Source organism: Flavobacterium psychroterrae (assembly GCF_018380615.1).
Taxonomy (GTDB): Bacteria; Bacteroidota; Bacteroidia; order Flavobacteriales; family Flavobacteriaceae; genus Flavobacterium; species Flavobacterium psychroterrae.
Map to the genome: position 1 here is coordinate 115,344 of NZ_JAGYVZ010000014.1, position 44,959 is coordinate 160,302.

36 protein-coding genes and 1 tRNA gene (1 of these 37 running past the window's edge) are annotated in these 44,959 nt (G+C 33.3%); 24 read left to right on the top strand and 13 right to left on the bottom strand.

Annotated features, from left to right (window positions below; genetic code table 11):
* The 3 genes from KHA90_RS15605 to KHA90_RS15615 all read left to right on the top strand — a co-directional run.
* A protein-coding gene (locus KHA90_RS15605; RefSeq protein WP_213302344.1) for a DoxX family protein crosses the window boundary here: on the top strand, positions 1-269 show its 3' portion. Its footprint begins 169 nt before the window's first position; the window shows 269 of its 438 coding nt (coding positions 170-438); its start codon lies beyond the left edge, outside the window; its stop codon occupies positions 267-269.
* Positions 253-1,383 carry a chromate efflux transporter gene (chrA, locus tag KHA90_RS15610; RefSeq protein WP_213302347.1) on the top strand — a complete coding sequence of 377 codons (1,131 nt, stop codon included), beginning with the start codon at positions 253-255 and terminating at the stop codon, positions 1,381-1,383. Before KHA90_RS15605 ends, chrA begins: the two co-directional genes overlap by 17 nt.
* Positions 1,384-2,396: 1,013 nt before the next feature.
* Positions 2,397-4,154 (top strand): aromatic amino acid hydroxylase, encoded by a 1,758-nt coding sequence (locus tag KHA90_RS15615; protein WP_213302350.1) that lies wholly within the window; start codon positions 2,397-2,399, stop codon positions 4,152-4,154.
* A 231-nt stretch (positions 4,155-4,385) separates the two neighbouring features.
* Here KHA90_RS15615 and KHA90_RS15620 read toward each other — a convergent pair whose 3' ends face one another.
* From KHA90_RS15620 to KHA90_RS15640, 5 genes are all read right to left on the bottom strand, one after another.
* Positions 4,386-5,015 (bottom strand): DUF4230 domain-containing protein, encoded by a 630-nt coding sequence (locus tag KHA90_RS15620; protein WP_213302353.1) that lies wholly within the window; start codon positions 5,013-5,015, stop codon positions 4,386-4,388.
* Between the two features lie 238 nt (positions 5,016-5,253).
* A complete protein-coding gene (gene tamL / locus KHA90_RS15625) occupies positions 5,254-7,572 on the bottom strand; it encodes a translocation and assembly module lipoprotein TamL (RefSeq protein WP_213302363.1) in 2,319 nt (772 codons plus the stop codon).
* On the bottom strand, positions 7,556-12,646 hold the full coding sequence (locus KHA90_RS15630; protein WP_213302377.1) for a translocation/assembly module TamB domain-containing protein: 5,091 nt from the start codon (positions 12,644-12,646) through the stop codon (positions 7,556-7,558). The genes tamL and KHA90_RS15630 overlap by 17 nt, the downstream gene beginning before the upstream one ends.
* Positions 12,647-12,894: 248 nt before the next feature.
* On the bottom strand, positions 12,895-13,851 hold the full coding sequence (locus KHA90_RS15635; protein WP_213302380.1) for a GSCFA domain-containing protein: 957 nt from the start codon (positions 13,849-13,851) through the stop codon (positions 12,895-12,897).
* A gap of 96 nt (positions 13,852-13,947) precedes the next feature.
* Entirely contained in the window at positions 13,948-14,739 is a 792-nt protein-coding gene (locus KHA90_RS15640; protein ID WP_213302383.1) for a hypothetical protein, read from the bottom strand.
* A 120-nt stretch (positions 14,740-14,859) separates the two neighbouring features.
* Between KHA90_RS15640 and KHA90_RS15645 the strand changes: the two genes are divergently transcribed.
* Positions 14,860-16,605, top strand: a complete 1,746-nt coding sequence (locus KHA90_RS15645) for an ABC transporter ATP-binding protein (RefSeq protein WP_213302386.1) — start codon at positions 14,860-14,862, stop codon at positions 16,603-16,605.
* 151 nt (positions 16,606-16,756) lie between these two features.
* On the opposite strand, the gene KHA90_RS15650 is transcribed toward KHA90_RS15645, so the two are convergent.
* Both KHA90_RS15650 and alaS read right to left on the bottom strand, forming a co-directional pair.
* Positions 16,757-17,134, bottom strand: a complete 378-nt coding sequence (locus KHA90_RS15650) for a GxxExxY protein (RefSeq protein ID WP_213302389.1) — start codon at positions 17,132-17,134, stop codon at positions 16,757-16,759.
* Positions 17,135-17,243: 109 nt separating this feature from the next.
* Positions 17,244-19,880 carry an alanine--tRNA ligase gene (gene alaS / locus KHA90_RS15655; protein WP_213302392.1) on the bottom strand — a complete coding sequence of 879 codons (2,637 nt, stop codon included), beginning with the start codon at positions 19,878-19,880 and terminating at the stop codon, positions 17,244-17,246.
* Positions 19,881-20,135: 255 nt separating this feature from the next.
* On the opposite strand from alaS, the gene KHA90_RS15660 reads away from it, so the two are divergent.
* The 7 genes from KHA90_RS15660 to KHA90_RS15690 all read left to right on the top strand — a co-directional run bounded on the left by KHA90_RS15660 (position 20,136) and on the right by KHA90_RS15690 (position 26,744).
* Positions 20,136-21,113: a peptidoglycan DD-metalloendopeptidase family protein gene (locus KHA90_RS15660; protein WP_213302395.1), complete on the top strand. Its 978-nt coding sequence runs from the start codon at positions 20,136-20,138 to the stop codon at positions 21,111-21,113.
* 48 nt (positions 21,114-21,161) lie between these two features.
* Positions 21,162-21,494: a MerR family transcriptional regulator gene (locus KHA90_RS15665; RefSeq protein WP_213302398.1), complete on the top strand. Its 333-nt coding sequence runs from the start codon at positions 21,162-21,164 to the stop codon at positions 21,492-21,494.
* Positions 21,495-21,538: 44 nt separating this feature from the next.
* The gene (locus tag KHA90_RS15670; protein WP_213302401.1) at positions 21,539-22,120 is read left to right on the top strand and encodes a LemA family protein; all 582 of its coding nucleotides are present in this window, start codon (positions 21,539-21,541) and stop codon (positions 22,118-22,120) included.
* Positions 22,121-22,190: 70 nt separating this feature from the next.
* Positions 22,191-22,628, top strand: a complete 438-nt coding sequence (locus tag KHA90_RS15675) for a TPM domain-containing protein (RefSeq protein WP_213302416.1) — start codon at positions 22,191-22,193, stop codon at positions 22,626-22,628.
* Positions 22,629-22,631: 3 nt separating this feature from the next.
* Complete coding sequence (locus tag KHA90_RS15680) at positions 22,632-23,459, top strand: TPM domain-containing protein (protein WP_213302516.1); 828 nt, start codon at positions 22,632-22,634, stop codon at positions 23,457-23,459.
* Between the two features lie 77 nt (positions 23,460-23,536).
* A complete protein-coding gene (locus tag KHA90_RS15685; RefSeq protein WP_213302419.1) occupies positions 23,537-23,950 on the top strand; it encodes an RrF2 family transcriptional regulator in 414 nt (137 codons plus the stop codon).
* A gap of 247 nt (positions 23,951-24,197) precedes the next feature.
* A complete protein-coding gene (locus KHA90_RS15690) occupies positions 24,198-26,744 on the top strand; it encodes a TonB-dependent receptor (RefSeq protein WP_213302422.1) in 2,547 nt (848 codons plus the stop codon).
* Between the two features lie 634 nt (positions 26,745-27,378).
* On the opposite strand, the gene KHA90_RS15695 is transcribed toward KHA90_RS15690, so the two are convergent.
* The 3 genes from KHA90_RS15695 to era form a co-directional block, all read right to left on the bottom strand.
* Positions 27,379-30,129, bottom strand: coding sequence for an outer membrane beta-barrel protein (locus tag KHA90_RS15695; RefSeq protein ID WP_213302424.1), 2,751 nt, complete (start codon positions 30,127-30,129; stop codon positions 27,379-27,381).
* Between the two features lie 156 nt (positions 30,130-30,285).
* Complete coding sequence (gene der, locus KHA90_RS15700) at positions 30,286-31,596, bottom strand: ribosome biogenesis GTPase Der (protein WP_213302441.1); 1,311 nt, start codon at positions 31,594-31,596, stop codon at positions 30,286-30,288.
* Positions 31,597-32,055: 459 nt separating this feature from the next.
* Positions 32,056-32,937: a GTPase Era gene (era, locus tag KHA90_RS15705; protein ID WP_213302444.1), complete on the bottom strand. Its 882-nt coding sequence runs from the start codon at positions 32,935-32,937 to the stop codon at positions 32,056-32,058.
* Between the two features lie 116 nt (positions 32,938-33,053).
* On the opposite strand from era, the gene KHA90_RS15710 reads away from it, so the two are divergent.
* Positions 33,054-33,126, top strand: a tRNA-Met gene (locus KHA90_RS15710).
* Here KHA90_RS15710 and KHA90_RS15715 read toward each other — a convergent pair.
* Together KHA90_RS15715 and KHA90_RS15720 are read right to left on the bottom strand one after the other, a co-directional pair.
* Complete coding sequence (locus KHA90_RS15715) at positions 33,086-34,642, bottom strand: recombinase family protein (RefSeq protein ID WP_213302519.1); 1,557 nt, start codon at positions 34,640-34,642, stop codon at positions 33,086-33,088. The genes KHA90_RS15710 and KHA90_RS15715 overlap by 41 nt on opposite strands.
* A complete protein-coding gene (locus KHA90_RS15720) occupies positions 34,639-34,821 on the bottom strand; it encodes a hypothetical protein (RefSeq protein WP_213302447.1) in 183 nt (60 codons plus the stop codon). Before KHA90_RS15720 ends, KHA90_RS15715 begins: the two co-directional genes overlap by 4 nt.
* 169 nt (positions 34,822-34,990) lie before the next feature.
* Between KHA90_RS15720 and KHA90_RS15725 the strand changes: the two genes are divergently transcribed.
* Complete coding sequence (locus KHA90_RS15725; RefSeq protein ID WP_213302450.1) at positions 34,991-35,707, top strand: hypothetical protein; 717 nt, start codon at positions 34,991-34,993, stop codon at positions 35,705-35,707.
* A 502-nt stretch (positions 35,708-36,209) separates the two neighbouring features.
* Here KHA90_RS15725 and KHA90_RS15730 read toward each other — a convergent pair.
* Entirely contained in the window at positions 36,210-36,926 is a 717-nt protein-coding gene (locus KHA90_RS15730; RefSeq protein ID WP_262899368.1) for a LexA family transcriptional regulator, read from the bottom strand.
* A gap of 279 nt (positions 36,927-37,205) precedes the next feature.
* Here KHA90_RS15730 and KHA90_RS15735 point away from each other — a divergent pair, with 279 nt between their 5' ends.
* The 11 genes from KHA90_RS15735 (at position 37,206) to KHA90_RS15785 (ending at position 44,747) form a co-directional block, all read left to right on the top strand.
* Complete coding sequence (locus KHA90_RS15735; RefSeq protein ID WP_213302456.1) at positions 37,206-39,290, top strand: hypothetical protein; 2,085 nt, start codon at positions 37,206-37,208, stop codon at positions 39,288-39,290.
* A complete protein-coding gene (locus KHA90_RS15740; RefSeq protein ID WP_213302459.1) occupies positions 39,287-40,222 on the top strand; it encodes an AAA family ATPase in 936 nt (311 codons plus the stop codon). The genes KHA90_RS15735 and KHA90_RS15740 overlap by 4 nt, the downstream gene beginning before the upstream one ends.
* Entirely contained in the window at positions 40,219-40,857 is a 639-nt protein-coding gene (locus tag KHA90_RS15745; protein ID WP_213302462.1) for a hypothetical protein, read from the top strand. The genes KHA90_RS15740 and KHA90_RS15745 overlap by 4 nt, the downstream gene beginning before the upstream one ends.
* 374 nt (positions 40,858-41,231) lie before the next feature.
* The gene (locus KHA90_RS15750) at positions 41,232-41,543 is read left to right on the top strand and encodes a hypothetical protein (protein ID WP_213302465.1); all 312 of its coding nucleotides are present in this window, start codon (positions 41,232-41,234) and stop codon (positions 41,541-41,543) included.
* An 18-nt stretch (positions 41,544-41,561) separates the two neighbouring features.
* On the top strand, positions 41,562-41,822 hold the full coding sequence (locus KHA90_RS15755; protein ID WP_213302468.1) for a hypothetical protein: 261 nt from the start codon (positions 41,562-41,564) through the stop codon (positions 41,820-41,822).
* A 5-nt stretch (positions 41,823-41,827) separates the two neighbouring features.
* Positions 41,828-42,532: a DUF3164 family protein gene (locus KHA90_RS15760; RefSeq protein WP_213302471.1), complete on the top strand. Its 705-nt coding sequence runs from the start codon at positions 41,828-41,830 to the stop codon at positions 42,530-42,532.
* A gap of 338 nt (positions 42,533-42,870) precedes the next feature.
* Positions 42,871-43,065: a hypothetical protein gene (locus KHA90_RS15765; protein WP_213302474.1), complete on the top strand. Its 195-nt coding sequence runs from the start codon at positions 42,871-42,873 to the stop codon at positions 43,063-43,065.
* On the top strand, positions 43,062-43,379 hold the full coding sequence (locus tag KHA90_RS15770; RefSeq protein ID WP_213302479.1) for a hypothetical protein: 318 nt from the start codon (positions 43,062-43,064) through the stop codon (positions 43,377-43,379). Before KHA90_RS15765 ends, KHA90_RS15770 begins: the two co-directional genes overlap by 4 nt.
* Before the next feature lie 413 nt (positions 43,380-43,792).
* The gene (locus KHA90_RS15775) at positions 43,793-44,062 is read left to right on the top strand and encodes a hypothetical protein (RefSeq protein WP_213302482.1); all 270 of its coding nucleotides are present in this window, start codon (positions 43,793-43,795) and stop codon (positions 44,060-44,062) included.
* Positions 44,059-44,418: a hypothetical protein gene (locus tag KHA90_RS15780; RefSeq protein ID WP_213302485.1), complete on the top strand. Its 360-nt coding sequence runs from the start codon at positions 44,059-44,061 to the stop codon at positions 44,416-44,418. The genes KHA90_RS15775 and KHA90_RS15780 overlap by 4 nt, the downstream gene beginning before the upstream one ends.
* A complete protein-coding gene (locus KHA90_RS15785; protein WP_213302488.1) occupies positions 44,415-44,747 on the top strand; it encodes a hypothetical protein in 333 nt (110 codons plus the stop codon). Before KHA90_RS15780 ends, KHA90_RS15785 begins: the two co-directional genes overlap by 4 nt.
* The last annotated feature ends 212 nt before the right edge of the window (positions 44,748-44,959 follow it).

A 44,959-nucleotide genomic window follows, 5' to 3' on the forward strand; every position in this document is an offset into this window, starting at 1 on the left:
ATTTTGTTGGTTTTTTTGAAATACTTTGTGGTGCATTAATCTTAATTGGACTTTTTACACGTTTAGCAAGTATTCCAATTATAATAATTATGCTTGTTGCAATTGCAACAACAAAAGCAGAAGTTTTAAAAAACGATGGATTTTGGGAAATGCTTCACGGCAGTAGAACAGATTGGGCAATGTTACTTGGAGGAATTTTTATTCTAATAGAAGGTGCAGGTAAATGGTCGCTTGATAAGGAATTAAATCAAAATGGAAGAGAAAAATAATTTAAAAGAAATAGCAAAATTATTTTTGAAAATTGGTATTATTGGTTTTGGTGGTCCTGCAGTACACATTGCAATGATGCAAGATGAAGTAGTAGTCAAAAAAAAGTGGCTTACTGAGCAACATTTTCTTGACTTAATTGGGGCTACAAACTTAATACCTGGTCCCAATAGTACCGAAATGGCTATTCACATTGGACACGAAAAAGCAGGTTGGAAAGGATTGATTGTTGCAGGATTTTGTTTTATTTTCCCTGCTGTAATCATTACATTGTTTTTTGCTTGGCTGTATAAAGAATATGGTGAAATTCCAGAAATAAAACCTTTTTTATACGGTATAAAACCTGCTATTATTGCCATTGTACTTTCAGCAATTTTTCCTTTGGCAAAAAAATCCTTAAAAACAATTCAACTAGGAATTATTGGAGCTATTGTTTTGCTGCTTTCACTAATAAATTACAATGAAATAATTTTAATGTTTGGTGCAGGAATAATTGCAGTATTCCTATATTATTTAAAACAAAATACGAATAAAAACATAAATGCTTTTATTCCGCTAACACTTTTTCAAGTTTCAAATAATAATTTAATTTCAGCAACAAACTTAAATTTATTCTTGATTTTCTTAAAAATTGGCGCAATTTTATATGGAAGTGGATATGTGCTTTTCGCTTTTCTTGATGCAGAATTAGTTTCAACAGGACTTTTAACGAGAACACAATTAATAGATGCAATTGCAGTCGGACAATTTACACCCGGACCCGTTTTTTCATCTGTAACTTTTATCGGTTATCAAATTAATGGATTTTCAGGAGCAATAATTTCAACTATTGCCATTTTTCTACCCTCTTTTGTTTTTGTTGCACTTTTAAATCCGTTAGTAAAAAAAATGCGGAGTTCGACATTATTTTCCATCTTTTTAGACGCTGTAAATGTTGCGTCAATAGCAATTATATTTTCTATTTGTTTAGAAATGGGAAAGGAAACTATTATAGATTGGCGAACTATTATAATTGCTTTATTAAGTATTATTATAACTTTTAATTACAAGAAAATCAATAGTGCGTTTATAGTTCTAGGCGGTTCATTAACAGGGTATCTTTTGACTTTAATTTAGATTTAAAAAGTTCAAAATTGATTGAAATAGTAAATTAAAATTCATCAATAACAATAAAAAAAATTCTAAACGCTAATTAGCCTTGCAAAATAAAAATTCTCCTTTTTGTTTTAAGTATATCCCATAAGTATGCTCATCTTTTGGAATATTGAAGATCAAGCTCCATTTGATCTTTTTTGCATAGATTCTGCAACCCAAAGCTAAATATCCAAAGTTATTTTTAAATCTTCTTGGTGCTCTAAATATCCTTTCAAAATGTGAACAGCAAAACTAAATTTATTATGGTGCGTTTGATGTAAGACAATCGTTGCAGTTTCTATTTAAAAAAAAGAGCCCATTTGAAAATATGCTAGTTGACATCGCAATGATAATTATGATCATATTCATAATCACATACATTTTAGTTGTAAAAATACCTTTCGGTAACTTGCTTGGATTCTGTACAAACCTGTTATAAAATCCCAGATAATTATCTGGTTAAGTAGTTGAATTTTAATCTATCAAGCCTGTGTCCGAATTGTAGTTGAAATAATTAATAAAGCACTAAAGAGTAACTATTTTTAATATTGATTAAAAAATAGTTACTCTAATTTTTCGACTTATTTACATCACTACAAATCCAAAATATGTGACAAATGTAATTCAATGATTAACAAAAACAGGATAGAAGATAAAACCTTTCGCCTATTTATTGTATTTTTGTGTTTTAGTTACAAGAAATAGTGGAGTAAAATGATGCAAAGAGAATCATTACTAAATCGTTACCTTCTAAGATAGACTAACTCGTAAACTACTATTTATAAACTACTTTAGTCATAATTTATTTTTTTTCTTTAAAAACAAAAAGATATAGCGAACAGCAGGAAATAGCTCCTAAAAACCCGCATCAGCTGTCAAATGAACTTCATGAAAAACGCAATAAAAGTGGCTTTTGAAGAAAAAAAATGCAGTAAACAGCAATAAATAGTGGTGTAAATTCGTAATTTTACATTCTAATCTACAACGTTTTCGAAATGAATGCAAGTATTGAAACAAACCCGTTATTAGAGCGATTGCCTAAACATTTAAAGCAATTTATTAAACCTCAGGATTATAGCGATTACACACCTATAAACCAAGCGGTTTGGCGTTATGTAATGCGTAAAAATGTAGATTATTTATCAAAAGTCGCTCATAGTTCGTATTTAGACGGTTTGCGCAAAACAGGAATCGAAATTGATTCTATCCCAAGTATGTACGGCATGAATAGAATCCTGACCGAAATTGGCTGGGCTGCGGTTGCAGTTGACGGATTTATTCCGCCAAATGCTTTTATGGAATTTCAGGCGTACAATGTATTGGTTATTGCGTCAGATATTCGTCAGTTAGAACATATTGAATATACGCCTGCGCCGGATATTATTCACGAAGGCGCCGGACACGCTCCTATTATTGCGAATCCTGAATATGCTGAATATTTACGCCGATTTGGTGAAATAGGATGCAAAGCGATTTCATCACACAAAGATTATCAAATGTATGAAGCGATTCGGTTGCTTTCGATCTTGAAAGAAGCAGAAGATACGCCACAGGAAAAAATTGACGAAGCTGAAAAAGCTGTTGCCGATTTACAAAACAATATGGGCGAATTGTCTGAAATGGCTCAAATTCGAAACCTGCATTGGTGGACGGTTGAATATGGCTTGATTGGAACTGTTGAAAACCCTAAAATATATGGCGCAGGATTACTTTCTTCTATTGGTGAAAGTGCCTGGTGCATGACGGATAACGTAAAGAAAATTCCTTATGATATCTCGGCTGCGAATCAAAATTTTGATATTACGCAATTGCAACCTCAACTTTATGTGACACCAAATTTCTCTTTTTTGAGTTTGATCTTAGAAGAATTTGCTAATAAAATGGCTTTAAGAACTGGAGGACTTTCGGGGATTCAAAAGCTGATTCATTCGAATGCTTTAGGAACAATTGAATTGAGTACTGGTTTACAAATTTCGGGCGTTTTCACGAATGTAATTCAAGATGAAGGAAAACCGGTTTACATTCAGACGACAGGAAAAACGGCTTTATCCTACCGCGAAAAAGAGTTAGTTGGACACGGAACTTTAACGCATCCGGAAGGATTTGGAAGTCCGATTGGGAAACTGAAAGGATTTAATTTAGCGATCGAAGATATGAGTCCAAAGGATTTACAGGCTTATAGCATTGTTGAAAATGAAACTGTAAAACTGGAATTTGAAGGCAATATTATTGTTGAAGGCGAAATCATTACGGGTTCCAGAAACTTACATGGAGAAATTATCCTGATTAGTTTTAAAAATTGTACTGTAACTCATGGCGAAACGATTTTGTTTCAGCCTGAATGGGGAAATTACGATATGGCAATTGGTAAAAAAGTAGTTTCGGCTTTTTCCGGTCCAGCCGATGTGAATAGTTTTGACTTGATTAATTCTGTTCCTACAACTACTACAATAAAAGCAAAACATACAGATGAACGTGATGATTTAGAAGTGCTATATCAAACGGTTCGATTGATTCGAGAGAATAAAGATTCTAAATCTGAGTTGAAGTCTGTGTTTGAAAAACTAAAAGAAAATCATGGCAATGATTGGTTACTTTCGGTTGAAATTGCAGAACTTTTGAAGGATTCAAATGAAGAACAGCTTTTACAGGAAGTGTTGATTTATCTTGAACAATTGAAAATTAAACGTGCTGAGGTGGCGCATTTGATTGCTGGTGGTTTGGATTTGATATTTAATAAGGAAACTGTTTAATTTATTGCCCACGGGTTTTACTGGTTTAAACTGATTTCCACAGGTTTAATTTCTCGCAAAGGCGCGAAGCTACAAAGTTTTTCTACAATCTTGTCATTTCGACGAAAGAGAAATCACATACAGTATTCGCCAAAGATTGTCGACATTCTTTGTGAAGTTTCATGTGTGATTTCTCCTGCGTCGAAATGACAAGATTACGGCAAAACCTCTGAACCTTTGAACCTTCCTCCTCTACAACTTCAAATCCTCATTAAAATCCTTATCAGATTCTATTGTTTTTCCTTCGTATTGTAACTTCCAGCCCATTGAATTTGTCAAAATAAGGATTTTAGATAATTCACTTATTAATCTGTTTTGGGCGTTTGTTTTTAGGGTAGATTTTTCAATTTTCTTGGCAAGATTAGCTTTTACCGATTTGTTGATTTTATTGTAATCATCTCCCGTAAACGGATTCAGTTTGCTTTGTTCTACATCATAAAACTGAATATCCGGATTGATTGTAATTTCTTCTTTTGGGATATTTAAAATGGTGATGGTTTTGTTTTTTTCGTCGATATCGTATTTCATTTTATGCAAATCGTAGGCTACGGTAACATTTGCATTGACAACAACAAGTGCTTTCTTTTCGAAAGAAACCATGTCCATTAAATATTTCTGCTGATTTTTATAGGTAATGACTTCTGAAAAATGTCCTTCGGTGACAACCAATTTTCCAACGTTTAGAATTTGCTGCTGAATTAAATTGGTGTTATAATCAATTGTAGAATCGTCTTCTTTTTTGAACTCGCAATATTTGAAAGCCAAAACGATCACAAGTACAATTGCGGCTAAAACTATTATTCTCTTTACTAAATTTTGCATTCTATTATTTTATTAGACCAATTTACAAAATGAGAATTAAAGTCTGACACGAATTGCACTAATTTTCACTAATTCATAGTTTGTCTATATTAATCAATTCAAAAAATAAATTTTTCAAGTTTGCCACGAATTGCACAAATTTCACTAATTATTATGTGCGTATATTAATTAAAATTAGTATAATTGAATAGCTAATATTACTTCGTGCTAATTCGTGAAATTCGTGGCAAAAAAACAACTAGAATGGATAGCCAATCGCAATATTTAGAATCAGGTTATCTTTTCGCCAAGGTCCGCTTCCGAAATCAATATCTTTAAGTACCCATCTTTCTCCTTGTGGTAAATATGGTTTTCTTAAAGGGAACGCTAAATCTGTTCTTAGAATCAGGAATGATAAATCAAAACGTAATCCGGCTCCGGCTCCTACTGCGATATCTTTCATGAAATCTTTAGTAATTTGTCCGCCTGGTTTATTGGGATCGGCGTTTAAAAGCCAAACATTTCCTGCATCAACAAATAATGCTCCGCGAACAATACTAAAAAGTTTTGCCCTGTATTCTGTACTAAATTCTAATTTTAAATCTCCTGATTGATCCGGTAAATAATTGTTTGTTGTTTCTGTATTTAAATAACTTCCGGGTCCAAGTGATCTCGCTCTAAAAGCACGAATACTATTGGTTCCTCCCACAACAAATTGTTTTGATGTTGGCAACGCACCTGAGTTTCCGTACGGAAGTCCGGCACCAACAATAATTCTGCTTGCCCATTCACTTTCTTTGCTCAATTTTAAATAATGCCTAAAATCTGCTTTTAACTTTACAAATTGACTAAACGGAACATCAAATATTTTTATCGTGTCGTTCTTTTTGACATTTGCGCCTGTAACCAAACCTGTTACGTTTCCGGCTAAATCTAATTCTCCATTAAAATAGAAGGTATTTTTTTTACGCTTTTGCATTGTATTGGTGTACGTAAACGAATATGTTGGACCAAAAATCAATTGCTTTTCTATCACTTTTTTTAATGATTCATCCGCTTCTGCATCTGCCAGATATTCTGGTGTAACGTGATTAGGGCTCACATAAGTAACGTCAAATACATTTAATTGATGCTCTTTACGAATGTTTTCTTTCCACAAGTATCCAAAAGATCCCTTAAAAGAATTCAATGCATATAATTGTGTTCTGTTTTGATATTCGTATCGCAATGTTGCTTTAGTTCTCGGAATAAATTCACTGGAACCAGCAACTTTAAAAAATGGTATAATAAATCTTGGCCACGTCAAACTGGTTTCTGTTCCCAGTTTATAAATGTTCTTACCATTATTGGTTCCCGAAAGCTGGAAATCGGCACCGCCAAAAACAGAAACGGTAAGCAATTCTGCACCGCGAAATAAGTTCCTGTTGTTCCAGTTTACATTTACTTCTGTACCGGTATAACTCGCCGAATTTGTTTTCCCTAAAACCTCAACTCTGATAAATTTCTTCGGCAAAAGCGTTAAATAATAATAGGAATCTAAACTGTTTGGAATACTGTCTGAAGGTTTAAATTCATTTTTTACAAAGCTAAAAGTTCCCAGATTTACGAAACGGTTTAATGTCAGATTATGATCTTTACGGCTGTATAAATCGCCTTTTTTGAAATATATTGTTCTGTCAAAAACTCTTGGTTTAAACGTATTTGCAGTATCTATAATCGTGAAATCATTGTATTGTACAATATCTTTCCTGGTATATTTAACGCTGTCTTTTGAAACTGTAAAATTTGGATAAACAATAATTTTATTGATTTTGTATGATGTAAGTGCTTTTGGCGGCGTATCTGGTTTTATTACCAGTCTTATTTTTACTTCATGATCGCCTTTACTGCTATCAACCTGCGCTAAAATATTATCCGGATTAAAGTAAAAATAACCACGTTCTTTAAGTCTGGCATCTATTCTTTCTCTTTCTGCTTTTATAATATCTAAGTCATACGGTTTGCCTACTTTCAATAAACTTCTTCGGCTTGAGCGTGCAATTATTTTTGACATTTTTAAGGAATCATCCGGAAAAGTGACACTTGTAATAATATATTGCTTTTTAGGAATCAGCGTATATTCTGCGGTAACTCTTTTATTTCTAACGGTTGAATCTGCACTTACACGGGTTTTAAAATAACCGCGGTTTTCTGTGAAATTTCTTAAAACCGAAGCGTTATAATCTAAATCGACTTTGCTGAAAAGTACTGGTTCTTCACCAACTTTAGTGCGGAGCCAATATCGAATCCCTTTTTGCTTTTTAGGTTCTCCTGCAAGATTATAAATCCACAATTTAGGACGTAATCCTAATATTTGTTTGTTGGGTTTAGGACGCAATAAACCTTCCAGTTCCTTCTCCAGTTCTTTTCTGTCTTTCTTTTTAATAATAGAATCTTTTACTGTCACAGAACCGCCTGTGTACAATAAATCTCCTTCTGGTAAATATTTTGTATTGCTGCATCCAAAAACAAAAAATAAGGACAGCATCACAAAATATCTGACATATATGGTTTTGATATTGCTATGTTTTTTGCTCATTTCCTTCAATTTGATTTTCTTCTTTTTCTTTGTCTTCTTTCTCTTTCTGTTTTCTTTTTTCCTTGCGTAGTTTTTCTTCTTTAATCATTTCCTTTTCTGCTGCACTACGATGAAAAAGCTCTCTGAATTTATTGTAACTCATTGTGATAATAAAGGCAACTCCTGTTTCAACAACCTGACCTTCGACCGCAACCTGATATTCATTTTTTCGATACGCACGAACCATATAACGTCCGTCTTTTGTCAATTGATAATCCAGTGCAACGTCTCCGGCAATATTGGTGCTTTCTTCATTGGCGCGTTCCTGACCTTCGACAGCAAAACTGCTTCCCACGGTTACTTTTAATCTGTCGTCTAAAAGTTTTTTAGAAACTCCTACATTCAAATCGGTTCTGTTTTCTCTGGTTCCCGTTGTATAATCATCTGTAGATTCAAGGTCAAATTCTAACTGAACTCCGGTAATTAATTCTCCTGCAAGATCATTTAATTGTTGCGAAAGTATTTTACTCACACTTTGTCTTGCTAATGATTCTGCACTTGTTCCGCCGCTTTCACTCGCAAAAGGATTTTCGCCAATAAATCTATTCAATAATAAAAGCGCAAAAACCTGTTTGTTTAATTCTGCCGGTTCTTGTCGTAACTGTTGCAGTTTTGTTTGCGTAAGCGAAACTACATCTGTCGAGACATCATAATTTCCGTCAGGAAGTACAATGTCAAACGTGATTTCCGGTTTCAATAATTCACCGTTCATTTTTAATAATGTCTGGAACGGAATTTTCTGTTTATACGTATTTCTAATCGTTGGATTATCAGTTGGCAATTGGTTTCCTAATAAATCAATTGGCGCAGTTTCTACTTTATAAATCGCCGTAATGTTTAAATTTGCCATTGTAGGCTCGCCATTCCAAATGATAGAACTTCCTTTTTGAATATCAAATTTACGTCGGATCATGTTGAAATTCATTTCATATGCTCCATCAGTAAACTCATATTTACCCGTTAAAGTTGTTTTTCCGGATGGATCAATTCCTCCTGTAAGCTGTGCTTCACCTTTTAGATTTAAATAATCTCCATTTCCTTTGTCGATTACCAGCGTTAATTCTGCTTCTTTATCAATAGAAATTTCAACGCTTACATCCATTCCAACAAGTTGCGACTGATTCAGTTTGTTTTCCATTGCAATGGTTTGTTTCAGATACACATTATCTTCGTCAACAAACTCTACAATACCTTCACGATCAGCAATTGAAGGATCTGATTGCGGCAAAACAACGGAGAATTTAGTGTCTTTATTTATTTTGATATTTCCGCCAATAACAGGATTTTCAAGTGTTCCCTTTATGTTTAATTTAGTGTCTAAAATCAAATCGCCATAAAACAAATCGTTATCTGCTTCTTTAGAATGTATGGCTCTAAAATCATCTGCAACAACAGTTAGACCAAAATCAAACTTGGTATAATCTGCTGATTTAATTGTTCCGTCGATTGTTAACTCGTTATCATTTTCATCATGAAAAGTAAATTTATTAAAAGTAATCAGATCATTTTGAAGCGTGATTTTTTCATTCTGAGTTTTAAAGAATGAGTTTAATTTCGCTACTCTGAAACCTGTATCCTTAAAATTTAATTCCCCATTTACTTTTGGCGCACTTGCATTTCCTGTAATTTTAAAATTTCCGTCTAAAGCTCCGGTTCCATCAGTAATATTTCCCATGGTAAAACCCTGAATACTTTTAATATTCAGATTGTTTAAATCTAAATTAAAATCAAGATTACCATCGTCCATTCTATAATTACCGGTCAGGTTCATATCATTTCCTTCTCCGGTAAGCGTGACATTTGCAGCTAATAAATTATTGGTTTTATTATCGACTTTTATGGCGATATCACCAACAGGTTCACCTCTAAAAGCAAACTGATCTATTTTTAAATCAGATGTAAAAGTGGGTTTCGTCATTACATTTTCAACAACCGCATTTCCGTTAATTAAACCCTGCATCAAAAGTTTATCTTTCTTGACAATGTTCATAATGGTTTCGATTTTGAAGTTTACAAAATCTACTTGCAACGGCGCATTATCCTGCTCGCCTTGTGACTGAATTTTTAATTCGTTACCGGAATTCGCTAAATAAAATTTATTGATATAAAGTCTTTTTCCTCCAAATTCAATTGTATTTTCAGGATCAATTGTCCATTTATCATAATTCAGAATAAAGTTTTCTGCATCAATTTTAAAAATGTTTTTTGAATCTTCTGATTTAAATTCTCCGGCAATAAAATACTGTTGTTTGTCTTTGGTATCTTTTACTTCAAGGGCATAAGTCAAATTATTATTTTCGACTTTTCCTGACAAACTTGTAAACGGAATTTTTAAGGAACCGCTTTCAATTGTAGCCACAGAAATCATGTATTCTAATGCATTTTCTTTGGCTTCGATATTTATTTTCCCGTCGGCAATTGTGTTTTCAGCATAAACAATTCTTGGGATTGTACCTTTTATTTCTAATGAATCTGTTACGTTATTGTATTTTCCGGTAATATTTATAGGTTCTAAACCTGTCAATTTCGGAACCAGTTTAAAAAGTATCGGGTCATTGTCAATTTTTACCGTAAATGCTAATCTTTGTTCGTCTGCTTCTCCATTTACTTTCGGATTTTTTAAATCAATATATTTCGATAATGATTTTTCTATTGCCGATGTTAAGGTTGTTAGTTTGTATTTTCCGTCTATTTCTGCTTTTAAAAACTGAGAAGATATTTTGATATTATTTCGGGTATTATCAGCAAAAGCAATTACACGAACCGAATCTAAAACAATTGGTTCTGCTTCTTGTAAAACCTGAACGTTCGACAGGAAAACTTTTCCATTTAAAAAATCAGGATTACTATTGGCAATATCTGCATCGACATTTCCGCGCAGTTTCATTGGTCCGGCGTGAAGATTCAGTTTTTCTAAATCGGCAATATCAAGATTTAATTTTAATTTTATCGATGGATATTTGTCTTTTGTATCCCCGCTTGCCACAAGATCAAAATGCAAATTAGGATCTTTCATTCCTGATTTTACAGCAAATGATCCGTTTGCGATATTTCCTTTTAAAGCTAAATCTCTATAGGTATATTTATTAAAAACTGCTTTCTGAACTAATCCATCAACTTGTGCCTGAGCCGTTTTTGGGTCTAAACCATTTCCTTTTACTTTCGCTTTAAGCGTAATTTTTCCAATGGAATCGTTTTTTATTAATTTTCCTAAATCAAAATCCAGCAAATAAACCGTTGCATCGTATTTCTCTTTTTTCTTAACGCGCTGATCAAATAAACCATCAACTTTTGCATTTCCGAAACTACTGTTTAGAGCCAGATTGGTTTTGAAATTCTGAACTGAACCTTTGAATTTTCCCTGTAGATTTAATTGCGAAGGAAGTTGAATGTTCTTGGGAATTGTTCCTGCTGGAATAAACGAATATATATCTTTTGAAGTACTTGAAAGTTTCTTGATATTTACGTCATAATAGGCTTTTTTGGCATCCGGCAAACCTTTGATTTTTCCCGAAAGAGAAACTTTAGTCGTTCCTATTCCGCTCATTTCGAATTGCGGAATATCAAGATCTTTTATTTTTCCGCTTAAGCGTGTATTCAGATATAAAATTGCATTTGGATTGCTTTTAAACGGATTTGTCTTTTGTAAATCAGGCGCAAATAATAAGATGTCTTTAAAACCAATTTTTGACTGATTTAGATTCGCATCTACCGAAAGATTTCCTAAATCTTTAGAAATTGTCGCAATCGAAGCATAAGCAACCTTGACTTTATTTTGAAGTAAAGTCTGTGGCGTTTTTAAATACAAATCGTTTAAATAAGCATTTTTAGGTCCGTAAAAAAAGTTAGTTTTTAAGGACTGAATTTGTAATCCGCTTTTATCGTTTGCCGTTAATGCTTTTATATTTCCTGAAATTGTATCATTTCCATAATATAATTTCTCCGCTTGTAATTTAAAATTATTTAAATCAAGATGACTGTAATCAATTCCTTTTACGACAGGTTTTGAATCCATATTATCAAATTTGAAAGCGATATCCTGAATATCAACATCGTTCAGTTTTACTTTCCAGCCTGCTTGTTTGATTGCCGTTGAATCTAAATCCGGAGTTTTTATTTGTTTGTCTTTTGATCCTAATCTTAGATTCCCTTTTAGATTTTTTAATTCGAAAGTATCGAAATCTAAAAGCTGATTGTTTAAGTCGATTTTGTTAACCGATAAATCAAGATTCCCCAATTTTATTCCCGAATCTAATTTGGAATCTTTATTATCATAAGCAATATCAATTTTAGACAAACTGATTTTGCCTAATTTTAAATTGAAGTCTTTTCTTTTGGAAATAGTGTCGACAGTTTCTACTGAAACTTCGGCGATTTTTTGAACAACATCCTGATCTAAAACTAATTTTAATCCGTCTAACTTAATATTCGGAATATCAAATTTCATTTTATCGAGATCGAATTCCTTAAATTTTGTATCAAAATGTGTCAGGTTTACTTTGATATCATTTTTAGCAAAATCATCTTTAAAATTGAATTTAACATTATCAAGATTCACATCTACCACTGATATTTTGAAGGGTTTGCTATCAGGATCTTCAACTTTTTGTTCTTTTGATTCGAAAGCTTTTATGATATAATCGAAATTGAAAACGCCGTCTTTATTTCTGGAAATATTTGCCGTTACATTTTCAAGTGAAACCGAATTAATTTCTAATTCGCTGCTTATCAATTTAAAAAGATCTACATCAACCTCTAAACGTTTTCCTGCTAATAAAGTATCTTTTTTTTGATCTTCAAAATAGAAACCTTCAAGAACTACATCTTTAGGGAATTTAATAGAAATATGATCTAAGGAAACTTTGGTTTTTATCTTGTTATGAAGATAGGTTATCGCCTTATCCTTTGCGTAATTTTGAATCGATGGAACCTGAATTAAAACTATTATAAGCAATAAAAGTGCAATAATAGAACCCACGCACCAAAGCAGTATACGTAGTGTTTTTTTAAGAAAATGAATTCGTTTTTTATTCATACGTTCAATAAAACACGTTTAAATTAAAATTGGGTTATTATAAAGCTGTACTTATACAGCCTACAAAATTGAGAATTTTAAACCTCAACAATTTACATAATTACGTGCAATTATTCTAAAATTTTATGGACAAATAATTATTTTCTTACTTTTATTTTGCCACCAAGGCACGAAGACACTAAGTTTTTTTGACTACAATAAGTGATAATCTTTATTATAAGAAATGAAATCGAAATGCTTTTATTAAATCAAAATTTAATGTGATTCCATTTTTCCTGAATCGCATTTATCTTCTGCTGAAGTTTAGAAAGGAATTTTTTATGCTGCTCAGATTCGGGATTGAAGCTTCGATGACGCAGACTTTTTTGAATATCTGAGATTTCCTCCATAGTTTTAATACTATTTTCTGAGATATAGTTCTCGCTGAATTTATGCCAGATATAATCTATCGCAACCTGATTGGGATGTAACATATCCTCGGTATAAAAACGATAATCACGAAGTTCATCCATCATGATTTCATAGGAAGGAAAATATTCTAATTTTAGATTGTTGATTTTAGATTTTAGATTGCTGTGGAGCGAAGCAAATAAATGTGATTTGCTGAGTTGATTTTCCGCAAAACCATCTTTGACATGTCGAACTGGTGAAACGGTGAATATGAAGTTGATATGAGGATTTAAAATCCCGATTAAATCAATTTTATTATGAATACTTTGCTCAATTTCATTTACTGATAATAATTGCTTTATGAATTGCTTTTGAGGTACTTTATGGCAATTGGCAACAATTTCATCGCTTTCGATATTCCTGTAAATCCAAGAAGTTCCGTAGGTAATAATAATGTGCGTGGCTTCTTTTAATTGTTTGCCGGTTTCTAGAATTGCTTTGTTTAGCGTTTCCAGTAATTCTTGTCGGTCTGAATTACTTAAATCGGAATGTACTTCGTAACTGTGCCAACGTTCGTTATAAAAAAAAACATCTTTCTCTGTATAGAATTCCTGTTTAATTACCCGGCTAATAATTTTCTCGATCGAAACGGGATTAAAAATTATCCCAAACGGATTTGTTTGATTTTGAAATTTAAAATAATCAAATTTATCCGCCATATTTTCGGCAAAACAAGAACCAATAGAAATTATCTTTGAATTATAATCAATTTGATTATTGGTTTTAGAAATTGGGATTTGGGTTCTGAATTGCATGGTTTTGATTTAAACACGAATTTCACGAATTTTCACCAATAAAAAAACCAAATAAAGAAGTATTTGGTTTTTTATTAATTTCAAATTTTTAATAACTTAATATGTGTATCCAATTTCATACTCTATCGATTTACCGTCACTTGTAAATGATGTGCGTTTTGTTGGATAATCTTTATCATTGTAAATGTAATTGACTAAATAGACTGCAGGATTAGGGAATTCGCTATCTGTTCTATTAATTTTCAATATATTATTAGCCGAAAATTCTACCTCAGTTAATAATAAATCAAAACCCAAAATATTTTTTAAAGGGTTATTTTTAGTATCATATTCCTGAACTATCGTCGAGACAGAACTGCCTCTAATTGACTTAAATTGAACTAAATTACCATTTTTATAAGTTAAACTGCCTTCACTAACTTTTGTCTCCATTTTAGTGTCAGGGTTAACTGAGTATTCTACATATGAAATCAAATTATCAGAAGTATGTGTGTATACTGTTTTTCCAATATATTCTCCTTCAGGATATTTAACAGTAAAAGATCTTCTTGTTACTCTCGTTTTTAATTTTCCGTTTTCATACGTATAGTTAACTTCAATATTTTTAGTTTCCAAACCTTTCGAATCTACAGCAAATTTCTCTTGTTTTGTAATAACTTTTCCTGTATAAGTAAAGACAGTTTTTGAACTTTCATCTATGCTGGTTAGTAATTTATTTCCATCATAACTTAAAGTACTTTTACTATTTGTTCCTAAATAAACAGAAGGATAAGTATAAGAAATAGTTCCAGGTAAGATAGATTTGTCTTCAGAAGATGATTTTTCATCACTGGAACACGATATTAGTAATAAAGTTAAAGCACTAAAAAGCAATAAAAGTTTTTTCATTTTTATAAATTTATTTTTGGTTGAGCAAATCTAATTAAAAATTACAGTTTTAATAACAAAAAGCAACTTTAGAAAGCCAAACTATTCACTACTTTTGCATCTCTAAATTCAAACTCACATATGAAATTATTATATTCTTATATAATCAAACACAAAATGCTCTTGCTTTTTGCGTTGATTATGGCCTCTATAAACATTTGTTTCAGCTTATCAGACTCTATTATTACCGGTAAATTAATGCAGGATTGTGGTGTTGGTTTGCATAAATATGAAGGAAATGAAATAGGATTCATCAAATCTTTATCTTTCTGGCTTGGACTTTCGCTTGGTGCCGCGATGATTTCAAGAATTACCAAAAACTTTCAGGATTATTTTACTAATGTCGTGATTCAGCGTACAGGAGCACAAATGTATACTGACGGAATCAAAAAATCACTTGATTTACCTTACGCAGAATTCGAAGACCAACGAAGCGGTGAAACTTTAAGTAAATTGACGAAAGTCCGTTCTGATTCTGAAAAATTAATAACGCTTTCTATCTCTTTAATTTTTCAAACCATTATCGGTTTTATATTCGTAATTGTTTACGTTGCCAGAATCGATTATCGTATTTCGCTTATCTTTTTAGTAACTGCTCCTATTATCGCTTTAATCAGTTCGTATTTAGGTAAAAAGATTAAAGTCGTTTCTCGAAAAATCGTAAATCAAACAAATGCACTGGCTGGTTCTACAACCGAAAGTTTAAGAAACATTGAATTGGTGAAAAGTCTTGGATTAACGTATCAGGAAGAAAAACGTCTAAACTTAAACACCTTTAAAATTCTACAACTCGAATTGGAGAAAATCCGTTTTATCAGAAGTTTGAGTTTTATTCAGGGAACAACTGTTCACTTTTTAAGAACTTGTGTCGTTTTTACTTTATACTATTTCTTGTTTGGACAAAAAATAATCGTGGGTGATTTATTGACGATGGTATTTTTTACTTTCTTTATTTTTGGACCTTTACAGGAATTAGGAAATTTCATTATTGCTTTGAATGAAACCAAAGTGTCAATGGAAAACTTCAAAACTTTATTGAGCGCTCCAAAAGAATTTCGTCCAAAAACACCTAAACATGTTGGAGCAATTCGATCTTTACTTTTTTCGGATGTAAGTTTCAAGCACAAAACTGCCAAATTTAAAGCAGTAGAAAATATCAATTTTGAAATTAAACAAGGTGAAACAGTAGCATTTGTTGGTCCATCCGGTTCGGGGAAAACAACATTGGTGAAACTATTAGTTGGATTGTACACGCCGGCAGAAGGTCAGGTTCTTTATAATGACATAGATTCTACCGAAATTGATTTGCTGGATTTAAGAAAACAATTGGGATTTGTTACTCAGGACGCACAATTATTCTCGGGAACAATTCGCGAGAATTTATTGTTTGTGAGACCAAATGCAACTGATGAAGATTTATATGATGCCCTTAAAAAAGCGAGTTGTGAAAAATTATTACAACGTGCTGAAGATGGTCTAAACACGACAATTGGCGAAGGCGGAATTAAAGTTTCCGGCGGTGAAAAACAACGTTTGTCAATCGCCAGAGCCATTTTAAGAAATCCGAATTTATTGATTTTTGATGAAGCAACTTCTGCTTTAGATTCTATTACCGAAGAGGAAATTAATGCTACTATTAGAAATATATCTGATCAAAACAGGATTACGGTTTTAATCGCCCATAGATTATCAACCGTTTTACACGCCGATAAAATCTTTGTTCTTGAACAAGGTAAAATTATTGAATCCGGTAAACATGAGGATTTGATTGTTGAAAAAGGTTTGTATTACGCTATGTGGCGTCAGCAAATTGGTGAGCGTAAGTAAGTTTTTTTTAATCTCGCAAAGTCGCGAAGTCGCAAAGTTTTTTTATATGCTTTGCGACTTTTCTTTTTTATAAGTCTTTTGAAATTGAACATTATAAATAAAAAATCGCGCAAAGACGCAGAGGCGCAAAGTTTTTACTCTTTAAATTTCTTTAAAGATTATTGACAATTCTTGTAATACCAAATTTAATCAAAGGAACATTAAAATTTATCAGCAATCCTAATTTGATTTTTGTAATTTTTAAGTATGTCATAATTTGTTTAGCATGAACTTCTGTTATTTTTTCAATTGATTTTATTTCTAGGATTAATTTATTTTCAATAATTAGATCCGTTCGAAAACCAATATCAAGTTTTAATTCATCCCAAATAACCGGAAGTGGTTTTTGCCTTTCGACAAATAGCCCTTTTTTAGTTAATTCGTAATATAGAATTGCTTCATAAACTGATTCTAACAAACCGGGACCAAGTTTTACATGCATTTTGTAGCAGATATCAACTACAATAGCTGAAAGTTCATTTTCGTTCATACTTAAAAATTAAAGTATAAACTTACAAAAATTAAATTACTTAAATAAAAAAGTCGCAAAGCATATAAAAACTTTGCGACTCTGCGTCTTTGCGCGAAATATAAAAAACTTACTTCACAAAATCAACTGCGTGAACCAAAGCCTCAGCAATTCCAACAGCATTTTTTCCTTTTCCGGATGCGAAGAAAGGCTGTCCTCCTCCATTTCCTTCAATATATTTACCTAATTCCTTGATAACAGCATTTGCATTTAAGCTTTTGCTTGCTACCAATTCTTTAGAGATGTAACAGTGAATGTTTGGCAAACCATCTTCTATTGAAGCTAAAAACACAAACGAATCTGGTTTTGAACTTCCTAAAGCGGAAGCCAAATCTTTTGTCGAAGCCATGCTTAAATCTACTTGTTTTGCAAGGAAATTAATTCCGTTAACTTCTTGGAAATCTTTCTCTAATTCTATTTTTAAAGCATTTACTTTTTCTTTAAGTAATTGCTCGATTTGCTTTTTTAATTTTGCATTATCATCTTGTAAAGAAGCTACAGATTTTAAAATATCCTGTGGATTTTTTAATGTCTCTTTTATTTCAGATAAAGTATTCTCCTGATTTTTATAGAAATCTTTTACTGCATCACCTGTAATTGCCTCAATACGACGAATTCCGGCCGCTACTGCTCCTTCAGAAATGATTTTGAAATGCCAGATTTCTGCTGTGTTTTTCACGTGAATTCCACCGCAAAGTTCTTTACTGTCACCAAATTCAATCATACGAACATTATCTCCGTATTTCTCTCCAAATAAAGCCATTGCACCTTTATCTAATGCTTCTTTAATCGGAATATTTCTGTGTTCTACCAAATTTAATTGTGCTTCAATTTGCGCATTTACACTTGCTTCAACCTGACGTAATTCATCCTCTGAAACTTTAGAAAAATGCGAAAAGTCAAAACGCAAATAGTTCGGATTTACCAATGAACCTTTTTGCTCTACGTGAGTTCCAAGAAGGTTTCTCAAAGCCAAATGCATTAAGTGCGTAGCAGAGTGATTTTTAGAAGTTGATGTTCTTAAATCGGTATTTACTTTTGCTGTAAAACCAACTTCAATATTTTCAGGTAATTGTTTTGCGAAATGCAAAATCAAATTATTCTCCTTTTTAGTATCGATGATTTCAATCGTTTCGTTTGCAGAAACTAATGTTCCTTTATCACCCACTTGTCCTCCACCTTCCGGATAGAATGGTGTGTTGTCTAAAACGATTTGGTATAGAATTCCGTCTTTCTTAGAATCTACTTTACGAATTCTGGTAATTTTTACGTCATTTTCTACTTTGTCATAACCTACAAATGTTTCAACATTTCCTGGAATCAAAACTGTCCAGTCTTCTGTTGAAACTTCTGATGCTGCACGTGAACGATTTTTTTGTTCCTGCATTGATGCATCAAATTCCGGCTCATTAAGGGACATTCCTTTTTCTTTCAGGATCAAAGCTGTTAAATCTTTCGGGAAACCGAAAGTATCGTACAATTCAAATGCTTTTGCTCCGGAAACTTCTGAACCTTTAGTTTGTGCAATTACATTATCTAACAATTGTAATCCCTGATCAAGAGTTCTTAAGAATGAGGCTTCTTCTTCACGAATAACATTGGTAACAAATTGTTGCTGTAATTTGATTTCAGGGAAAAATTCTCCCATTTGGTTTGCTAAAACTTCTACCAATTTATTGATAAAAGGCTCTTTTGTATTAAGGAAGGTAAATCCGTAACGAATTGCACGACGCAAAATTCTACGTATTACATAACCAGCTCCGGTGTTTGATGGCAATTGCCCATCTGCAATTGCAAAAGCAACGGCACGAACGTGATCTACAATTACACGAATTGCAATATTGGTTTTATTTTGTTCTTCACTAATGTTTTTAATTTCATTAGATGTATATGTAAATCCTGTAATTTGTTCTATTTTCTCAATAAGCGGTGTAAAAACATCGGTATCATAATTAGATGTTTTTCCTTGTAAAGCCATACACAAACGCTCAAATCCCATTCCGGTATCAACGTGTTGTGCAGGAAGTTTCTCTAAAGATCCATCCGCTTTACGGTTGAATTCCATGAATACATTATTCCAGATTTCAACTACTTGTGCGTGATCGTTATTTACTAAACTTTTACCTGAAACTTGTGCTTTTTCTTCTTCTGAACGTAAATCAACGTGAATTTCAGAACAAGGTCCGCATGGTCCCTGATCTCCCATTTCCCAAAAATTATCTTTTTTATTTCCAAGAATAATTCGGTCTTCATCGATTAATGTTTTCCAGATATCCCAAGCTTCCTGATCAAACGGAACATTATCTTCTTTGCTTCCTTCAAAAACAGAAACATAAAGGTTTTCCTTTGGAATTTTATAAACTTCTGTCAATAAAGTCCAAGCCCAATTGATTGCTTCTTTTTTGAAATAATCGCCAAAAGACCAGTTTCCTAACATTTCAAACATGGTATGGTGATAAGTATCAAACCCAACATCTTCAAGATCATTATGTTTTCCTGAAACACGAAGACATTTTTGCGTATCGGCTATTCTTTTACTTTTTGGAGTTCCGTTTCCTAAAAAATATTCTTTAAACTGGGCCATTCCCGAGTTATTGAACATAAGAGTTGGATCGTCCTTAAGAACGATAGGTGCAGATGGAACAATTAAATGTCCGTTGCTTTTAAAAAAGTCTAAAAATTGTTTACGTACGTCTTGTGATTTCATATTTATTAATGTGACAATTTGATAATGTGTCAATTAGAAAATTACTTAATATTTCAATTTGATAATCTGATAATTTAAAATAAAAAACTTACGGCTTTAAACAATAAATCTCCTACTTAATACATTATCTAATTATCTAATTGACACATTATCTAATTGATTTATTCTTGAAAAAAGCTTCGAACAACTGAAACATTTATTAAATTTGTTCGACTAACTTATTTTACAAGCTGCAAAAATAGGGTATTTTAAAATATGGCGAAAGTAAAATATTATTACGACTCAGAAAATCTGGCTTATACAAAAATAAAAACCAGAAAAAGAATCAAAATCGGTTACGCATTACTGTTTTTGCTGGCTTCGGCGTTATTTGGTTTTTTAGTTTTTGTGCTTTTAATCAATACTCCTTATTTCGAAACTCTAAAAGATCGTTTACAAGCGCGCGAAATTGAGAATTTGAAATTGCAATATTCGATTTTGAACAAAAAAATGGATGAAATTGATGATGTAACAGACGCTTTAGAAAACCGGGACAACAATATTTACAGGGTTTATTTTAATAAAACTGAAATTCCGGATTCTATCAGAAAAGCCGGTTTTAGAGATCCTAAACGATATAAGGATTTAGAAGGTTATAATAACTCAAAATTGGTTTTAAATACCACAAAACGAATTGACCGATTATCAAAAGAATTAGCGATTCAATCTCAATCATTAGATGAAATTTTGAAATTAGCGAGCGTAAAAGGCAACTTATTATTAGCGATTCCGGCAATTCAGCCTGTTAGAAATGAAAATTTAAAACGAATGGCTTCTGGTTTTGGATATCGAACTGATCCTTTCACGAAAGTGCGAAAAATGCATAACGGAATGGATTTTACTGCCAATACAGGTTCACCGGTTTATGCCACAGGTGATGGCGTTGTAGAAAGAGCAGATGCGGCGGCTTCTGGATTTGGAAATCATGTCGTGATCAGGCACGGTTTTGGATACGAAAGTTTGTACGCGCATTTAAGCAAATACAATTGCAGAGCGGGTCAGCATGTAAAACGAGGCGATGTAATTGGCTATGTGGGAAGTACCGGAAGATCCGAAGGTCCGCATTGTCATTACGAAGTTCATAAAGACGGAAAAGTCGTAAACCCGTTGAATTTTTATTATGGAAATATCTCGGCGGAAGAATATGTCGCAATTTCACAAATGGCGAACCAGGAAAACCAGTCATTAGATTAATCCTCCAAAAAGTTGTATTTTTGGAATAAAAACAGAAAATTACAAATCATGCATATTGAGCTTTCAAAAGATAAAAGGTATTATAGCATTGGCGAAGTTGCCAAAGCTTTTAATGTCAATGCATCGTTGATTCGGTTTTGGGATAGTGAATTTGATATCCTAAAACCAAAAAAGAATGCCAAAGGCAACAGAATGTTTACGCCGGAAGATATTACCAACCTGCAATTGATTTATCATTTAGTTAAAGAAAGAGGTTTTACACTTGATGGCGCCAGAACACATTTGAAAGAAGGACAAAAGAAAACATTAGATAAATTCGAAATAATACGTAAATTAGAGACGATAAAATCACAATTAAACGAAATTAAAAACGAATTATAATATATTTATTACATAATTTAGAACAAACTTAAATCAAAACAGATATGAAAAAATGGTTAATCCCCGTAGGAATTATTATAGCACTTATTGCTATTATTGCTTTTTGGTCAATTGGAATTAAAAATACTGGTTTGCAAAAAAATCAAGCAGTTAATAAAGAATGGGGAAATGTACAAACAGCATACCAAAGACGTAATGATCTAATTCCAAACTTAGTTAATACGGTTAAAGGAACTGCTGATTTTGAAAAATCAACTTTAACAGCAGTTATTGAAGCTCGTGCAAAAGCTACATCTATAACTATTGACCCAAGCAATGTAACTCCTGAGCAATTAGCGCAATTTAATCAGGCTCAAAGCGGAGTATCATCTTCTTTATCAAGATTATTAGTTTCTGTAGAACAATATCCAACGTTAAAAGCAAATGAAAGTTTCCTGAAATTACAAGATGAATTGGCTAGTACAGAAAATCAAATTTTAACAGGCAGAACTCGTTTTAATGAAGCTGTTCAGGATTATAATGGTTATATCCTTGCTATTCCAAACAATTGGTTCTTAAGTTATAAAGAAAAACCATACTTTGAAGCTGTTGCAGGTGCTGATAAACCAGTAGAAGTAAAATTCTAAAAATAAAATTTTTGATTGACGATTTCTGATTTAATCTGAAGTCTGAAATCTGAACTCTAAAATAATTTCAATGTCAAAAGTAGAAGATTTTTTGTCCAAAGAAGAAGAACAAGATATTGTTGAAGCTATTCGCGTAGCCGAAAAAAATACTTCTGGCGAAATTAGAGTACATATAGAACAAACAACTTCTAAAGTTCCTTTTGACAGGGCTTTAGAAGTTTTTTATGAATTAAATATGAATGAAACCCAACTTCAGAATGGGGTTTTGTTTTACTTTGCTGTAGCCGATAAAACATTTGCTATTTGTGGAGACAAAGGCATAAATGATGTCGTGGCATCAGATTTTTGGGATTGCACGAAAGACATTATGGTAAATCACTTTAAATCAGGAAATTTTAAACAAGGCATTGTTGATGGTATTCTAAATGCCGGCGAACAATTAAAAAAATATTTTCCGGGATTTGAAGGCGATACCAACGAATTATCAAACGAAATATCAAAAGGTTAAATGATGAAAGATTCCAAAAATAAGATCACAAATTCCTCAAGAATTTTTCAGTTTACTTTTTTGCTATTATTGTTTTTTACTTGTAATTCTATTTTTGCACAGTTTACAATTCCTGAAAAACCGAGTTTTCAAACTTCTGTTTATGATTATGCGAATGTTTTAAGCGCATCTGAAAAAGCACAGCTTGAAGAAAAACTAATTCGGTATTCTGATTCTACTACAACTCAAATTGTAGTGATTACAATAGAAAGTTTAAAAGGTGAAGATGTTTCTCAATTGGCAACTAAATGGGGACAAACCTGGGGAATTGGCGGAACAAAACAAGATGATAATGGTGTAATTATTTTATTGGCCAAAGCCGAAAAGAAAATTGCCATTAATCCCGGATACGGAGTTGAAGATCGTTTGACTGCCGGAATTGGCGGAACAATAATCAGAAATATTATTATTCCGGAATTTAAAACAGGAAGTTTTTATAACGGACTTGACAAAGGAACAGATGCCATAATTGATGTTTTTAAAGGAAAGTTCAAAGGAGAGCGTAAGCAAGCCAAAGGAAATAGCTTTCCTATAATTCCGTTAATTGTTATTGTTGTAATTGTATTAATTTTGCTGTCCAGAAATAAAGGCGGCGGAGGAAATTCAGGTAATAATAGCGGCGGAGGTCCAAGCCTGCTCGATGTGATTCTTTTAAGTAGTCTTGGAAGAAGCGGCGGAAGTGGATTTGGCGGCGGAGGTTTTGGTGGCGGATCATCCGGTGGTGGCGGTGGCTTTGGAGGAGGTTTTGGCGGAGGCGGATTCTCTGGAGGAGGTTCAAGCGGGGGCTGGTAAAAAACAGTATTCAGTTTTCAATCTCAGTCTCAGTTAAAATTCATAATTAATAATTTACAATTCATAATTAAATATAGATGTTATCACATAAAGCAAAATACGCCCTTAAGGCCTTACTTTATTTAGCACAACAAGACGAAAATCACATTTCTAGAACTATAGAAATTGCTGAGGGAGCTAATATTCCTAAAAAGTTTTTAGAGCAAATTTTATTAGATCTAAAACGCGGACGTTTTGTAAGCAGTAAGCAGGGAAAATTTGGCGGATATTATTTGATACGCTCAAAAAACGATATTACCCTGGCAGAAATTCACCGTTTATTTGATGGTGCAATTGCGCTTTTACCATGTGCTTCGTTAAACTTTTACGAACCATGTTCAGATTGTAAAACTGAGGAAGAATGCAGCTTAAGACACGGTTTAATGATCATTCGTGATGAAACTCTTAAAGCGATGCAAGGTATTACAATCGCCTCACTTGTAAAGAAATAAAAAAATATTTCCTAATTCCTAGTAAATCTATAGAATTTACATATATTTGCAAAAAAACCGACAACCATTTACAAAATTTCAACTCTATGAAAGTAAATTACAATCGATCAGATGTATCGAAAAATCTTTTGCAAAAAAACCAAAATAGTCAATTCTCTACTTTAAAAAACAATTCTTCTATGATGTGTATGTGCTGGTAAAAAAAATTTAATTTAAATTCTACTAATCACATATACTTACTATAAAAATGAAAAATTCTATAAAAAATATATTTACAATATTATCCTTTTTAACTTTCTCAATATCATTTGCACAAAACATCGAAGGTGTAGTTAAAACAAGTGAAAATACTCCGCTGGAAGCCGTAAACGTTGTTATAAAAGGAACAACAAATAATACCACAACAGATTCTGAAGGAAGGTTCATCATCGATACAAAAGGAAAACTTCCTTTAACTCTAATAATTCAATACGTAGGATACAAAACTACCGAAATCGAACTTACAGATCTACCAACGGCTTCGATACCTGTTACGCTTAAAGAAGAAAACGAACTTATAGAAGTTGTCGTTTCTTCAAGACGAAGAATAGAAAAAGTTCAGGATGTACCAATTGCAATTTCTGTAATTACAGGAAAACAAGCGGAGCAAACCGGAGCTTTTAACGTAAACAGAATCAAAGAACTTGTTCCATCTGTTCAATTGTATTCATCAAACCCAAGAAATACAGGAATCAACATTCGTAGTCTGGGTTCTCCTTTTGGTTTAACAAATGACGGGATTGATCCTGGAGTTGGTTTTTATGTTGATGGTGTTTATTACGCTCGTCCTGCCGCCACTACTTTAGATTTTATCGATATAGAGCAAATAGAGGTGTTACGTGGACCACAAGGATCATTATTTGGTAAAAACACAACTTCCGGTGCATTTAACATAACAACCCGTAAACCAAGTTTTACTTCAGGAGCTGATTTTGAAGTGAGCTACGGAAACTATAATTTTCTACAAGCTAAAGCTTCGGTTACAGGTGCTTTAGGTAAAAAAGTAGCAGGTCGTTTGTCTTTTTCAGGTACACAACGCGATGGTTTAATTGATAATGTCGCAACAGGAAGACCAACAAACACATTAAACAATCAAGGGATCAGAGGTCAGTTGCTTTGGACTCCTACAACAAATACAAATATTATTTTAGCAGGAGATATCACAACACAACGTCCCGACGGATATGCTCAGGTTGTTGCAGGTGTTGCTCCTACTCAAAGAGCTGCTTATCGCCAGTTTGATGCTATAATCAAAGATTTTAATTATCAACTGCCAAGTCAAAACGCTTTTGACCGTAAAATTGATCATGATACTCCTTGGCGTTCAGGACAAGATATGGGTGGTCTATCTCTTAACATTGATACAAAAATTGGATCAGGAACTCTTACTTCAACTACAGCTTGGCGTTTTTGGAACTGGGATCCGTCAAATGACAGAGATTTTACAGGATTGCAAGTTTTAGCATTATCTCAAAATCCAACAAGACAAACTCAATTTACTCAAGAAGTTCGTTACGCAGGTCAACTTACAGAAAAAATTAGTGGTGTGGTAGGTGTATTTTTTATAGATCAAACATCACAAACAGACGGAACAGAGGAATCTGGTAATGCACAATGGAGATTTGCACAAAGTACAACAAGCGCATTATGGAAAACTCCGGGACTTTTTGAAGGATACGGAATCAAAACCGATGCTAATATCAGAGCTTCAAGTGCCGCAGTATTTGGTCAAATCGACTGGGCTATTACAGATCGTCTTCACGTTTTACCGGGTTTAAGATATAATTTTGATAAAAAAGACGCGCATTATGCCCGTACAACATACGGCGGTTTACAAACTACTGATCCTGCATTACTTGCTTTGAAAAAATTAGTATATTCTGATCAGGCATTTGACTCCAGTACTGATAATACTGACTTTTCCGGAAACATAACATTGACTTTTAAAGCTTCAGACAAAATCAATATTTATGCTACTTATGCAAAAAGCTATAAACCAGTTGGTGTAAACGTAGCCGGACTTCCTACTGATGCAAAAGGTCTGCCATTATTGGATCTTGCTGTAATTAAGCCCGAAAAAGTAAATCATTATGAGATAGGTTTTAAAACTTCTCCATTTAGAAATTCAGTGTTTAATCTTGCATTCTTTGACACAGATATCAAAGATTTCCAAACTAATGTTCAGGCTGCTGAATTGGGTGTAAATCGTGGATATCTTGCTAATGCAGATAAAGTACGTGTTAGAGGTGCTGAACTTGATGCCAGCTTTGTTATTAGCCAACACTTAACTATTAATGGTGCTGCAACTTATACAGATGGTAAATATGTGAAATTTACAAATGCACCGCTTCCATTAGAAGAAACGGGAGCTCCAGTAGCTTTTAAAGATGTTTCAGGAACTGAATTACCTAGTGCTTCAAAATGGGCGGGATCTTTAGGAGGTGAACTTTCTGATAAGGCAAAATTCTTCGGAAATTCAGGAAAAGTTTTCCTTGGATTAGATTCTTATGCCAGATCTGAATTCTCATCAAGTCCTTCAGCTTCAAAATACTTAGTGGTTCCGGGTTATGCTATTTTCAATGCTCGTTTCGGTTTCCGTGCATCACAAGGCTTATCAATTCACTTTTGGGGACGTAACCTTTTAAACAAAGATTATTACGAACAATTATTACCGGCAGGTGGAAACACAGGACAATATGCAGGTGTAATTGGTGATCAAAGGACTTATGGCATTACTTTAAAGTATTCACTATAACACAATTAGTTAATTTTAATTACATGAAACGAGATAGGTTTTTAAATCTATCTCGTTTTTTTATGCTGTAGATTTTGATTGTCGATTTTATGCTGTTTCAAACATCTGAAATCAAAAATCGTTAGTCAAAAAATTTAAAATTACTTAACAGTTTAATCAAGAAAGTAATTAGAAAAAATCCGTTTTTACCAGCGTTTTCGCGTTAGCGAATCAGTAAAATCAGCATCTAATTTTTGACGCGGATAAAACAGATTTACTTCGTAAAAACGCGGATAAAAACGGATTTGATTTGCAATGATTTTATTTTCAAAAGCTTATCTTAATGAAATTGAGATAACTATTAAGGTAATTCAATATTTGAAATACAAAAAGATGTATTACACAATCTCCATAATCTCCATGTTCAAATAAAAATATGATACTTTCTTAACCTGCAGTTCCAGATTAAAAAATTAAAAAATCTGTGCAAAATCTGTTTAACCCGTAAAATCTGTGGGCATAAAAAAAGACGCACTGCTGTGCGTCTCTAAGGGAAATCTTTGTCTTCTTATTTTTTTTAAACCTTTGTTCCTTTGCCACTTTGCCACTTTGAACCTAAAAAAATTAGTAACTCAGAAGCTCATAAACTTAGAACCTAATCTCTTTGTCTTTTCTTTCCTCCTTTTTCAGCTCCTGCAAAATTTCCTATTTTATAACTTACAGAAAACATTACATAACGCTTCAAAACAGTATTTTCTTCATCACGGATCGATGTTGCCGAAATAGTTCTTGTAGCGCTTAGATTCTGATTTAAAACATCATACACTTTTATTTTAGCGTAGACTTTTTTATCAAAAAATCCATAAGACAAACTTGTATTCCACAAATAGAAATCCTTTTTGAAGTTGCTTGAAATACTAGAATTATAAGTGTAACCGAAATCATTACCGAAAATTAAATTTGCAGGCCAGTAACTTGTTGTTTGCAAATTAATTCTGTGTACAACATTAGAGGTCGCATCTCTTGATGAATTCTCATAATTAGTTTGATTGTATGATAAACTATAGGTTGGCGAAATCACTAAAAGTTCTCCGTATTCATAAGTCAGATTTACTTTTGGAGTAAGAGCTGTAGATTTTGCGTTGTATAAAACAGCATTGGTAAATCCTTTATCAAAAGAATAACTTCCGTTTAAACCAAAACCATATCGCAAAACATGAGCATCTCTTTTTATGGACTGATTCCAGTTTCCGCCAATCGAAGTCGTGTAAGTTCCTGAAATATTCACGTAAGTTGTGGTTCTTTTTCCGCTTTCATCATAAATAGAAGTTGAAACCACATCATTATTATAATAATCCCCTTTTACATACAAACTGTAACCGGAACGTGTGCGGAAATCATAATTTCTAAAACTAAAATTAGCGCTGTTTTTTTCGATAGGATTCAAATCCGGATTTCCTGTTATCGTATTTAAAGGGTTGGTTAAATTTAAAACCGGCATTAATTGAACTGCTGAAGGAAGTGCATTTGAATAATCATATTTGAATGTTAGATTCTTAGAACGGCTAAACTTATATCGTATTTGAAAATCTCCGTAAGGCAACGCATATTTCTTATTCAAATCAGTAGCATTATTAAGGTACAAAGAGTGATTATCAAACTCAACAAGTGCTGTTCTGGAATTTAAGTTGACCGTAAATTTGCTCTTCTGCCATGTAATCCCAACTTTAGGACTAAAGGAATTTTGTTTGGATGTTGTATAATTCGTCAAAGACTGATTTAAATCTGAATAAGATTGTGATGCAGCATCAAAATCATATGTTCTCATATCCTTCATTTCTTTGTTCCAGTCAAAATCAGATCCAAATCTAATTCTTAGAGAATCAGTTACCGGTTCTGTATATTCCAGTTCAAGAGAATAAGTATCTGTGGTATTATTGTTTATACTTTTCTGATTCCTATCGTCGTTAGGTTTACTGTCCTGATAAAAAATAGTTTGCGAAAGATTCAGCGCCTCAGCATCCGTTTTGGCGTTATTATTATCAAATACAACACTAAAATTACGCGACTTTTTCTTAAAAGCTTTATTGAAGTTAATTGTGTTTCCAAAACTTGTATTCGTGCTTTCAGAATATGATTTGGCATTACTTTCGTTCAAAGCATCACCATTTTCATCTTCAGAAAAACTAGATGAAGTTGAATTACTATTCGAGCGGGACTGATTCACTTTTGGCACAATAACTAATCTCGTAGTGGGATCAATTTTATATTCTAATTCAAAATTAACATTGTTTCCGGTATTTTCATTTCTGGTTTTAGAATCAGATGAAGTTGAAATATTTCCGGTTGGCAAAAAACTTATCTGGTCAGATTTGCTGTCATTATTATTAATCGAATTCGAAAAATTATAACTTCCCATTGCCATCAGCTTTTCCGACCAGTCATCAGAATAATTAAGTCCTATCAAGTTTGACTGTGTGATTCCTTTACCACTTCCTGAACTTCCGCTGCTGCCTTTGTTATTTCGCCCTCCGCCCATATTATCAAATACCTCATCCTGGGCAAATCCGGTTGAATTAATATTATTAGAGGAAGCTAAAACACTAATTTTTTGTTTATTATTGAAGAAATTCATGATCAGACTGCTTTCATAGCGATCATCAGAACCGTATCCGCCAAGAATTTTACCAAAGTAACCTTTATTTTTCTTTTCGTCGATTGTGATATTTATACTCGAAAAATCTGAAGTTGATTCTTGTTTTGACAATTCCTCCTTTTTCGTTTTAAAATCCGAAACCTGAATTTTTTTGATAATTTCTGCTGGCAGATTTTTTAAGGCGATTGCGCCATCTTTGTCAAAAAACGTTTTTCCGTTGACTAAAACCTGATTGACCTCCCTCCCGTTTACGGTAATTTTACCATCGGTTCCTACATCAAATCCAGGTAATTGTTTAAGTAAATTTTCCACATTCGAATCTGGCCGCACTTTATATGAGGCTGCATTAAATTCCAGCGTATCTTTTTTAATGGTTATTGGCGCAGCTTCACTTTTGATAACTACATTATCCAAAGCATTTGCAGTCTCTAACAAATATAGTTTACCAAAGTCCTTGCTTTCAAGAAGTCCTTTTTCTTCTTCAAAATAAGGCTGATATTCCATATAATTTACCTTTAAAAAAATAGGCTTATCATATTTTTTAGTTCTAATGCTAAAAGATCCGTTTTTATCTGTTGTAGCATATTCAATAACTGTGGAATCTTTTACTGTGGTAAAATAAACCGTTGCGAGTTCCAGCGGTAATTGTGTATTGATATCAATAACGGTTCCTTTAATAACAATGTCATTCTGGGCATTTGCCGAATAACAAAAAAGTGTAAAAATTAGGAAATAATAAATTTTGGTCATAAAATGGTTGGTTAGAAACAATAAGACTCCAAAAGAGCCAAAAGGTTTAATTGTAATTTCAACATTTATTCAAATAGTATGCCAGTAAGTTCAAAACAAATTATTACGATTATCAACAAGGCATAAAAAAAGTCCTCTTTGTGAGGACTTTTTATTTTATTTTTCTCTGATATAAATATCGATTGGCACTCCTGAAAAATCCCAATTTTCTCTAATTTTATTTTCAAGATATCTTTTATATGGTTCCTTAACATATTGTGGCATATTTGCAAAAAACACAAACTGAGGCGTTAAAGTTGGCAACTGCATACAATATTTAATTTTTACATATTTACCTTTTGTCGCTGGTGGCGGATAAGCTTCGATCACTTTCAACATAAATTCATTGAATTTAGAAGTTGGGATTCTTTGTTTTCTGTTTTCAAAAACCTGAACAGTAGCTTCTAATGCTTTCAATAAACGTTGTTTTGTTAAAGCCGAAACGAACAAAATTGGCACATCTGTAAAAGGCATTAATTCTTCTCTAATTTTAGCTTCGTAATCACGTGTAGACATAGTATCTTTTTCAACTAAATCCCATTTGTTCACTAAAATCACAACACCTTTACGGTTTTTTTCAGCCAACCAGAAAATACTTTGATCCTGACCTTCAAATCCGCGGGTTGCATCAATAATCAAGATACATATATCTGCATGCTCAATTGCACGAACTGAACGCATTACCGAATAAAATTCTAAATCTTCCTTTACTTTAGCTTTACGACGGATTCCCGCAGTATCAACCAGGTTAAATTCAAAACCAAAACGGTCAAATTTTGTATCAATTGCATCACGGGTTGTTCCTGCAATATCCGTTACCATGAAACGTTCTTTGCCAATTAAAGCATTGATAAAGCTTGATTTACCAGCATTTGGTCGTCCCACAACAGCAAAACGAGGTAAAACAACCTCTTCCTGAACTGGTTCCGGTTTCACTGGAAATGAATCGATTAAAGCATCTAATAAATCTCCTGTTCCGCTTCCTGAAATACTTGCAAATGTGAAATAATCTCCTAAACCAAGATTATAAAACTCAAGAGCGTCTTTTTCACGCATTGCATTATCTACCTTATTTACAGCCAATAAAACTGGTTTTGTCACTTTACGCAATAAGCGCGCAACAACGTCATCCATTGGTGTAATACCTTCTTCTACATCAACCACAAAAATAATAACATCAGCTTCGTCGATAGCTAATTCTACTTGTTTTCTAATTTCTCCTTCAAAAACGTCATCAGAACCGCGAACGTATCCGCCGGTATCAATTACAGAAAACTCTTTTCCGTTCCACTCGCTTTTACCGTAGTTTCTATCTCTGGTAACTCCAGAAACCGAATCTACAATAGCTTCTCTTCTTTGTATCAGCCTATTAAAAAGGGTTGATTTCCCTACATTAGGTCTTCCTACTATCGCAACAATGTTATTCATTTCTTTGAATTTTAGATTTTAGATTTTAGATTTTAGATTTTTAGTTGTCTAAAAACCTAATCACTTGTAATCCAAAATACTTTATTTTAATTTTTTGCAAAGGTAGGTAAAAAAGTGGCTAAGTCGCTAAGTTTCTAAGTACCTAAGTTTTTTATTATTTTTCCTGTTATATAAGGATTATTTTTAATGGCTGTTCCTGCACCCGAGCCTGAAAATGCGAACTGGCTAAGCAATCCGTTTCAATCTTTTGCTCCGCTAAAAAGCGTCACAAAGGATTCCACTTCTATCAGGGCTATGGCTTCAGGGTACCAAGAGCTTTGTCGGTCATCATTTCGCATTTCAACCTGAAACTTGAAACCTGAACAAAAAAACTTAACCATTCCAATTTCACATTTCAAACTTGAAACTTGAAACATTTTACCAATTCAACTATTAAACAATTAACCGATTAAACAGCAACTATTGATTATACCCAAATCGTTTCAACATGTTCGCGTTGCTTCTCCAGTTTTTATTCACTTTTACAACAAGTTCAATGTGAATTTGTTTCCCAAAGAATTTCTCTAAATCGGCACGAGAATCTACGCCCACTTTTTTCAAAGCAGCACCTTTATGTCCAATAATAATTCCTTTTTGAGTTTCGCGTTCTACCATAATAATCGAACGGATACGGATAATATTTTCGTCTTCAAAAAATTCTTCTGTAACGATTTCAACAGCGTATGGAATTTCTTTACTATAATTCAACAAGATTTTTTCACGAATGGTTTCGTTTACGAAAAAACGTTCCGGTTTGTCCGTTAATTGATCTTTAGGATAATATGCTGGAGATTCCGGCAACAATTCAATAATTCTCCCGAAAACTTCCGGTACATTAAAATTCTGTAAAGCGGATATTGGGAAAATTTCGGCATTTGGTACTTTCGCTGTCCAAAAAGCTACTTGTTCCTCTAATTGTTCCTGATTTGAGTTGTCGATTTTATTCAGCAATAACAAAACCGGAATTTTTGCATTAATGATTTTATTAAAAAAAGCTTCATCTTTTAAATCCTGCTCCCCTATTTCGACCATATATACCAAGATATCAGCATCTTCAAAAGCCGATTTTACAAAGTTCATCATCGATTCCTGCATTTCATAGGCGGGTTTGATGATTCCGGGAGTATCCGATAATATAAGTTGAAAATCTTCGCCATTCACGATTCCAAGAATACGGTGACGAGTTGTTTGTGCTTTTGATGTAATAATTGATAATCTTTCTCCAACAAAGGCGTTCATCAATGTTGATTTTCCAACGTTTGGATTCCCGATGATGTTTACAAAACCTGCTTTATGTGACATTTGTGTATTATTTAATGTGCAAAGGTAGTCATATCAACTCAATACAGAAAATAAAACATTTTTTAAAGTTTTCGTTGGATTTCTAGAAAATCGGCGTATCTTTGCACCCGAAACATCGCGGGATAGAGCAGTAGGCAGCTCGTCGGGCTCATAACCCGAAGGTCACAGGTTCGAGTCCTGTTCCCGCTACTACATGGGACAAAGAAGAAAAAGTCTTCTTTGTCCCTTTTTTATTTGTTGATATTCTACTATTAATCAAGTAGATAACTTGCAAAACTTCATTGATTCTAGTGGTTCGAAACTGATTTTCTGAAATAGTGAAATTCTCAGGATAAATCGAACCAATCAAATCTCTTGATTGAGACCAATCCCCACTATCATAGTATTCATTGAGCTTCAAGAGGTTTTCTACACCGACTTTTAATATTTCATCAATATCTTGATCATCTACATTAATACCTGCTAATTTAATTTCCAGTCTATTAATTACTGCCCCATAATCAGATTTCATGTCTCTGTAATCTGAAGCATCGATTTGTTGTGTTGCTAATAAATCTCTGGCATGCGAAAGCCTTTTTTCATAATCCTTAAGCTGGGCTATTATTTTAAGCTTTTCTTCATATATTTCTTTGGTCTGCTCTCTATAACATTCTGATAAAACAGAAATATAGAGATTTTTTATCTCCGGTATGGGAACATACTGTTTTAAATTCTTTATAAATACCTCGTTAGCCGTATCAGAATTTATCCTGTATTTACAGCCTGCACTACAATGATAATAAGGATAATACTTAGTACGCCCTTTGGAAATACTTGCCGTTAATATCTTTGAACATTCCGGACAAGTAAAAAATCCACGCAATGGAAACGGCTTAGTAGTAATTGCTTTTGGCAAATATGTTTTTGATCTTCCGTCAAGTATGTCCTGCACTTTATAGAACAGAGTCTGCGATATTAAAGGTTCATGCTGACCTGTTACATAGGCGAGATCTTCATCTTTATATTTTGGAATCACGATCTTACCACAATAAAGAGGATTACGAATAGCTCTCCAAAAATTATTTTTACTTGCTTTAAGACCTTTTTCTTTTGCCATGCAAAGAACCTGTTCTGTATTAAAAATTCCTTTTGAAAGCTCTTCAAAAGCCCACTTCAAAATAGATGCCTCAGGCTGGTCAAATGCAATATACTTAGTCCCATCTTCTTTAACCTTGTTAATATATCCCACAGGAGCATATCCCATATATCTTCCCTCTTTCCTTGCTCTACGCATACCATGAAAAGTATTAAGTGCCCTTCTATCATTCTCTACCTCAGGAGCAGCAAGATAAAAAGCGAGCATCATTTTATTCTCAGGAATAGTAAAATCAAGTGGCTGTTCAATACCTTGCGGCTCTACACCAAGTTTCCTGAGGATATTTATCATTTGATAAGCATCTCCAGCATTACGGCTAAACCTATCCCATTTAGTAAATAAAACAAGATCAATTTTGTTTTTGTGCTTTTTTAAATTTTGCAAAAACTTATTCCATTTGGGTCTGTTAAAGGTCTTTGCCGAGTGATCTTCATAAATCACGTCCCTTATCTCAATGGAGTTAATTTCACAATATTTACGCAGTACTTCTTCCTGATTTCTTTGGGAATATCCCCTATCTGCCTGTTCATCGGTACTCACTCTTACATATAAGTCTGCTATCATTTTCATCCTCTTCTTTTTAAATACTTAGTTACTGTAATATTTGCTAATTTACGCAAAAAATCCAAAATATTCTTAGCTTGTTCAAGCGTTACATCCAGTCCTTCAGACCTTAACATTTCCAAGGCTTTCTCCGGAGTAATTCTTCTCTTCTCATTTATCTCTTCATTAACTTCTTTATTTGCCATACTACTTTCTTTAATGTTCACCATCCTTTATCATTCGCTAGTAACTTTCATAATGCTAAGATAACAAAATGTTTTTATAATTTTATATTTTATAAAAACTTTATCTATATTTGTACCGATTTTAAGTATATTATAACCAATATCAGATCAAACAATTCCGTAAAACAATATGAACAAACTATCTAAAATAAGCTATAAAACCTATTTCAACGAAAAACTGAAACAAGTTCCATTGGGTAGAATCATGACACATCCTTTGTATGTGCAGGTAACTTTTGAAAGAAAGACACTCTTTTTTAAAAGTAATTTTTTTGAGTTGTTTTCCAAACCAAAGTATATTATAGCTGTTGCGGGACTCGTAGGAAGCCCTTCTCTTGAAAAGATTATTGCCTTAGAAATGGAAGTAATTGAATTTATCGAAAACAAGCATTCCGGTAATTTCTCGCTAGAACTATTCAAAGAAGAATATGCTTTTTACAGCCAGGATCTCTGTGATATCATGGAAGAGGAATTTCGTAATTATCTTTATACCTTTTTTCAGGACAAAAGTATGTCTGTCTTCGCAACAGCAATTCGCGAAGGGAGCAGGCAGCGTATCCCTTATGAAATTATCAGAGATCTAAAAAAGGCTTTTACAAGACCTTTCTATGATGAACTTATTGAGAATTCATTGTATTACGGACCTCCCTATTTTGCATTATATGAATTTATGCAGCAGACTAAAAAATGGCCAATGCTTTATCTTAGTGTTATGGAATGGGAAACAGGTAATACTAGAACAGAATTCTTTGAATATGTAAAAAAACACTATCCAAAACATAATGCAGTTGAAATAAAAGATGAAGTAGAAAAGTGGATCGCTTATATAAAAAATAAAAGTATTTAATATAGGCACTAAATTAAAATAAACAATAACACTATAACCAAAAAAGGTCGAAAACTCCAATAAAATAAGGCTCTCACAGAAATGTGGGAGTTTTTTTTTGAATAATTCAAATGTACAACAGGTATCATTAAGTACCATTTAAGTACCGTTTAAAAAGAATTTAAAGTACCATTTAAGCTGCGATGTATTACTGAGCGGTAAATATACTGTAGATACAGTTAAAAGCTTGGTATTAAAGAGTTTTTCGGAAGTAGAAAATTAGTTTTTATAAGCTGTTTAAAATAAATTAACGTATATCTCATAAAAGTAACTTTTTAGTTATGCGTAGCCCAATGGGTAGCCTAATGGGTAGCCTAATTGTTGTATGAAATTTTATTGAGCAATACCCCGTAATGTCTATTTAAAGCCATAAATGTTCAAAAAACAGCTTTAAAGATACCCCGTAATGCATAAAAATCAGATGTTATAAAAGTTAAATAACTAATAATGAGACGATTATATTTTAGTACATCGAATTTATTCTAACGCTAGCCTTAATTAACGCCAAACCTTTAATATTTTTGATATGAAACTCTGTTGGTTGATGGTGCCTGTTTTCAGAAACAAGCTTAACAAAATCGTGCCCTAGTTCTGATCGATGCAACCACTTTACCATTACAAATTCATCTCCATAGTCATTTGTTATCGATACCAGATACATTTCACCCCAAAATATCGCATCTAAAGCATTTTCAACTTTTTTGTACATTATTATATCTCCGGATTTTAGTAATGGATACATACTGTCACCACTAACATAAATAGCGCCGTCACATTTTGGTAGATTTGGAATTGTAATATGATCAATAGGTTTTTCTCCAATATGATCTTTAAAAAGTGAAACGACAGAGGCGGATGCCTGTATATCATATAAAGGTACCGACTGCTTCTGGACAACTTCGTCCGTTTTTAATTTGAATATCTGGGAATCTTTATTATTGTGAAATTCTTCTTTCAAGCTATTTTTTTCTGAAATTAATTTTATAGGCTCTTCGCCAGTCAATAAAAAAACAGGATTAATATTTACACATTTCGTGTACAGCAATTCAATGTCATAGGTGTTTCTGCTCTTCCAATTCGATAGAGATTGTTTCGATATACCTAGAAATTCAGCAAAATCACCATCTTTTGACATTTGATATGCATCTTGTATCTTATTGATTATTAGTTTTTTATCCATTTTGTAAACAAAAAGTGTATTTTTATGTTGTTGGTAAACAATTTGTGTATATATTTGTTCCGTTAAAAAGAACAAACAAAACTATGGACAAACATACAAAAACGAAAAGTAACCACAATACGGAAATCCTTACTCGCATTAAAGAAAAGTATGGATTCTCTCTCCGCTTCATCAGAATGAGCCTAGCAGGAAACCGAAATAGTGAGATGAGCGATCTGGTTAAAAAGGACTATAAGATTATGCACGAGGCAGTAACAAAGCTTTTAAAATCACTTTAGTTTGGAAACGCCTTACGAATATCACGACAAAAAATTAGGTGTTAAAATTAAATACTTAGTTTATGATCGCTTCGAACGATGTTTTCATGCGGACAGTTTAAAACTCATAAGTTATAACGCACTATACAAACGGCTTAATTCGAAAAATAGCACTGAAACCGAACTGCGCCGTGCTTCATTAGGTTGTGACGCTCTGATCCTTCATTCGTCGATAACTCAGGAGTGGAAAGATGAATTAGCAGTAAAGTTTGGAAAGCCAAATGAAGAAATTAAAAAAAGTTGGTTTGCTCAGCATTATATCGCAGATCGTGAAGCATATAATTTTTATATAGCCTATCAGTATGGTGAAAAAGTAAAGCTTGACCCGGCAGTGATTCAAAAATATGTTTTTCAGTCCTCAGTTCTTAATACAGTGTTGCTAATGAAAACAAATCGTAAGCAGTATTTAAAAACATTAGGTTGTACAACGGTTGATATTTGGGAAAGCTTGAGCCGTGATGTAAACGCATTCACCGAAGTTGATCACAAGTTACCAACTACAAAGAGTTCTTTGAGATTTAAGGTAAATAAATATTTGAAGGAAGGCTATGCTGGAATCATTTCCGATAAATACGGAACGCAAAACGCTCTGAAATTAAAGGAACGTGAGCAGGAAGCCTTGATAGATGAATTGCTGGCTAAGCACACCAATTTAGATAATGAACTGGTAGCAAATTTATACAACATCGTTGCTGAAAAAATGAATTGGCCTACAGTTACAGCGCAAACAGTTGGAAATCGTAAAAAAGAAAGAAACCTTGTTATTTATGCTGGTAGAAATGGAGTTTCGGCATTGTCTAATAACATTTTGATGCAAAACAAAAGACAAGCTCCAACCGCACCAATGTTGTATTGGACACTTGACGGATGGGACGCAGAACTTTTATATCAAAACACTTCAGTCGATAAACGCGGATATTCCACAACGACGTATCACAACAGGTTAACAATGGTTGTTGTTCTTGACGCTTTCAACAAATATCCAATTGGTTATGCAATAGGTTCTCACGAATCACGGGAACTTATTAAAGAAGCTTTACGAAATGCGATTAACCACACTGCTGAGCTATTTGGTGAAAGAATGAATCCAAGACAGTTGCAAAGTGATAACTATCAAAGTAAAGTACTTACACCCGTTTATCAGGCATGTGCGCATATTTATACACCTGCAAAAGTTAAGAACGCTAAATCAAAAATCATTGAGCCGTATTTCAGCCATATAAACAAAACATATTGCAGGTTAATGGATAATTGGAGCGGCTATAACATCAACAGCGGTTCTAAGAATCAACCAAATTCAGAAATGATCAATAAGATTAGTAAGTTTTTTCCAGATGAACAGGGATGCAGGCAACAACTAGAAAGCATCATTCGTGCTGAGAGAGGTAAAAAAGTCGACGAGTATGTGAGCAATTGGGAAAATGTTCCTGAAGATTTAAAACTTACAATGCCAAATGAAAATTTCTTATTGGCATTAGGTAAAAAATCAGGACTTACCAACAAGTTAGTAGGATCAGGCTTAAACGTTAGGATTGACGGTGTTAAGGAAGTGTACGACAGTTTTGATTTAGATTTCAGAAAACAAGGGCATCAGGATTGGGAAATACTATACGATTCTAAAAATATAGATCAGGTTCTGGCGGTAAGCAAAGATTATAAGCACAGGTTCTTATTAGAAAGAAAGCATATTCAGGCTATGGCTTTGGATGATCGAAGCGAAGCGGATGCTGGACAGTTAAAACGAGTGAGTGACTATAATAAGCGTGCAATTGAATACATCACAAATGAACGTGAGGAAAATGCTCTATTACTAGAAAATCTCTTCGAAAACACTTTACTGAGTGACACGTTGGCGAAACATTTAATAGTTGATTCCAGGGGACAACATAAAGACCAGAAAAGTCGACAGCGCTTACAGCACAAAGGCGCTAAAATATTGGAAAGGCAGGAAACAATAATCGAAACAAAAGCGAATAAGACTTGGCAGCAAGAACAGGACGACTATTACAATCAAAAAACAGACATAAACAAATACCTACAACCATGACACAAGAACTAAAACATCAAATTGTAAGCGAGTTAGAAAACTACTTATCACAACATGAAATGTCAGCTAATGACTTTGTTAAAAAATCAGGTGTTAATGAGTCGTATATCTCAAATATGCGAAATAAAAGTTTCAAAATTGGACCAACTGAAATTGCACCTAAATGGTTTGAAAAAGTGGCATCCTTTATTGGATTAGCATTAAAGAAAACATATTGGAAACCAGTAGTAACTAAACAAATGACCGCTATGATGGCAATTTTAGAAGATTCAAAAGAACATGGTACAATTAACCCTGTTATCGGTGAAACAGGTTGCGGAAAAACTTTTAATTCAAACCTATTTGCTGCACAACATCCTTTGGACACTTTTATAATTAAAGTTGGTAGTTCTGATAACCTTTCAGACCTAATTGACAAGATTTTGGACAAAGCTAAAATTCCGCATTCTAAAACCAAAAGCAAAAACATTAATGCGATTGTAAAGTTTATGCAAAAGCAAAAATTCGAAAGTTTAAAGCCCCAATTGATTTTTGATGAATGTGAATATATGAAGCAACCAACGCTTTCAATGATGAAAGAGCTTACAGACGACTTAAAAGGACATTGTTCAATAGTTCTTATTGGCACTGACGAATTAATTGACAATTTGGATAAACTGAGAAAACGTAAAAAAGCAGGTATGCGTCAGTTCTATCGCCGTATAAAATTTGGAATACGTGTTTTACCAAGTATTGATAAAAACTTTCAAGGATTTCTGGAAAATGTAGAAGACAGACCACTAAGATCATTTTTGCAACGAGTTTGTGAAAATTATGGAGAATTACATGACGCCTTAGTGCCAGCATTACGAGAGGCAGACAGAACAGGCGAAAAACTCAACGAACAATTTGTTAGAAAAGTGCTAAACCTACCAACCCAAATGTTTGCATGAAAAAAGCCCTAACAGTCGGCAACATTGTTAACCAAAAAGTAACACTCATAGATTTCGAAAATATTGCACCAAAGTTATATCAAGCTTTCGGTAATCCACAGGATAGAGGGGTTTGGTTTGTTTGGGGTGGCTCAGGTTCTGGTAAAAGTAACTTGCTGTTAGATATTGTTAAAGCCTTTTGCAAAGAATTGAAAGGTATACATAATGAACTTGAAGAGGAATTGGACGATGATGATTTCATAAAAAGGACGAGCCAAAAAAACATGCAGGATGTTAAAGACAACTACGTCGCAGCAAGTTATAATTACAAAGATTTGTGCAACTACCTCGATCGGCGAAATAGTCCTCAGGTCGTTTTGATTAATTCAGCATCTTATTTTTTCGAGAATCTGGATCAGTACTTTGAGTTTACAAGGAAATACAAGAATAAAAAAATAATCATAATTGCAGGAATGGCACTTGGTAACAATCCATATTCCGAGTTAGAAAGAAAGATTATGTACGATGCAAACAAAAAAATATTCGTGTCGGGATATTTAGCAACGTGCAAAGGAAGGACAATAGGACCCAACGGCGGGACTTATATAGTTTGGCAGGAAGGCTACGAAAAATTAAGAGGTTCAGAGAAAAACTAAAAAAAACAAAAACAATGACAACAATCCATTCAAAATTAGCGATCACACCAGAGCAGTACGAATCAATGATTTTTAATTTATATAGCAATTGGTGTATTAGTGTGACTACAACGGAAAGACAATTTCAGCAGGTGTTGGCAAACAGTTCTGTCAACGCCTGGTTCAGAATTGAACTGACGAAATGTGAAGCTGAATTTATAAATCTGACCAAGATTTACACTAATCCTAATGTAACTGCATCCGATTATAATAAATGTTACAGCGAATGTACACTCAATCTTTTCAATATACGACCTATGCCGCTACTTGCTCCAATCGTGAAACGAAAAGTAAAGGGAACCCGGGTCCTTAACATCTTAAGCCAAAACTAATTTATGACTGAAACTGAAACATTACAGAGATTAGAATTGCTTTATCTGGTTTTGCAGTTCTGCACCAGAGAGCAGGAAAAAGGAAGAAAACAAATTTTCACTCAGGGCGAGCGAATAGAAATTAATCAGGAACGTGGTTCGAGGTTTGAATACTTAAGTTATCTAAAAGGAGAACATAACGAAAGCGAGGTAAGAAAAGCAATTGTTGCCCAATCGATAGAGGAAAAAATTGCTTACTGTCTTAATCTGATTATCAAAAACCAATGGAAAGGAAATGCACAGAGCCACTTTTTAGAGCATTTAAAAAGATATTAAAACTAAAAAGATCATTCCATGATAAAAGATAAAATAAAACCGAAGAAGCCCCCTAAAAGAAAAAGGACTCCTGAAGAAAACAGACGGTACAAGTTGCATCAAAAAATAAAAATGTTCTTCGAATACCACGGCAAACAAAAGACAGTAATAATTCCTTATAACTATGATTTACAGAACGAATTTATTATTGAGCTCAGGGATAAATTTAGATACAACATTCAATACTCAATAATATCTCCTAACGAAATAGAAGTAAAAGATTTTAAAATAATAAACTAATAATTATGAACACAGAAATTAAAACACCGGTTATCAATTTAAATAATCTTTCCGAAAAAGACTTAAGAGCTGAACTTGTTAAAAGACAAAATGCAAAAGCGGACATCAAAGCAACATTAGAAGAATTGAAGTCTGAAAGCATACCATTATATTTTGATGAGCTTAAAAAGTGGTCTGACGAAGGCGTGAGAATCAAATCACATATTTTTAAGGAAATCAAGTCGATGTTAGAAATGAAACTTGAAGCTTACAGCGAGAAAACAGATCAAAAAAGCCACACTTTCACTACTAAGGAAGGCACAAGTATTATAATAGGTTACAATGAAAATGCCGGCTATACTGATGATGTTTTTATAGGAGTAGCAAAAGTAAAAAGTTTCATCAACTCCCTAATTAGCGATAAAAAAACGGCAGGATTAGTAAATCAGATTAATCGATTGTTGCGTCCTGATAAAAAAGGAAATCTTGATCCAAAAAGAGTCTTAGAACTAAAGCAAATGGCAAATGAGTATAACGATATTGGATTGATTGAAGGCGTTGAAATCATCGAAAACGCATATAACCCGAAGTTATCCAGTTGGTATATTAAAGCAAGTTTTAAAAACAACGTTGGAATAGAACAAAACTTACCTCTTTCAATGTCTTCAATACCTTTTCCCGAAAATTTTGATCTAAGTTTTTTGTTACCACAGGACGATGCAACCGAGTAGTAATAATCTAAGTACGATCATATTATTAGGGGTCCTGCTAATAATAACCAACCGAAAGCCAATAGCCACTTATACTGAGTGGCTAAAATTTAAAATTAGAATAACCTATAAACTTTGGCAAAATGACCGTAAAAATAATACCAATAGAAGATCACAGCAAATATAGCGTTAACGGACATCTTTTAATTCAGGTATCTGAGACACAATGGATAGTTCCAAATCCTTTGGATTCGCTATCCCAAATCGAAAAAAAAGCATTCACTGTTTACAAGACGATAATTATAGATAATCCAAGATTTAAAAAGCACCCGAAATCAACATACAAAATATAATACAATATGAAAAACTTCAACAAACTATTAGCATTTGACGAATTAATGAAAACCATAAAAACAAATACAGATGATCCTTTATCAGAGGCTATTAAAAAATTAATAGACGGTCAGGATTATTTGCAAACAATACATGACGAAGCTTTTGCAGCAGGATTTGAAAAAGGATGTGACGCAACTAATAAAGTAAACGAGCTATGATCAAAGCTAAAACCCCTCAAGTCTACAGCGGAACCGGTTCCGCTGTAGACAACTACAACAAACCCAAAAAACAGCTTGAAAACATTTTAAATAGTGGCAAAAAGCAAAGCAATTCTAATTGGGGTCTGTTTGACAATAATAATCAGCAGCACAAAATGATCTTATCTCACTTACGAACACTTCAATGGGTTGTGCCTAATGAAAAGTGGGGCGAAGTTCCAGACTTAAACAGGCTTAGTGATTTTTTAAAGAGTGATAAATCGCCAGTTAAAAAGTCTTTAAAGAAATGGGCGAAACGGAGCTTTCAAAAATGATCAGTTGTTTTGAATTAATGGTAGTTAAAAAATATAAATAACATGACTTACTTTTTAATATTTATCGCACTGTTAATAGCCTTCTTTATTGCCTTAGTTACTGCTTTTATAACGGTGATATATCTCGTTTGTAAAATGGAATTAGCAGAACAAGAAGAAGAAGATCAATGGCTATTTAAAGCTCATTGCTTCGAATGTGAAATCGAGATGCCTGTCAAAGAAAAAAACGGAAGCCTTTACTGTTCCAATTGTGGTCTGAGGCATTAAATATGAAGATTTATAGTATTACGGAAGAATGTCCACACGACATAGCCGAAATAAGAGTGCTAGAAGTTACTTGTGGTTGTGAAACCACAGTACTCATTTGCATAGAATGCGGAAAACGATTAACAGAGCCTAAAACAGAATGTTAAATGAATAATGAATTTACAAAACACGAAGCGAGATTTAATTCGCATTATCCTTTGCATAAATACGAACTGAATATGAAGATCAGGAAATTTGTTTATGTTAATAATCTTCTGCTACCCGGAGACTTTTCTACACATCCTTATTCTCTTTATCAAAGTGAATCTCCTGACCGAGGATTTGAATACGCAGTTATATTTCTAGCTCGTGTTAAAACACCAGACGATATACTTCGCGAACAATTAGAATATCAAATCAAAAATTTGGAATCATGAAAATAATTACAAGCAAAGAAACCCTTCTAAAAAAACTAAAGAAGGAAAACATATTGAGCAATGGTCGTATTTGTTATTTAACTGACTTTCACAAAACCAAGTGTGGAAAAGTCTTAGTTGAAAAATTAATAAAAGATCGAACATTAGAAAAAACCAGAGGTTATGGAGCGTGGTTTGAGACTGAATGGAAATTACGTAAGCCTGTAGGTAATCATTTGGGTGTTGACATATTTTTAGATCATACCAGGAATCAATACTTTTTTAAGGTAAAGAAAGGAGTTTATGATATTGACACATATCAATACTGTATCGCTAAACTGGAATATTTAAACAAATTAGGAGAAAAGTTAACATGAAAATAGATTTAAGATTAACACCCGAAAACGCCATAATAATCGCAGCAACTATTGAGGCAGTTTATAACACAAATGCCATTACTCGCAGAAATAAAGCAGTTTTATCAATTGCGTTGGATGTTGCTGCTAAACTCGATGCAAAAGCGGTATTGGCAAAAGGAAAAAAGAATCATTTCGACGCTAAAAAGAAAATAAAAGTTTCTCTAAAATTCCACGAAGCCGATATGTTAGAATTATTATTGCTTCAACAGATAAAAAATGTTCAAGAGCCTTATATCAGACAACAAATTCAAAAAACAATTGACGATCTAAACCAAAAATTAGCGTAATGAGGCAAACGAAAACACTTAAAAAGCCAACCCTTAAAGCGGAAACCATCTTTGACACCGAAAAGAGATTACATCAGGAGGCCAAATGCAAATTCTGGCAAAAGTGAGCATACCATTCCGGTAAAAGAGATCAGTTGATTCCGGTTTAAAGTGACCACCCTATTCTTGTAAAAGAGATCAGTTGATTCCGGTTCAAAGTGACCACCTCAAAA

Coding starts and splice junctions, on each gene's coding strand:
- chrA (WP_213302347.1), top strand. CDS start 253: ATGGAAGAGAAAAATAATTTAAAAGAAATAGCAAAATTATTTTTGAAA.
- KHA90_RS15615 (WP_213302350.1), top strand. CDS start 2,397: ATGAATGCAAGTATTGAAACAAACCCGTTATTAGAGCGATTGCCTAAA.
- KHA90_RS15620 (WP_213302353.1), bottom strand. CDS start 5,015: ATGCAAAATTTAGTAAAGAGAATAATAGTTTTAGCCGCAATTGTACTT.
- tamL (WP_213302363.1), bottom strand. CDS start 7,572: ATGAGCAAAAAACATAGCAATATCAAAACCATATATGTCAGATATTTT.
- KHA90_RS15630 (WP_213302377.1), bottom strand. CDS start 12,646: ATGAATAAAAAACGAATTCATTTTCTTAAAAAAACACTACGTATACTG.
- KHA90_RS15635 (WP_213302380.1), bottom strand. CDS start 13,851: ATGCAATTCAGAACCCAAATCCCAATTTCTAAAACCAATAATCAAATT.
- KHA90_RS15640 (WP_213302383.1), bottom strand. CDS start 14,739: ATGAAAAAACTTTTATTGCTTTTTAGTGCTTTAACTTTATTACTAATA.
- KHA90_RS15645 (WP_213302386.1), top strand. CDS start 14,860: ATGAAATTATTATATTCTTATATAATCAAACACAAAATGCTCTTGCTT.
- KHA90_RS15650 (WP_213302389.1), bottom strand. CDS start 17,134: ATGAACGAAAATGAACTTTCAGCTATTGTAGTTGATATCTGCTACAAA.
- alaS (WP_213302392.1), bottom strand. CDS start 19,880: ATGAAATCACAAGACGTACGTAAACAATTTTTAGACTTTTTTAAAAGC.
- KHA90_RS15660 (WP_213302395.1), top strand. CDS start 20,136: ATGGCGAAAGTAAAATATTATTACGACTCAGAAAATCTGGCTTATACA.
- KHA90_RS15665 (WP_213302398.1), top strand. CDS start 21,162: ATGCATATTGAGCTTTCAAAAGATAAAAGGTATTATAGCATTGGCGAA.
- KHA90_RS15670 (WP_213302401.1), top strand. CDS start 21,539: ATGAAAAAATGGTTAATCCCCGTAGGAATTATTATAGCACTTATTGCT.
- KHA90_RS15675 (WP_213302416.1), top strand. CDS start 22,191: ATGTCAAAAGTAGAAGATTTTTTGTCCAAAGAAGAAGAACAAGATATT.
- KHA90_RS15680 (WP_213302516.1), top strand. CDS start 22,632: ATGAAAGATTCCAAAAATAAGATCACAAATTCCTCAAGAATTTTTCAG.
- KHA90_RS15685 (WP_213302419.1), top strand. CDS start 23,537: ATGTTATCACATAAAGCAAAATACGCCCTTAAGGCCTTACTTTATTTA.
- KHA90_RS15690 (WP_213302422.1), top strand. CDS start 24,198: ATGAAAAATTCTATAAAAAATATATTTACAATATTATCCTTTTTAACT.
- KHA90_RS15695 (WP_213302424.1), bottom strand. CDS start 30,129: ATGACCAAAATTTATTATTTCCTAATTTTTACACTTTTTTGTTATTCG.
- der (WP_213302441.1), bottom strand. CDS start 31,596: ATGAATAACATTGTTGCGATAGTAGGAAGACCTAATGTAGGGAAATCA.
- era (WP_213302444.1), bottom strand. CDS start 32,937: ATGTCACATAAAGCAGGTTTTGTAAACATCATCGGGAATCCAAACGTT.
- KHA90_RS15715 (WP_213302519.1), bottom strand. CDS start 34,642: ATGAAAATGATAGCAGACTTATATGTAAGAGTGAGTACCGATGAACAG.
- KHA90_RS15720 (WP_213302447.1), bottom strand. CDS start 34,821: ATGGCAAATAAAGAAGTTAATGAAGAGATAAATGAGAAGAGAAGAATT.
- KHA90_RS15725 (WP_213302450.1), top strand. CDS start 34,991: ATGAACAAACTATCTAAAATAAGCTATAAAACCTATTTCAACGAAAAA.
- KHA90_RS15730 (WP_262899368.1), bottom strand. CDS start 36,926: ATGGATAAAAAACTAATAATCAATAAGATACAAGATGCATATCAAATG.
- KHA90_RS15740 (WP_213302459.1), top strand. CDS start 39,287: ATGACACAAGAACTAAAACATCAAATTGTAAGCGAGTTAGAAAACTAC.
- KHA90_RS15745 (WP_213302462.1), top strand. CDS start 40,219: ATGAAAAAAGCCCTAACAGTCGGCAACATTGTTAACCAAAAAGTAACA.
- KHA90_RS15750 (WP_213302465.1), top strand. CDS start 41,232: ATGACTGAAACTGAAACATTACAGAGATTAGAATTGCTTTATCTGGTT.
- KHA90_RS15755 (WP_213302468.1), top strand. CDS start 41,562: ATGATAAAAGATAAAATAAAACCGAAGAAGCCCCCTAAAAGAAAAAGG.
- KHA90_RS15760 (WP_213302471.1), top strand. CDS start 41,828: ATGAACACAGAAATTAAAACACCGGTTATCAATTTAAATAATCTTTCC.
- KHA90_RS15765 (WP_213302474.1), top strand. CDS start 42,871: ATGAAAAACTTCAACAAACTATTAGCATTTGACGAATTAATGAAAACC.
- KHA90_RS15770 (WP_213302479.1), top strand. CDS start 43,062: ATGATCAAAGCTAAAACCCCTCAAGTCTACAGCGGAACCGGTTCCGCT.
- KHA90_RS15775 (WP_213302482.1), top strand. CDS start 43,793: ATGAATAATGAATTTACAAAACACGAAGCGAGATTTAATTCGCATTAT.
- KHA90_RS15780 (WP_213302485.1), top strand. CDS start 44,059: ATGAAAATAATTACAAGCAAAGAAACCCTTCTAAAAAAACTAAAGAAG.
- KHA90_RS15785 (WP_213302488.1), top strand. CDS start 44,415: ATGAAAATAGATTTAAGATTAACACCCGAAAACGCCATAATAATCGCA.